At 55.1% G+C, this 57,671-nt stretch carries 46 protein-coding genes (1 of these 46 running past the window's edge); 28 read left to right on the forward strand and 18 right to left on the reverse strand.

Annotation, left to right across the window (positions count from 1 at the left end; translation table 11 throughout):
- The 5 genes from SCM96_13540 to SCM96_13560 all read right to left on the reverse strand — a co-directional run.
- Nucleotides 1-251: hypothetical protein (locus SCM96_13540; protein MDW7761642.1), on the reverse strand; the 251-nt coding region annotated here is incomplete at its 3' end.
- A 322-nt stretch (nucleotides 252-573) separates the two neighbouring features.
- The gene (locus SCM96_13545; protein ID MDW7761643.1) at nucleotides 574-1,857 is read right to left on the reverse strand and encodes an SH3 domain-containing protein; all 1,284 of its coding nucleotides are present in this window, start codon (nucleotides 1,855-1,857) and stop codon (nucleotides 574-576) included.
- A gap of 207 nt (nucleotides 1,858-2,064) precedes the next feature.
- A complete protein-coding gene (locus SCM96_13550; GenBank protein ID MDW7761644.1) occupies nucleotides 2,065-3,021 on the reverse strand; it encodes an SH3 domain-containing protein in 957 nt (318 codons plus the stop codon).
- A gap of 13 nt (nucleotides 3,022-3,034) precedes the next feature.
- Nucleotides 3,035-5,014: a lectin like domain-containing protein gene (locus SCM96_13555; GenBank protein MDW7761645.1), complete on the reverse strand. Its 1,980-nt coding sequence runs from the start codon at nucleotides 5,012-5,014 to the stop codon at nucleotides 3,035-3,037.
- Between the two features lie 626 nt (nucleotides 5,015-5,640).
- The gene (locus SCM96_13560; protein ID MDW7761646.1) at nucleotides 5,641-6,045 is read right to left on the reverse strand and encodes a hypothetical protein; all 405 of its coding nucleotides are present in this window, start codon (nucleotides 6,043-6,045) and stop codon (nucleotides 5,641-5,643) included.
- Nucleotides 6,046-6,413: 368 nt separating this feature from the next.
- Here SCM96_13560 and SCM96_13565 point away from each other — a divergent pair, with 368 nt between their 5' ends.
- The 5 genes from SCM96_13565 to SCM96_13585 are packed head-to-tail and all read left to right on the forward strand — an operon-like array spanning nucleotide 6,414 to nucleotide 15,741.
- Nucleotides 6,414-7,913 (forward strand): class I SAM-dependent DNA methyltransferase, encoded by a 1,500-nt coding sequence (locus SCM96_13565; GenBank protein ID MDW7761647.1) that lies wholly within the window; start codon nucleotides 6,414-6,416, stop codon nucleotides 7,911-7,913.
- Nucleotides 7,910-10,171, forward strand: a complete 2,262-nt coding sequence (locus tag SCM96_13570; protein ID MDW7761648.1) for a DUF262 domain-containing protein — start codon at nucleotides 7,910-7,912, stop codon at nucleotides 10,169-10,171. The genes SCM96_13565 and SCM96_13570 overlap by 4 nt, the downstream gene beginning before the upstream one ends.
- Entirely contained in the window at nucleotides 10,168-11,682 is a 1,515-nt protein-coding gene (locus SCM96_13575) for a class I SAM-dependent DNA methyltransferase (protein ID MDW7761649.1), read from the forward strand. The genes SCM96_13570 and SCM96_13575 overlap by 4 nt, the downstream gene beginning before the upstream one ends.
- Entirely contained in the window at nucleotides 11,675-12,784 is a 1,110-nt protein-coding gene (locus SCM96_13580) for a restriction endonuclease subunit S (GenBank protein ID MDW7761650.1), read from the forward strand. Before SCM96_13575 ends, SCM96_13580 begins: the two co-directional genes overlap by 8 nt.
- Nucleotides 12,781-15,741, forward strand: coding sequence for a type I restriction endonuclease subunit R (locus SCM96_13585; protein MDW7761651.1), 2,961 nt, complete (start codon nucleotides 12,781-12,783; stop codon nucleotides 15,739-15,741). Before SCM96_13580 ends, SCM96_13585 begins: the two co-directional genes overlap by 4 nt.
- 623 nt (nucleotides 15,742-16,364) lie before the next feature.
- On the opposite strand, the gene SCM96_13590 is transcribed toward SCM96_13585, so the two are convergent.
- A complete protein-coding gene (locus SCM96_13590; GenBank protein ID MDW7761652.1) occupies nucleotides 16,365-16,613 on the reverse strand; it encodes a hypothetical protein in 249 nt (82 codons plus the stop codon).
- A gap of 99 nt (nucleotides 16,614-16,712) precedes the next feature.
- Nucleotides 16,713-16,886, reverse strand: coding sequence for a helix-turn-helix domain-containing protein (locus SCM96_13595; GenBank protein ID MDW7761653.1), 174 nt, complete (start codon nucleotides 16,884-16,886; stop codon nucleotides 16,713-16,715).
- A 117-nt stretch (nucleotides 16,887-17,003) separates the two neighbouring features.
- Here SCM96_13595 and SCM96_13600 point away from each other — a divergent pair, with 117 nt between their 5' ends.
- The 7 genes from SCM96_13600 (at nucleotide 17,004) to SCM96_13630 (ending at nucleotide 24,529) form a co-directional block, all read left to right on the forward strand.
- The gene (locus tag SCM96_13600; protein MDW7761654.1) at nucleotides 17,004-17,171 is read left to right on the forward strand and encodes a helix-turn-helix domain-containing protein; all 168 of its coding nucleotides are present in this window, start codon (nucleotides 17,004-17,006) and stop codon (nucleotides 17,169-17,171) included.
- A 33-nt stretch (nucleotides 17,172-17,204) separates the two neighbouring features.
- A complete protein-coding gene (locus tag SCM96_13605) occupies nucleotides 17,205-18,323 on the forward strand; it encodes a tyrosine-type recombinase/integrase (GenBank protein MDW7761655.1) in 1,119 nt (372 codons plus the stop codon).
- A 172-nt stretch (nucleotides 18,324-18,495) separates the two neighbouring features.
- Complete coding sequence (locus tag SCM96_13610) at nucleotides 18,496-19,932, forward strand: hypothetical protein (protein MDW7761656.1); 1,437 nt, start codon at nucleotides 18,496-18,498, stop codon at nucleotides 19,930-19,932.
- Between the two features lie 105 nt (nucleotides 19,933-20,037).
- Nucleotides 20,038-20,790: a hypothetical protein gene (locus tag SCM96_13615; GenBank protein ID MDW7761657.1), complete on the forward strand. Its 753-nt coding sequence runs from the start codon at nucleotides 20,038-20,040 to the stop codon at nucleotides 20,788-20,790.
- Nucleotides 20,791-20,808: 18 nt separating this feature from the next.
- Complete coding sequence (locus SCM96_13620; GenBank protein MDW7761658.1) at nucleotides 20,809-22,557, forward strand: histone deacetylase family protein; 1,749 nt, start codon at nucleotides 20,809-20,811, stop codon at nucleotides 22,555-22,557.
- On the forward strand, nucleotides 22,557-22,796 hold the full coding sequence (locus tag SCM96_13625; GenBank protein ID MDW7761659.1) for a hypothetical protein: 240 nt from the start codon (nucleotides 22,557-22,559) through the stop codon (nucleotides 22,794-22,796). The genes SCM96_13620 and SCM96_13625 overlap by 1 nt, the downstream gene beginning before the upstream one ends.
- 56 nt (nucleotides 22,797-22,852) lie before the next feature.
- A complete protein-coding gene (locus SCM96_13630) occupies nucleotides 22,853-24,529 on the forward strand; it encodes a C69 family dipeptidase (protein ID MDW7761660.1) in 1,677 nt (558 codons plus the stop codon).
- 239 nt (nucleotides 24,530-24,768) lie between these two features.
- Here SCM96_13630 and SCM96_13635 read toward each other — a convergent pair whose 3' ends face one another.
- From SCM96_13635 to SCM96_13650, 4 genes are all read right to left on the reverse strand, one after another.
- Complete coding sequence (locus tag SCM96_13635; GenBank protein MDW7761661.1) at nucleotides 24,769-25,857, reverse strand: aminotransferase class IV; 1,089 nt, start codon at nucleotides 25,855-25,857, stop codon at nucleotides 24,769-24,771.
- A gap of 18 nt (nucleotides 25,858-25,875) precedes the next feature.
- The gene (locus tag SCM96_13640) at nucleotides 25,876-28,089 is read right to left on the reverse strand and encodes a S9 family peptidase (GenBank protein ID MDW7761662.1); all 2,214 of its coding nucleotides are present in this window, start codon (nucleotides 28,087-28,089) and stop codon (nucleotides 25,876-25,878) included.
- Nucleotides 28,090-28,125: 36 nt separating this feature from the next.
- Nucleotides 28,126-28,695 carry a peptidylprolyl isomerase gene (locus SCM96_13645; protein ID MDW7761663.1) on the reverse strand — a complete coding sequence of 190 codons (570 nt, stop codon included), beginning with the start codon at nucleotides 28,693-28,695 and terminating at the stop codon, nucleotides 28,126-28,128.
- A gap of 70 nt (nucleotides 28,696-28,765) precedes the next feature.
- Nucleotides 28,766-30,061, reverse strand: a complete 1,296-nt coding sequence (locus SCM96_13650; protein MDW7761664.1) for an aminotransferase class V-fold PLP-dependent enzyme — start codon at nucleotides 30,059-30,061, stop codon at nucleotides 28,766-28,768.
- Nucleotides 30,062-30,215: 154 nt separating this feature from the next.
- On the opposite strand from SCM96_13650, the gene SCM96_13655 reads away from it, so the two are divergent.
- The 5 genes from SCM96_13655 (at nucleotide 30,216) to SCM96_13675 (ending at nucleotide 35,122) form a co-directional block, all read left to right on the forward strand.
- Entirely contained in the window at nucleotides 30,216-31,550 is a 1,335-nt protein-coding gene (locus SCM96_13655; protein MDW7761665.1) for a hypothetical protein, read from the forward strand.
- A gap of 192 nt (nucleotides 31,551-31,742) precedes the next feature.
- Nucleotides 31,743-32,285 (forward strand): prolyl-tRNA synthetase associated domain-containing protein, encoded by a 543-nt coding sequence (locus tag SCM96_13660; protein ID MDW7761666.1) that lies wholly within the window; start codon nucleotides 31,743-31,745, stop codon nucleotides 32,283-32,285.
- A complete protein-coding gene (locus SCM96_13665) occupies nucleotides 32,282-32,770 on the forward strand; it encodes a peptidylprolyl isomerase (GenBank protein ID MDW7761667.1) in 489 nt (162 codons plus the stop codon). The genes SCM96_13660 and SCM96_13665 overlap by 4 nt, the downstream gene beginning before the upstream one ends.
- A gap of 4 nt (nucleotides 32,771-32,774) precedes the next feature.
- The gene (locus SCM96_13670) at nucleotides 32,775-33,920 is read left to right on the forward strand and encodes a carbohydrate-binding family 9-like protein (GenBank protein MDW7761668.1); all 1,146 of its coding nucleotides are present in this window, start codon (nucleotides 32,775-32,777) and stop codon (nucleotides 33,918-33,920) included.
- A complete protein-coding gene (locus tag SCM96_13675) occupies nucleotides 33,917-35,122 on the forward strand; it encodes a serine hydrolase (GenBank protein ID MDW7761669.1) in 1,206 nt (401 codons plus the stop codon). The genes SCM96_13670 and SCM96_13675 overlap by 4 nt, the downstream gene beginning before the upstream one ends.
- 7 nt (nucleotides 35,123-35,129) lie before the next feature.
- Here the strand turns inward: SCM96_13675 and SCM96_13680 are convergent, their stop codons facing one another.
- Nucleotides 35,130-37,454 carry a hypothetical protein gene (locus SCM96_13680; protein ID MDW7761670.1) on the reverse strand — a complete coding sequence of 775 codons (2,325 nt, stop codon included), beginning with the start codon at nucleotides 37,452-37,454 and terminating at the stop codon, nucleotides 35,130-35,132.
- A gap of 133 nt (nucleotides 37,455-37,587) precedes the next feature.
- Here SCM96_13680 and SCM96_13685 point away from each other — a divergent pair, with 133 nt between their 5' ends.
- The 4 genes from SCM96_13685 (at nucleotide 37,588) to SCM96_13700 (ending at nucleotide 43,435) form a co-directional block, all read left to right on the forward strand.
- Nucleotides 37,588-38,532 (forward strand): DUF362 domain-containing protein, encoded by a 945-nt coding sequence (locus SCM96_13685; protein ID MDW7761671.1) that lies wholly within the window; start codon nucleotides 37,588-37,590, stop codon nucleotides 38,530-38,532.
- 23 nt (nucleotides 38,533-38,555) lie between these two features.
- Nucleotides 38,556-39,500, forward strand: a complete 945-nt coding sequence (locus tag SCM96_13690; GenBank protein MDW7761672.1) for a DUF6599 family protein — start codon at nucleotides 38,556-38,558, stop codon at nucleotides 39,498-39,500.
- A 98-nt stretch (nucleotides 39,501-39,598) separates the two neighbouring features.
- Nucleotides 39,599-42,664, forward strand: a complete 3,066-nt coding sequence (locus SCM96_13695; GenBank protein MDW7761673.1) for a peptidase S9 — start codon at nucleotides 39,599-39,601, stop codon at nucleotides 42,662-42,664.
- Between the two features lie 21 nt (nucleotides 42,665-42,685).
- A complete protein-coding gene (locus SCM96_13700) occupies nucleotides 42,686-43,435 on the forward strand; it encodes a hypothetical protein (GenBank protein MDW7761674.1) in 750 nt (249 codons plus the stop codon).
- Between the two features lie 118 nt (nucleotides 43,436-43,553).
- On the opposite strand, the gene SCM96_13705 is transcribed toward SCM96_13700, so the two are convergent.
- The 5 genes from SCM96_13705 to SCM96_13725 are packed head-to-tail and all read right to left on the reverse strand — an operon-like array spanning nucleotide 43,554 to nucleotide 50,136.
- Entirely contained in the window at nucleotides 43,554-44,327 is a 774-nt protein-coding gene (locus tag SCM96_13705; protein ID MDW7761675.1) for a DUF1295 domain-containing protein, read from the reverse strand.
- Nucleotides 44,328-44,341: 14 nt separating this feature from the next.
- Nucleotides 44,342-46,126, reverse strand: coding sequence for a DegV family protein (locus tag SCM96_13710; GenBank protein MDW7761676.1), 1,785 nt, complete (start codon nucleotides 46,124-46,126; stop codon nucleotides 44,342-44,344).
- Between the two features lie 37 nt (nucleotides 46,127-46,163).
- Nucleotides 46,164-47,648, reverse strand: a complete 1,485-nt coding sequence (locus tag SCM96_13715; GenBank protein ID MDW7761677.1) for a family 16 glycoside hydrolase — start codon at nucleotides 47,646-47,648, stop codon at nucleotides 46,164-46,166.
- 12 nt (nucleotides 47,649-47,660) lie between these two features.
- On the reverse strand, nucleotides 47,661-48,911 hold the full coding sequence (locus SCM96_13720) for a Gfo/Idh/MocA family oxidoreductase (protein ID MDW7761678.1): 1,251 nt from the start codon (nucleotides 48,909-48,911) through the stop codon (nucleotides 47,661-47,663).
- 22 nt (nucleotides 48,912-48,933) lie between these two features.
- On the reverse strand, nucleotides 48,934-50,136 hold the full coding sequence (locus SCM96_13725) for an MFS transporter (GenBank protein MDW7761679.1): 1,203 nt from the start codon (nucleotides 50,134-50,136) through the stop codon (nucleotides 48,934-48,936).
- Nucleotides 50,137-50,693: 557 nt separating this feature from the next.
- Between SCM96_13725 and SCM96_13730 the strand changes: the two genes are divergently transcribed.
- From SCM96_13730 to SCM96_13740, 3 genes are all read left to right on the forward strand, one after another.
- On the forward strand, nucleotides 50,694-51,041 hold the full coding sequence (locus SCM96_13730) for a hypothetical protein (GenBank protein ID MDW7761680.1): 348 nt from the start codon (nucleotides 50,694-50,696) through the stop codon (nucleotides 51,039-51,041).
- A gap of 141 nt (nucleotides 51,042-51,182) precedes the next feature.
- On the forward strand, nucleotides 51,183-51,716 hold the full coding sequence (locus SCM96_13735) for a hypothetical protein (GenBank protein ID MDW7761681.1): 534 nt from the start codon (nucleotides 51,183-51,185) through the stop codon (nucleotides 51,714-51,716).
- Nucleotides 51,700-52,629, forward strand: a complete 930-nt coding sequence (locus tag SCM96_13740; protein MDW7761682.1) for a site-specific DNA-methyltransferase — start codon at nucleotides 51,700-51,702, stop codon at nucleotides 52,627-52,629. The genes SCM96_13735 and SCM96_13740 overlap by 17 nt, the downstream gene beginning before the upstream one ends.
- Nucleotides 52,630-52,785: 156 nt before the next feature.
- On the opposite strand, the gene thiL is transcribed toward SCM96_13740, so the two are convergent.
- Nucleotides 52,786-53,799, reverse strand: a complete 1,014-nt coding sequence (thiL, locus tag SCM96_13745) for a thiamine-phosphate kinase (protein ID MDW7761683.1) — start codon at nucleotides 53,797-53,799, stop codon at nucleotides 52,786-52,788.
- Between the two features lie 132 nt (nucleotides 53,800-53,931).
- Here thiL and SCM96_13750 point away from each other — a divergent pair, with 132 nt between their 5' ends.
- From SCM96_13750 to SCM96_13765, 4 genes are all read left to right on the forward strand, one after another.
- Nucleotides 53,932-55,329 carry an alpha-L-fucosidase gene (locus SCM96_13750; GenBank protein MDW7761684.1) on the forward strand — a complete coding sequence of 466 codons (1,398 nt, stop codon included), beginning with the start codon at nucleotides 53,932-53,934 and terminating at the stop codon, nucleotides 55,327-55,329.
- Nucleotides 55,330-55,333: 4 nt separating this feature from the next.
- A complete protein-coding gene (locus tag SCM96_13755) occupies nucleotides 55,334-55,909 on the forward strand; it encodes a hypothetical protein (protein MDW7761685.1) in 576 nt (191 codons plus the stop codon).
- A gap of 17 nt (nucleotides 55,910-55,926) precedes the next feature.
- On the forward strand, nucleotides 55,927-56,205 hold the full coding sequence (locus tag SCM96_13760) for a DUF4342 domain-containing protein (protein MDW7761686.1): 279 nt from the start codon (nucleotides 55,927-55,929) through the stop codon (nucleotides 56,203-56,205).
- A 156-nt stretch (nucleotides 56,206-56,361) separates the two neighbouring features.
- Nucleotides 56,362-57,671, forward strand: the 5' portion of a protein-coding gene (locus SCM96_13765; GenBank protein MDW7761687.1) for a family 20 glycosylhydrolase. 751 nt of this gene lie beyond the right edge of the window; only the first 1,310 of its 2,061 coding nucleotides appear in the window; the start codon lies at nucleotides 56,362-56,364; its stop codon lies off the right edge, out of view.

The following is a 57,671-nucleotide window of genomic DNA, read 5'->3' on the forward strand; positions in this document are numbered from 1 at the left end:
CTGCCTCCTGGAGAGCACCGAACGCGAGCTCCTAACGGCCCTGAAGCTTGATCCTGAGGCCATTTAGGTACTACACCAAGATAAGAGCTATCATCATGATATACAATAAGTTCCGAGTTGCCGATAAAGCTATTGGCGAAAGTCGGGTCAAAGATCCGCCTGAGTGCAGCCAAGAGATCCGGCCCGGCCCGCTCAAGCCAAATCCTTTCCAGGTCTTCACCCGGTTCAAACAACCTCGGCTCCTTGTTCATGGATTTACACCTCCACATTCTATCAACATGGCGGCCGACAGTTTCAAGCTCCGGTCTGGGCACAGCGCATGCGCGTATTATGGAGGGGAGACCGGGGGAGGGGGGGCAGGGGGCGAGCCGATTTGAACCAGCGGGGGTATGGGAACAATGCCCCTGGCCCGGGTGACGGGTTTATTACCAAATGTCTCTAATAATTTCTAAAAGTTTTTCTAAAGGCGTTAAAAAGCTTTTTAAGGTTATTAATCACCTTTCTTGGGTTTGGCCGAGTTTCATTTAAGATTAAGCTAAAAAAATTACCATATAGGCGAGAAATCTATTCTGGTTATCTATTCGGCTCTACATAGAGAACATGAATATATCCAACAATAACAAATCCATCGCTGTTAGGCGGAAGCTTAATTTTTACCCATTCTCCGGAAATATCGTCAAATTCTAAAAGGGCACCAACGGGCAATTCTCTTATTATTAGGCTTTGAAAATCCGGCTGGACTCTTAAGGTTGCTCCGGATTTTATTATCCTAATCTGTTCTCCCCTTCTAACATTGTCAGCAATATCCTTTTCTCTAGCCCCAATTTCTTTAGATTGGGCTTCATTCTTTTCGCTTAATTCTTTTTCCTTAAGAGCAATCCTAGGAACCCAAAAATCATTTTTATATTTTTCGTACAAAGAAATTACCGTTGTGTCAAATAAGCTTTTATCTGGCCGATAGTCAGGATTTTGATTCAAAGTTTTTTCGAAAAGAAGGACGGCAAGATCTGGTCGATTATATGCTTTGATAAAGCATGACCCCCATAAGAAATAGATTTTTGATAGAAGAAGCCTATCAGTTCCTCTTGTTTCATATTGATCAAGATATGGTTTCAGGGATGACAGTCCCGATATAGCACTTGGGTAATCACCCTTTATATAGAATTCATTGTACAAAGTAAGAGCTTCCGTGAGGCTTTTCGGTGGCGCCATGTAGCTGCTGCTGATTGCTGAAGAATTGGCGAGAGACGGGATGAGGATCTTATCATTTAAGAGCTTGGCTACAGTAGTTGCAGCAAGAGATTTTGCTAAACTTGAAAAATCTGAAAAAACATCTCCAGCAGATAGGGATGTAGCTCGCCAAACAGCCTGACCTGTCTCTCCGTCAAAAAACCTGCTGTCAAAATTTGCATTTGGCATTGTGAAAACTAATTCAGGTAAAGACTGTTGTTGCTCTGAATAGTTTAAAATGTTTCCAATAAGGACGGCTGTTCCAGTTGTCGTCGTTATACTTGGCATAGCTACAGATGATTCCCAGTATTCTTGAAGAGCTACGATAAGTAATCCTTCGATATTTCTCTCTCTAAATCTTTTTGTTATTTCATCTTGGGAATATTCTCTAACCGGAGGTAATATTTCTGAACCAGTTGCAGCTAAAATATTATTTCTTAAGCACGCTTGTTGAAACGCGGATTCGATAACATCTTTATATCTCAGGTCTTGAAATGAAGATAGGATTAGGATCTTCGAATATTGCCGTTTCTCGGAATCAAAGCTTGAAACAGATTTAATATCAGTTAAGGCACAGCCCATCAAGAAAAGAGCGATTCCAGATAATAGAAATATGTGTTTTTTCATGGATTTCACCCTTTATGTGACATGAAAAGAAGGTCGTGTCAAGATTCGTTCGCAATTTTGGGCTCATCCTAACCCTCTTCAGTTAGCCGCTTGAGCAATCAAGTCTCCAAAAGTAAATGCAATATATGTTATCTGACATATGCGGTGCACAATAAAAATCTTTCTCAGTAGAAAAAATGATTAAGAAAATGTATGGTGCGATGACGCCTAGAAGCTAAACCCAATTCCCAGATCCAGGCTCAGACCGCCAATCTCAATATCAAAATCAGCCGGTCTCATTTTGCAGGTGTAGTATTTTAACCGGAGATCCAAGACCAAGTCTTTCGTTGGGATTATGGATATCCCTGCAATTCCACAAAAACCGATTTTATTCTCCTTGGCCTCGCCAAGAGGCGCATTCTTCTCATTGAACATGTAATATCCAACTCCGGTTCCTACATTGGGCTGGAATGTCCCGGTGGATAGACGATAAAGCACACCCAATTCAACGCCTATGACATTGACTTTTGTCTTTTCTCCAGTGAAGGAGAACTTGCCTTTGTGCTCTCGGTAACCGCCTTCAAGCCATCCTGCAACCTTTCTTCCACCTAAACGCAATTCGCCTCCAAATACAGGCCCGTTTTCGTAGATTTCATTAAATGCGGAATCAGAGGCAACAAAATATCCGAATCGTGCCATAAGCATTGCAATTTTATCTGCACTTGGTGCTGGGCGGATAATTGTTATCTCAGGCGGTGCTTTCGGTTTTTCAGCAACCATCTTCTCTGGGACTTCAACTACCGGCTCAGCCTTTTCCTCAACAATAAGGGCCGGTTTTTCAACAACCGGGATAGCTTTTTCGGCGACAGTCTTCTCCGGTGTTTCAACTTTCGGCACATCAACTTCAACAAGTTCCTCGGCGACAGATTTATGTACATAGCCTTCTTGAGAGTTTGGGAGTTTGATAAGATACCAGTTTTCTAGCTTTTCCACGACTTCAAAAACTTGGCCTTTTTGTGCAATAAGAATAAAGCGTGCTGTTGTATCAGGGGCTTGTCTAACGGGTGCACCCATGCCTAAAATACGGATTTTCAGGCCTTCTCCGGCAGAAGCGGTCTGAGAAAGCAACAGCCATACGATTGCCGCTGCGAGAGATTTAAGCAAGCTGTTTTTTGTTGTCAGCATGATAAATTCCCCTTTATTGAACCATAACATGTGCCGGAGCGCCCTCGCGGCCGGAGCTGTGAATGGCGACAATCCGGTAATCCAGCCGTTCCTTTCCGGCATTGCGGTGGTAATACTCTTTCACATCGGCGGCGACTTCCGTGAGAAGAGAAGGGGCTCCATTAACAAAGGAATATATTTTGTATTTAATGATATTCAAGCCGGCATTGGCTGAATTCGCTTGCCAGGAAAGAATATTAATGTATTCAGCTTGTGAAAAAGTTCGATTCAGAACTTTCCTGCCCGAGGCATGCGGTGGATGGATAAAGCGGAAATGAGCGGTTATTGATTTGTCGGAGTCCATTGTGATCGTGAGCGGTCCCGAGCTTCCTGATGCGCTGCCGCTCCAGTTAGTAAAGATGTGATAGATGTCAGGGATTGGGGTAATCGTTACATCTTCACCCGGCACATAAGAGTGTACACCTGGCGGAGGGTCTGACGTGCCACCTGACTCGGCCTGAATCGTCAAGTGAAACATGTCGATTTTTTTAGCAAATGCTTTTAAACAGACACTATAATTCTCCGACCAACTCCAGGATGTATGTAGATCGCTCCATTCAGTACCATTTCTACTAACAAAACCTTCTCTCGGGTTGGCCCGAGCCTTACTACTATAATTTTGGAGAGGAGTTTCAATGGGAATTGGATAATTATAGTTGTCTGTCTTAAGTTTAATTACTACAGAGAATTTTTGATTAATTGTTAATGCAACAGCTCTGTCAAGCGGAATTGTGAAATACCCCGGAGAAAAGAGCTTTCCTGATTTTGTTGCAGATAAGGTTCCGCTTGTAGGTTCACCATCGGACACATTCTTATAGACATAAATCTCGTAGCTGTTTTGAGTTGACCCTGTATAAAAACTAACTGCTTTGAGCGGATATGTCGTTGTAGAGGTGAATATATTAGAAAACCATGCTGTATTTGAATTATAGCCCATGCTCGATGTTTTTCCGAGAGGATCATATTGGTAGATAACGTCATAGTTAGCTGGATCTTCAGATGTAAAGACTGCATTCATTCCTCTGCTAGCAAAATACTCATCGTAGTATGACACGTAGAAGTATCCGGAATCTCCCCAGTTTCTTCCCCAACTATTTCTTACTATGAAGGCACCGTTTCCCGGTGGTATTGTATTAAATCTATTCCTATTGAAGTTGTCATCCCAGCCAACAATACAGACTGCATGTCCACCCTCTTTATAGGCCGGATTGTAATATGCCATATTTGAAGAGTTGTAGCAGCTGCTTTTCCAAAACATACTTGTATATAAAGCACCATAATTCATCAAAGCTTGTTTTATACTGTCATTGTCTAAGGAATTGTTTTTTGGAGGAATATAGATAATATTCTGGACATGCTTTTTTATCTCATGTTTTTTCTCCGCCGCGTATATATATGGGTCATCTTTCTCATCAATAGGACCACTCCAACGTGTTAGGTATGCGGCCGCCATTAAAAGATTTCCTCCATCACATGGCCCCCAGTCAAAACCATGGTTGTCAATAAGGTTTTGTTCAGAGAAATCCCAGTTTTCAACAGGAAATAAAAAAGATTCGAGAGATCCAAAAGTAGCAAAAGCCCAACATGAACCGCAGTTTCCCTGATCTTTTACGGGTGTAAGCTTGTTCCTTCCCCGAAGGTCATAATAAGAGGGAAGGCCTTCGATTTTCGTAGTCGGCATTTCCTGAAAATAGGAAACATCGTGAGGGGAAGGGATGAGCCCCAGAGGATAGCCATCATCCGTGTATCGGGAGAATAATTTCAGGCTAGGATCTTTTAGGTACTTCAGAAATTCTTTATTAAGAGGTGCTAATGAGGGCGTCGCTTCCTCTTCAGTGATAACCTCAGAGGATAAAAATGAGCTTGTACTTGTGAGAATGATAATTGTGAAAAAAATAAGAAGACCCATAGCACAACGTGCAATAAAGAAAGTAGATTTGCTCTTTTTGCCCATCTTTTCCCCTCCAAAAAAGCTTAGTTAAAAGTTTTAGAAATGTTAACCCCAAGCATAGATAACACCCAAGATATAAGACTGTCAACGAGAAAAAATTTAACTTGAAGGCAAAATTAATATATTTGGTTCAATTTTTCAGTTGTGATATAAAAACCTCATGTTGGTTGGAGGGTAATATGTATAGGAAAATATCATGGCTTATTGCCATAGCGATCTTATTAGTCGGGTGTAAAAGCATTGATTATAAAGAAACACCATAGTCAGAATTAAGCCTAGATAGCCAGTTACAGTCTTGGGTGAATAAAGTGAAGTTTGATGATGCTCTTGCTACATGGGGGGAGCCGATATCAACTTTTGAAGGAGACGAAATCTTCGTAGTTACAGGGGGCTTCGAGGTAGTTGGGTCTACTTTGAGTATAGCAAGTCCAGTTGGCGCGGGAGCAATTGTAGCAACTGGCCAGCAGCGGTCCGGCTGGAAAATCTCTGCTACTTTTCATAAAGAGACACGCATCTTAACCAGTATTCGTCATACCACTTGGTGAACAACAACAGCGCCAGTAGCAATCTATATTCTAAAATCGAGTATTCAATCAAAAAAACCTTTTATGCTTTTATATGCAATAAAATCAAAAAGGACATTCGTCATCACCACAATCAGCCTCATCCTGCCCCATCAGTTGCTGACACTGCGCAATCTTTTCAATTGTCTCCGGGGTGATATGTACAATAATCTCCCTTTTATCGACTTCGATATCCATTCTTGTGGGTGCATAGGCGCCGAATAGTCTTATGGCCATATCCGTGTAATAGCGTCGGTTAAAATTATCGGGCTGGTCAGGGTGCTGGGGATTCATAGCTTCAGTTACGCCCCTTTTAAGTTCGCCAATGATGGCCTCGACCGTCAAGCCCTGCCGATGGGCTTCTTCAATGAAATGTCTGTTGCTGGCGAGCTTATCGGTTATCTTCTTGGCTACGATATTTGCAGTTGCCGGAGCATAGCCAGCCTGGATTGCCGCTTGACGCTTGTTCATCCCAGCCATCCTGTTTCTGAGGAAGGCCTTCTGCCTGTCTGTCGTTAACACATCTGAGAGTCGATCCTCGAACTTCGCAGGGAGATTATCGGTGGGCTTTGCGACTTTCTTATATTGATTGGTCATTTATCATCTGCCTTTATTATTAAAATACATCTTAAAACCAATAATATCAAGATCATAACCAAATTATTGGTGATATTTGATTCCTAGTTTTCGGGGATTTCCATCTTCAAAGATATAGCCTGGCAGAGTTTTACTTTGACATACTCTCGAATGCTGTGATAATTTCCAGCTATGTTGAGTGGGGATATTTCGGGGTTTCTGGGTTCGCAATTCCTCAGCTACATAACAGAGAATAAAACGAAATGTCGCTAACTCTGCAAAACCTTAAATCCCATCTCTGGAACTGTGCGGAAATCCTTCGAGGAAGCGCCGTCGACCGCACCGATTGGAAGGCTTATATCCTACCGCTGCTCTTTTTTAAGCGCATCTGCGATGTTTGGGATGAAGAACAGGCCGAGGCCGCCAAGCTTTTTGGAGATGCTGATCCCGTCAACTTTCCCGAGGTCCATCGTTTCAATGTCCCTGAAGGTTGTCACTGGCGTGATGTCCGCGAAACTCCGGCCAATGTCGGGGCCGCTCTTTCGCGCGCAATGAGAGAGATCGAAAGGGCCAATCCCGACACCCTTTATCGTGTGTTCGGCGCCGCTGATTGGGGAAACCGTGAAATGTTGACCGATGAGATTCTCAAGGATCTCATTGAAGGTCTCTCTGAGGTTTCACTCGGCAATTCAGAGGCAAGTTCCGACATACTCGGCAATGCCTACGAATACCTGATTGGCAAATTTGCCGACATCACAAAGCGTAAAAAGGCCGGTGAATTCTACACACCGCGCAGTGTCGTTCGCATGATGATCGATATCCTTGACCCAAAGGAGAGCGAGAGCATCTATGACCCCGCTTGTGGAACCGGAGGCATGTTGTTAGCAGCGATTGAGCACGTCAAGCGTGCGGGTGGCGATCCTCGAACGTTCTTTGGCAAGCTCTATGGCCAGGAGAAAAATCTCACAACTGCATCGATTGCCCGAATGAATCTTGTGCTTCACGGCATCGAAGACTTCCGGATTGTTCGAGAGGATACCCTTCGTAACCCCGCATTTACGGATTCAAGTACAGGGGGCTTGGCCACTTTCGACTGTGTGATTGCCAATCCGCCGTTTTCTCTAAAGGAATGGGGAAGGGAGATCTGGGAGTCCGATCCTTGGGGACGTGCCGCATTTGGTCTTCCGCCCGAGAGTTACGGCGACTATGCCTGGGTTCAACATATGGTGGCATCCATGGCTGAACGAACGGGTCGCATGGCTGTTGTCCTTCCGCAGGGTGCGCTTTTCCGGAAAGGCGCCGAAGGACAAATTCGGCGCAAACTCCTGGAGAGGGATCTTTTCGAGGTCGTTATCGGACTTGCGCCGAACATTTTCTATGGAACCGGGCTGGCTCCGGCCGTGGTAATTCTGCGCGGAGCGAAGCCTCCATCTCGCGAAGGCAAGGTCTTTATTGTCGATGCCTCAGGGCTGATGAGAAAGGGCCGTGCCCAGAATTACTTAGATCCAGAACATGCAAAACAGATTGTCCAATGGATAAAAGAGTTCAGGGATGTCGAGAATCGGGCCAGGGTCGTCGGCCTGGAAGAGATCAAAGCCGAAGACTGGACTCTGAATATCTCACGTTACGTAATGCCTTCCGTCGGCGAGGATATCCCACCGCTGCCGGAAGCGGTGACTGCTTTCAAGAAAGCTCTTGCCGAAGCCCGTGCTGCAGAGGATCGTCTCAGGGATGTACTGACCTCGGGAGGGTGGCTTAAATGAAAGATGCACAGAAACCGGACCACATCAGCTTGAACGCGCTTGTCGAACGACTTAAGGAAGGCCGCTTTGTTATTCCCGACTTCCAACGCGATTTTGAGTGGAGGCCTTGGGATATCAAGGAACTTATGCGATCGATCTTCCTTGACTATTATATCGGCAGCCTCCTGCTCTGGAAGGGAAAAAAAGAAAACTTCGATGCTCTCTCTTGCGAGATTATTTATGGGTTTAAAGATAAAACCGGTCAGCAGGCCTGGAACTGTGGTTTCGGCGAACCTGAACATATTGTTCTGGACGGGCAACAGCGTCTGACTGCGCTTTATTATGCTTTTGTTGCGCCGAACGTGCCACTGCCAAAACGCGCCAATCGTGCCGTTTTCTTCGTAAATGTCGAGAAATTTATAAACGAAGAATACGATGTGGCCTTTCATTACGAGTGGCTTTCTCGCAGGCTTGCCAAAATCCTTGGTAGCCCTGAAGCCCAGTATGCCGAACATCTGTTCCCTCTTTCCATTGTCGGGACGGGCGGTTGGGCTCTCGCAAACTGGGCACAGGGTTATGAGAATTATTGGAAAGAAGCGCGTATGCAAGCCGAGAGAAATGGAGATGTTTCGGCATTGGAAAAGGCGAAACTCAACGAACAAAACGCTAAATCTTTTAGTATTCATCTGAAAGGGATCACGGAACAATACCAGATTTCCTATATCGAGCTGGATAAGGATCTGGCCGTAGATAAGGTTTGCGACATCTTTACCCAGATTAACAGCAAAGGTATCCGCCTGGACGTGTTTGACCTTATGAACGCTCTCCTGAAGCCAAAAGGACTTCAACTGAAGCTTATGTGGAGGAAAGCCGCGCCGCGCCTGGAATTTGTGGACTCAGGAAAGATGAATGTCTATGTCCTTCAGATCATGTCCATCTTATGCCAATCTTACTGTTCACCCAAGTACTTGTATTACCTTCTTCCCGGACAGGAAAAACAAATTCGCGATGATGACGGCAAGATCAGAAAAGAGATCTTGATCTCTGATATTAAGGAGTTCCAGAAGAAGTGGAGTCATGCCGTTAACTCTCTTGAAGACAGTATCAATATGTTAAAACATCCGCATGAATTCGGCGTGAGTTCGTCGCAGTACTTGCCCTACGTGTCCATACTCCCGGTTTTTGCCGCTCTGCAGGCAGCCTGTAAGGATCTTCCTGCAAACCAACAACTGAATGCACAGCGGAAAATTCGGCACTGGTACTGGGCCTCTGTTTTTATCAATCGATATTCCGGGTCCGTCGAATCGACAAGCGCGCGCGACTTCATCGATATTCGGGCATGGATGGACGATGAGGATGCCACACCGGCGTTGCTTCATGAGTTTCATGACCGCTTCCGCAGCTTGGAATTGAAGAAAGAGACAAAAAAGGGAACATCCGTATATAACGGAATATTTAATCTTTTGGTTATTCAAGGAGCTCGGGATTGGATGACTGGTAATGTCCCTCAGTACGGCGACCTGGATGACCACCATATTGTGCCTATTTCTCGGGCGACGGACTTGCTTAAGGGAATTGCTGTTCATACCATACTCAACCGTACGCCTTTAACGGCTGAAACAAACCGAAAAATCATACGCAATCGACTTCCGAATGAATACCTTCCAGATCTAATTGCCGACAACAGTGAGACACAAGTCCGGGCCATTCTTGAGTCGCATTTTATTTCTTCTTTTGCAATGGATATTCTCTTACGTGATCCTTTCGGTCCCGATGACTATGATGCGTTCATCACAGAACGCCAACGAACCATTCTTGAAGCCGTAGAGAATCTATTGATCAAGGAACGTCTCGATCTCTCGCCATCCCTTAGAGAACTCGACCAGAATGTCGAAAAAACCGAGTTAGACTTGCGCAAGTGTATTATCGATACTTTAGGCAATGAGCCAGGGCGTTTGCCACAGCACATCGCCCAAAAAATATATGAAAAAATCCAAAAAGCAGCCAAGAAGAATGCCGCGATTGATTTGGAAAACTACCATGCCCTTAAGGCAAAGCTGGAATTTGCGGATCTTCGGGATCTTCAGGAGATTATCACGTCCCAGGTCACCTGGCATGAGTTCCAATCTCGATTCGCAAACAAGGAAACCCTTAATATCAAGTTCGATCAATTGGCAGAGTTGAGAAACAGTATCCGCCACAGTCGCGCTGTAGATGATGTCAAGCGCAAAGAAGGAGAAGCGGCTATCCTCTGGTTCCGACAGGTATTGAATAAATGACGGGGCAAATCTCACAAAGGGAGCTCGAATCCTATCTTTGGGGCGCTGCAAACTTGTTGCGGGGCCTGATCGATGCCGGCGACTATAAACAATATATCTTTCCACTCCTCTTCTTCAAACGGCTCTCCGATGTTTGGGATGAGGAATATGAGATCGCATTGAAGGAGACAAAGGACGAAAATTATGCTCGGGCCACGGCCAATGATCGCTTTACTATCCCTGACGGCGCGCACTGGTCTGATGTCCGTTCCGCTTCGCGTGATGTGGGTCGTGCGTTGCTCAATGCTTTCCGTGCCATTGAGGCGGCGAACTTACCGAGGCTGACTGGGGTTTTCGGCAATGCCTCATGGACGGACAAGGCACAGATGCCCGACGAGACACTGAAAAATCTGATCGAGCACTTCTCACAGCAGGCATTGAGTTTATCGGCCGTTCCTGAGGACGAGCTTGGCAACGCCTATGAATACCTGATCAAACAATTTGCCGACGACAGCGGTCATACGGCCCAGGAATTTTACACCAATCGAACATTGGTGCACTTGATGACTCAAATGCTCGAACCCAAGATAGGCGAGCGAATTTACGATCCAACAGTCGGTACAGGCGGCATGCTCATCTCCGCGCTGGCAGAGGTGAAGCGCCGGGGCGGCGATGTGCGCACACTCGGTCTTTACGGACAAGAGCTTATCCAAATCACAGCGGCTATCGCCCGCATGAACCTGGTCCTGCATGGTGTGGAAGACTTTGAGATTGCAGCCGGCAACACCCTCAGTAACCCATCCTTCACTGAAAAAGACCGTCTACGCACGTTTGATGTCATTCTCGCCAATCCGCCATACTCGATTAAGAAATGGAACCGCGAGGCGTGGCAGAATGATCCATGGGGGCGTAACTTTCTCGGAACACCTCCTCAGGGACGCGCCGACTACGCCTTCTTCCAGCACATTCTCAAGAGCCTGGATCCGAAGACAGGGCGTTGTGCTATTCTCTTCCCCCACGGAGTGCTCTTCCGTAACGAAGAGGCCGACATGCGGAGTAAGCTGGTGGAGGCTGACCTGCTGGAGTGTGTGCTGGGGCTGGGGCCGAACCTTTTCTACAATTCGCCGATGGAAGCATGCGTGGTTATATGTCGAACTCAAAAGTCGCCGGCCCGCCATGGCAAAGTTCTTTTCATTGACGCGGTGCGGGAAGTGGCCCGCGAGCGGGCGCAAAGTTTTTTAAAGGCAGAGCATCAGGCGCGCATTCTGGCGGCGTACAAGGCATTCGCGGATGAGCCGGGCTTCGCCAAGGTTGCGAGCACGGAGGAGATTCTGGAGAAGGACGGAAACCTCTCCATTCCGCGTTATGTACGGCCAGCCGAGAACATCAATGAGAAAGACGACAGAGACGGACAAGACTTGAAACAGATATGGGAAACCTTCGAAACCAACGGGCGCGAGTTCTGGCTTCAAATGGACGATTTGGTAGAGATGCTGGACGGCGTCGTTGTCGGGGAGACAGACGATGCTTGAGAAGCTCAAGAGAGGGTGGACACGGGTGGCGTTCGGGGATGTTGTGCGGCTTTGCCGTGAACGATCCAGCAGGCCTGTGGAAAACGGATTTGACCGCTATGTGGGGCTTGAGCATCTTTCTCCCGGCGACCTGAAGATTCGACAGTGGGGAAATGCCGCTGACGGGACCACGTTCACGAACGTATTCCGCGCTGGGCACGTCCTATTCGGAAAACGGCGGGCGTATCAGCGGAAATTGGCTGTTGCCGATTTCGACGGCGTCTGTTCCGGTGACATCTATGTTCTGGAATCTGCCGATTCGAAAAGCCTCCTGCCCGAATTGCTGCCGTTCATCTGCCTAACCGACCGCTTTTTTGAGTATGCGATTGGGACGTCGGCTGGGTCTCTTTCGCCGAGGACCAACTGGTCAAGTCTGGCTAAGTTTGAGTTCGCCCTGCCGCCGCTATACGAGCAGCGGCGGATTGCGGAGGTGTTGGGAGCATGCTGCAGTTTGACTGAGAGACTGCACCTATCACTCGAAGCCTTAGAACGACTGGGGCTATCTTTTGGGGCTGATGTCCTATCGCGGAGCAACTGCCCAACATGCCGGATTTCAGACATCGCCCGTTTTCGAAGTGGAGACGGCATTCTTGTTTCACAGTTACCCAAGGCGCGGAGTGGTGAGAATCCTGTGCCCGTCCTCGGCGGTAACGGCATTGCTGGCTATACGACGACCCCGATGGATGCGGTGCCCCATCAAACAATAGTGATTGGTCGAGTTGGTGAGTACTGTGGTGCTGTCCACTTGGTCAATGAGCCCGCGTGGGTAAGTGACAACGCCCTGTTCATGAGCGAACTGAAGAAACCTGCTGACGTTGGCTACGTGGCGCTCTGCCTGACCGGCTTGCGTCTGAACCGTTTTCGGTCGGGTGGTGCACAACCTCTGGTCAATCAGCAGATCGTCGGCAATCTGGTCATCCCGTTTCCGCCTGTAGTGACCCAACGCGAAGTCGTGGTTCAACAGGAAACGATTGTCGCATGCCGCAAGGCGGTGAAACGAAAGATGTGTGCTGCTCGACAGCTTGCATCGGAGTTGATGGGCATGATGGAGTGCGTGCGATGACATTCACCGAATCCAACACCATCGAAGCCTACATCCGCGACCGGCTGGCTCGCGGGACGCGGATACCGAGGCACGGCATGATGGCCGAAGCAGACGCGGACTATGGCGGTCTCGGGTGGATGTTTGCGCCGCCCGCCGACGTGCCACGGCAGCCGCAAGATGTCCTGGTTGAGCCCTGGGTGCGTGAGGCCTTAATCCGGCTGAATCCGGAAATCGCAGCCCGGCCTGATCGAGCAGACGATGTCCTTTACAAGCTACGCGCCATAATCCTGGGCGTGCGAAGTGACGGACTGGTCAAGGCTAATGAGGAGTTTGCCGCGTGGTTGACAGGTGAGCGGTCTATGCCCTTTGGAAAGAACGACGAGCATGTCACAATCCGGCTGCTCGACTTTGTCGACATGGCGCAGAACGAATTTGTCGTCACAACGCAATTCACTTTCCGGGCGGGTGCGTCGGAAAAGCGGGCGGATTTGGTCTTGTTGATCAATGGTATTCCATTAGTGGTGATTGAAGCGAAAACTCCGGTCCGGGCCAGTCAGAGCTGGTTGGACGGGGCTATTCAGATTCATGATGACTATGAGCGTAATGTGCCGGAACTATTTGTGCCGAATTTGTTGTCGGTCGCTACAGAAGGCAAGGAATTCCGCTATGGATCCATTGGGCTGCCTGTGGAGCTGTGGGGTCCATGGCGTATTGAATCTGAGGTTAAAACGCCGGTTCTTGAACAGGTAGCAAGGGGAGTGGATTCTCTTCTGCGACCTCATGTATTGCTCGATCTTCTGGCTAACTTCACCTGTTATGCAACGGACAAGAAGAAGCGGCGGATTAAAATTGTTTCTCGCTATCAGCAATACGACGGTGCAAACAAAATCGTCGAGCGTGTGGTGGCCGGGTATCCTAAGAAGGGCTTAATCTGGCATTTCCAGGGTTCGGGCAAGTCGCTTCTGATGCTCTTTGCGGCGCGTAAGCTGCGCCTGCATCCGGCCTTGAAAAACCCAACAGTCATGATCGTGGTGGATCGAATTGATCTCGACACCCAGATCTCAAGCACGTTCTATGCCGCCGATACACCAAACCTGATTAAGGCAGACAGTCGGGCGGAACTACACCGTTTATTGGAACAGGATGTGCGTAAGATAATCATCACGACGATATTTAAATTTGGCGAGGCTGAGGGCATCCTCAACCCTCGAAGCAACATTATCGCCATGGTGGACGAAGCGCACCGGACCCAGGAAGGGGATTTAGGGCGGAAGATGCGCGAGGCACTGCCGAACGCATTCCTGTTCGGTCTGACCGGGACGCCGATCAATCGTGCCGATCGAAACACATTCTATGCCTTCGGGGCTGAAGAGGATGATGCGGGATATATGAGCCGTTATGGCTTTGAGGAGTCCATCCGGGACGGCGCCACCAAACCGCTGCATTTCGAGCCGCGTATGCTTGAGATGCATATTGATAAAGAAGCGATTGACCAAGCATTCAAAGAACTTACCGGACATCTCACCGATCTCGACAGGGATCAACTCGCCAAGACTGCAGCGAAAATGGCTGTTTTAGTCAAGTCGCCGGAGCGCGTCCAGAAGATATGTGCGGACATCTCCTGGCATTTCCAGGAAAAGGTGGCCCCGGCCGGATTCGGTGCTCAGGTGGTGACTTTCGATCGGGAAAGCTGCGTTCTGTACAAGAAAGCTCTGGATGAGTATCTGCCGACAGAGGTCTCCGACATCGTTATGACGGTTAACAGCGGAGAAAGCAAGTATGCCGCTTATGACCGGGACCGGGATGCGGAGGAAATCCTGCTCGACCGATTCCGTGATCCGGCAGATCCTCTGAAAATGCTTATTGTGACATCTAAATTGCTCACCGGTTTCGATGCGCCTATTCTGCAAACAATGTATCTCGACAAACCTCTTCGGGATCACACGCTTCTCCAAGCCATTTGCCGGACCAACCGGCCCTACGGAGAAACAAAGACCCATGGACTGATCGTCGATTATCTCGGCGTATTTGACGATGTCGCCCAGGCGATTCAATTTGACGAAGAAGGTATCACTCGCGTCGTCGCGAATATCAGTGAACTCAAGGCGAAACTTCCCGAAGCTGTTCAGAAGTGCCTTGCATATTTCGCCGGGGTGGACCGCACTATGACGGGATACGAAGGTTTGATTGCCGCCCAGGACTGTGTGCCCAATAACGATATGCGCGATCGTTATGCAGCGGACTTCAGTTACTTGAGCCGTCTCTGGGAGGCGATTTCACCTGATCCGGTTCTCAGCCGATATGAGACCGATTATCGCTGGCTGTCTCAAGTCTATGAGTCATTGAAGCCGTCATCCGGCAGCGGGCGACTTCTCTGGCACGCCCTGGGTGCCAAGACAATTGAGCTGATACACGAGCACGTCCATGTCGATGCCATTCGCGATGATCTCGAAACGCTCGTTTTTGATGCAGAGCTTCTTGAAGCTGTTTTACAGGGCTCAGACCCCAATAGAAAAGCCAAAGAGATCGAAATTAAAGTCTCTCGCTGGCTCAGGAAGCGTCTGCATGATCCCCGATTCAAGCCATTGGGTGAACGGTTGGAAAACTTGAAAGAGAAGCATGAACGGGGGCTAATGACGAGTGTGGAGTTTTTAAAAGAACTGCTGAATCTTGCCCGTGACGTTGTTGTGATAGAACGAACGCAGCCTCCGGTAGAACGTGAAGCCAAAGGAAAAGCCGCACTGACTGAGCTGTTTGAAGAAGCGAAGAACTCCGAAACACCGATTATTGTCGAGAGGGTCGTGAATGACATTGATGAGATCGTGCGTTATGTCCGCTTTGACGGTTGGCAGAACACACACGCCGGTGAGCGGGAAGTGAAGCTGGCGCTGCGCAAGACGCTCTTCAAGTACAGGTTGCATCAGGACCAGGAGCTTTTTGATAAGGCATATGGATACATCAGGGAGTATTACTGAGCAGGGTTGCCTTGCTTTTGATGATTAAATAGGGGAAACAAAGTTTATGGGGAATTGAACGCTTTTCAATTGAAGCAGCTCTGGAGTCGTTTCTTGAGTCTATTTCTTATAAACATCTCCCCTAGGTCCTATTCTAACTATTTCGACAGCGCCCTCATGCTGATTAATCAAATATTCGATCCTAAACTTGCCCGATTGAACGGCATATATATTCTGAAGTTCTCCAGTAAGTGGATATCCAACCCTCGGATCCTTGCTAAGACCCGAGATTTTTCTATCGAATTGTCTTTGTATTCTTTTCCCTGCGTGCTGGTAGTAAGTATTGGCCTGTTTAGAAAGCCTAACTTCATAACTAGCGACGCGTTTTTTCCCAAACAACATACTCTCCCCGCCTAATCTGCATCAACCCTTCATAGATTTCCCGCTTTTCTACGGAATTAGCAAGAATCTCATTTGTAATTCTTTCGCCGATTTTTCTCTTCCTTTTTGATATCTTTTGGGGAGAGCGAGAAAAATCAACGACTGTAATATTAGAAGAATTGTGAGTCTCTGTCATAGTGTTCCTTCCCTCATCAGGCCATGTTGAGCCAAGTATGTCAAGGGTAAGAGTATTAGACAGCATTTTAGCTTCTTTTCAATTTATCAGGAACAATGGCCTCAACTACATTCGTAGAAGATACAGAGTAGATTGGCTCATTTCGAACAGGGTGGCGTTTTTCCGTTCGGATTACTTTTGTGACTATGGCCTTAAACCTTATGATTGATCCATCCTCAAGTTCATAGGTATTCCAATCCTCTTGTTTTGGGCGAAACTCAATTTCTTCACCTTCAACCCATTCATCTCCGATAAGTACCTTGGTTTTAATCCCCATCTGACTTTTTCCTTTCTGATTATAAACTAATAGTAATAATAGCCAAGCGTCTGGGTGTATGTCAAATTGTGTGAATCCCTCTGCAAGTGCTTAAGAGAATTACTTAACGACAATCTTCGATTCCAGCCACTTGTCCACATCGGCCTTTCGGAAAAGGACGCGACGCTCAAGCTTGATGTGCGGGAGGCCCTGTTTCATCAGCCTATTGATGGTTGCCGGACTAATCTTCAGATAATCGCCAAGATCCTTTTTTGTGAGATATTCCGAGCTCATATCAGAAAAATCTTACCATGAATACTTGTCAAAATGAACCAATAGCTTGACTTATCGACAATAAAAGATTATTATGTATCATAGCAGATCACAATGAATCATTATCAAGGAGGAGAAATGATCAGATTCCTCACTGTCAAGGAAATATGCTTGATATTGGCGGTATCCAGGGGGACTGTTATTCGATGGATTCGTTCCGGCCGGCTGCCAGCTATCAAGTTGGGAGATGGCCGATGCTGGCGGGTCCGGGAGCAGGATCTAAAAGAATTCACTGAGAGGATATAAGAATGCACATCCAAGAAACCAAGGAGAAAAACAATGGCAAGAACAAGTAAAGTTCGAGTCATCAAGCTCCCTGATGGCCGATATGGTTATGACCTTTGGTTCAAGCAGAAGCGTTACAGGAAAATCACAGGTCTGAATAGAAGCGAAACGATTAAGGCCGGATACAAGAAGCTCCGAGATCTCGAACAAATGAGCCTGGGAATCATCGATGTCGACGCCGACCAGGCGCCCGTTCTGTTCGAGGTTTTTGCTGAAGATTTCATCAAGAAACACTCAAGGCTTAACAAGCGGCCGGCATCTGTTGGGAGTGACTTAAACTCCCTTAAGCATCTTAAGCGGTATTTTAAGAACAAGTATCTTCATGCCATCGACCCCGAGCTTGTAGAGGATTACAAAGCGCAACGGCGGTCCTGTGTGTCGGCTGCAAGCGTCAACCGTGAAATCGCGCTCCTGAAGACGATCATGGCCAAGGCGGTCGAATGGAAACGGATCGCCGTCAATCCGATTGCAGGGAAGGCCGTCAGGAAGTTTATGGAGCCCGAACAGGAAATGCGTATCCTGACGCCCGATGAAGCCCGCCGACTTATCGAAGCAGCCACAGGACACCTGAAGCCGTTTCTCATCATTGCACTTAATACCGGTATGCGACGGAACGAGATCCTGACCCTCCGCTGGGACAATCTGGATTTCACCAAAGGAGAGATCATCGTCCGGCCGGAGATTTCGAAGAGCAAACGGCGGCGTCTTGTCCCGATGAATAACGAGGTTGCTGAGGCGCTCCGGACCATAGAAAAAAACAGCCCGTTTTTGTTCTATAACCCGGAAACAAAAAGCAATATCAAGGACATCAAACAGCCGTTTTCTACAGCGAAACGTTTGGCTAAGATTAGAGGGCATCTCAGGGTTCATGATCTCCGACACACTGCGGCAAGCTGGATGGTCGAGGCCGGCGCGGACATTATGACGGTAAAGGAAGTCCTGGGCCATGCTTCCGTCGTAACCACGATGCGCTATTGTCATCCCACCAGGGAATCGAAGCGCAGAGCGGTGGATATACTATCCAATCGCCTCAAGACGGACATTTTAGTGGACAGTCGACAGACAAGCGAGGCCGTTAGACAGCCCGTATCTGAAAGCTATCATTACAATTAGAAGATAATTAGTTTGTTGACTACGAATCAGAAGGTCGCACGTTCAAGTCGTGCCGGGCGCGCCACTTCGCTCCCTCTTGATTTTGACTGCAATCCCCATTGACTTCCGGGATTTCGTGATTTAGGCTTGTCGCATCGCTTTGAAGCCGCAGGTGCGGTGGGAAAGGATTGCGATGAGACAATTCCGGACAGCCGTCATCATAACGGCCGTTATTGCCGCCGGGGTCTCCGCGGCGGGCGGTCAGCTTTTCACCCCGGAACTTCCTAGCGGAGTTCGGATTCGGCCTGAAAACCGGTATTTCGATGTTTTGCCGCGCATCGTGCCGGCCGATATGACGTCCACAGTTGTCATCGTCCCGCTCTTCGACCACGTGCGGTTCGATCCGGAATGCCAATATGAGCTCACCTATGCTCCGATGGAATTTCCGCCGCTTCGGGGCGGACAGGCCCCGAGAACAAAGACCCCGCTCGTTCCCGAAGACGGGGTTTTTCGGATCACGATGATGTTCGAGGAGGAGCAGGAGCACACGCTGATCATCGACGCCGTCTGCGGCGAAAAAAAACATCGGGTCGGGGATTTCCGGGTGTATTCGGCGGCTGAAGACCTGTTCGGCCTTCGTCCGTTCAAGGGGGATTTCCATTTTCACAGCCACAAAAGCGACGGCATCGAATCGCCCGGATATGTTGTCGCCGCAGGCCGCAGGGCCGGTCTTGATTTCGCCGCCCTCACGGATCACCACCGGTATGCGCCCTCCCTTGAGGCGGCGGAAGCGTTTTCCGGGGTTCCGATCGACTTCCGGATTTACCCCGGCGAGGAAGTCCATACGCCGGATAACCCCGTGCATATTCTGAGTTTCGGCGCCCGTTCGGGTATCACGGACATCTATCGGGACGACGACACATCCTACCGCCGTGAGGTGGAGGCGTTGATGACGTCTCTTCCGCCCACCCCTCCGGGTGTCAATCGCTTTCACTACGCGGCCTCAGTCTGGGCCTCGGAACGGATCCGCGAACGCGGCGGCCTGAGCATGCTCTGCCATCCCTATTGGATAACCGGGCTTCGTCACAATGTTGAGGAGCCGCTGCTGGACGTCTTTTTCGAACAGGGCATGTTCGATGCCCTGGAGCTCATCAGCGGGTTCGGCTGGGAAGAACTTCACAATATGGACGTCAATGCTCTCCAGGTCGCCCGCTACCTTGAAGAACGGGCCAAGGGCAGGCGGATCGCCGTTTGCGGCATCAGCGATGCCCACGGCGTCGAGAAAAGCGATGCGTTCGGCCGCTTCTACACCGTGTGTTTTTCTCCATCTCCCGAACTGCCGGATCTCATCGATGCGATCAAGGACTTGCGATCCGTAGCCGTCGAAGCGCCGGCCGGGCATCTGCCTCGAGCTTACGGTCCCTTCCGGTTCGTGAAATTCACCCAGTTCCTTCTGCGGGAAATCTTTCCCCGGCATGACGAACTCTGCTTCGAGGAGGGGCGTCTCATGCTTCAATATTTATCGGGAGACGCTTCGGCCGCCGACCGCCTGAAACGCCTTCAGGGCCAGACCGATAAGTTGTATGAAAAGTATTGGGCTCCGGCAACCACCGCATCTCGGACCCCATAATTGATATCGAAGACTTCCCGGGCGAGTCGGCAAACTCGGGGAGACCTCCGAGCTCCCTCGATGGGAGAGACTTCTTGGATATTGAAGATGTGATAAAATCAGATCATGAAAATCGTAAAAGCCGTCTTCCTGGTCTTCATCATGATTGCGGCGCCGGCCGCCCCGGAAGCCGGCTTATCCGGGAACTCGCCCGGATATCTCGAACGCCACATCCGAAGCATTTATCTTGAGCCCGACGATGTTTTCGTCGCCCGGGCCGTCAACCGGTTTCATAGCCTGGGCCGGGCCCATATCCAGCATTGGATTCCGCGCTGTCCGGACGACAGTGCCTGTGTCGCCCTGAGACTTCGCGATGGCCTATTCATCGTGAGGAGACATTTCGAAACAGGCGCCGTGACCGCGTATCCCCTTGATCAGGAGAGCAATCCGGATGCCCGGCACTATCGGAATCTTCTGGGCCTCCACCTGGCCTCGGATCCCTCCGTTTGGGTCTCCGATCTCATTCTCGACTCGCTCGTTCGAACACCGCATAGGGATTTTCTCTTTTTCCGCTATGAACGGCTGGAAAAGGATTCGGCCTCGCTGGTTGCAGCCGATCTCAAACTGCCCCGGACTTTTTTCCAGGGATTTGTTCATATCGATGACAGGAGACTGACGGGTCCGAAGATCGAAACGATCGTCGCCCGGCCGCCGATGGATGAGTACGAACGGGAACTCTGGGATGTTTTCCTGTTTGAAGGACGAGAAAACATCCTCATCCGAAAACTCGTTTATGATGCCGAGCTCTTTGAGGTTTTCGTCGAGGAGAACGGCAGGCGGATGACCCGGGTCCTGGAATTCATCTTCAGCGGGGATTGAATCTGAAAGAGAGCCGCCGTGTTCAGAATCCGCAGGATCTTCGATAACGTCCGGACCATCGACCGGGAAGAAATCCGACAGGTTCAGGCCATCCTGAAGGAACAGTTCCACCTGATCCCGCAGAAGGATATCGACAAACTTCCCGACATGTTGCTCAACCCTTTGAAACATCGCTTTCGGGCCATCCTTTTCGTCGCCGACAATCTCAAGGGCGACGTGCTGGGTTTTGCCCTTCTACTTCACGACCAGGCCCTCAAGTTCTGCTATCTGGATTTTCTTTCCGCCGCCAAAGGACTGACGGGGCGGGGGATCGGAGGCTGTCTCTACGGAAGAGTCCGTGACGAAGCTCTGGCCCTGAAATCCGTCGGCATTTTTTTCGAATGCCTTCCCGACGATCCCGAACTCAGCCGGGACCCCGAGATTCGCAAGGAGAATGCTGCACGGTTGAGTTTCTATGAAAGGTTCGGCGCCCGACCGATCGCCGGCACCGATTATGAAACGCCTGTGAAACCGGGCGGCGACAATCCCCCCTATCTTGTATTTGACGGATTGGGCCGGGACAAGCCCCTGCGACGTTCCGCCGCGAAGCGGATCGTGCGGGCGATTTTGTACAGAAAATACCGCAAGTATTGCCCCAAGGATTACATCGACCGGGTCGTGGCCTCTTTTCGGGAGGATCCCGTCCGCTTGAGAAAACTCCAATATGTCCGGATTCCCGTTTCCGATCGGAAACCGGAGGCCGTTGTCGCCGAGGACACCAAAATCCTGCTCGTTGCGGGGAACAAACACGCCATTCACCACGTTCGGGAAAGAGGCTATGTCGAATCGCCCGTCAGGGTTCGGACCATTCTCAAGGAGATCGAGCCGCTGAACCTTTTCCGAAGGATTCCGGCCCGGCGTTTTTCCGAAAGCCATATCCTCAAGGTTCACGATCGCAAATATGTCTCCTATTTCAAGAAAGCCTGCCGGCTTCTCGAACCCGGGGAATCCATCTATCCCTATGTTTTTCCCATCCGGAATGCCGCCAGGCCGCCGCGGGAGACGGCCGTCAGGGCCGGCTACTATTGCATCGACACCTTCACACCTTTGAACGGCAACGCCTATCTGGCCGCTCGCGAGGCCGTCGATTGTGCCCTCACCGGGGCCCGAAGACTTTGGGAGGGCGATCTTCTGGTTTATGCGCTCGTCCGTCCTCCCGGACATCACGCCGAACGCGGCGCCTTTGGAGGGTTCTGTTATTTCAATTCGGCCGCCGTCGCCGCGGAATTCCTGAGACCGTCGGGTTCCGTCGCCATCCTCGATCTCGACTATCATCATGGAAACGGCCAGCAGGAGATCTTCTACCGTCGCAAGAGCGTGTTGACGGTTTCCATCCACGGAAACCCTCGCTTTGCCTATCCCTATTTCAACGGGTTCGAAAACGAACGCGGGCAGGGAGGAGGCCGGGGATACAACTTGAATTTGCCTCTGCCCGAGGAAGTCGGGGGACGGCGATACCGAAAAGCCCTGGACATCGCCTTGAGAAAAATCCGGAGATTCAAGCCGTCCTACCTCATCGTCGCTCTGGGCCTCGACACCGCCAAGGGAGACCCGACGGGAACCTGGATGCTCGGATCGAAAGATTTTGAGGAAAACGGTCGCCGGATCGGCATGCTCAAGCTGCCCACGCTGGTCGTTCAGGAAGGGGGCTATAACCACCGGAACCTCGGCGTCAACGCCCGCCATTTTTTCATCGGCCTCCACACCGGAATGCATGGACCGAGCTGATGGAAAAGCTTTTCCCGGCCGTCCTGATTCTCGGCCCGACGGGATCCGGCAAAACCCCTTTGGGACGGGAACTCGAGACCCGGGGACATGCCGGGAGGCGCTGCCGTCATTTCGATTTCGGCGCCGAGATGCGGGCCCTGGCCGGCGGACCGCAGGACTCCGGAGAAATCATCTTTAACAATCTTCAAAAGCATGACAACATGGTCCGCGACGCCATGTCATCGGGAAATATCCGTTGACAGGCATGACCGGCTTCGAAATAATAAATGCTGAAAAACAAAGGAGGACGATTCCCATGACCAGAAACATTCTCAAGTCACCGGCGGCCCGCTGGATAGGTGCGGCCGGGCTTTTCATCGCAGTCCTGTTTCTTGCATCCGGGCCGACAACGGCTGTGCCGCCGGCCGATCCGGATTGTATCGAGGAGTGCGGCTGGGGATGCACAAGCATCCAGGTCGGCCGCCTGGCCACGACGGATGGTTCGGTCATCACGTGCCACACCTGCGACGGAAACTACAGGATGTGGCTGAACATCGTCCCCAGGGCGAAGTGGCCGGAAAACGCCGTGAACAAGGTATACAGAGGCAAAATGCACACGGAAACCGCCGCCGATCTTCGGGGCATCGTCGAGCTGGGATCCATTCCCCAGGTGCCCGAGACCTTTGCCTATCTCAATGTCGCCTATCCCGGCATGAACGAACACGGCCTGATGATCGGAGAAACCACGATCGGAGGGCGGCGCGAACTTTACAATTCCGAAGGCCTGTTCATGATCGAGGAAATCCAAAGGATCGTCCTCGAGAGATGCAAGACAGCCCGCGAGGCCATCGAACTGGCCGGCAAGCTTGTCAAGGAATACGGCTACGGCGACAACGGAGAATGTCTGACCTTTGCCGATTCGCGTGAAGTCTGGCATTTCGAAATCTTCGGGGCGGGCCCCTTCGAAAAGGGAGCCGTATGGGCCGCCGTCCGCATTCCGGACGACCACGTGGGCGTTTCGGCCAACATACCCCGGATCAGCGAAATCGATCTTAAAAATCCCGACCGCTATATGGCCTCGGACAATGTCTTTTCCGTGGCCGAGGAAATGGGCTGGTGGGATCCGCAGAGCGGCGAGCCGTTCAAGTTCTGGAAGGCCTACAGCGGCCGCAAACCCTTCGCCATCCGGGATTTCTTCATTCTGAGCACGCTGGCGCCGTCCCTGAATCTCAGCATGGATGCCGAGGAGCTGCCGTTTTCGGTCAAGCCGGAAAAGAAGCTGTCCGTCCGCGACGTTCTGGCTCTTTATCGGGAAACGTACGAGGGTACGGCCTATGACATGACCCAAAACCTCAAGGTTCCGCCCCGCCCCGTCCGGCCGGGCAGCCAACCCGCCGATGACGCTCCCGCTCCGGAAATGGTCAAGAGTCCCTTGGCCAACCCCTGGATGTCCCGCGACCTCATGGCACTGTTCAACGCCCTCAAACCCGGCGCCGTCGAGCCTCAACGAACGATCGCCATCTCCGCCTGTGCCTATGCCACCGTCCTTCAGGGCCGGAGCTGGCTGCCTCCGTCCGTGGGCACGATCTGCTGGTTTGCTTTCGACAACCCGGCCCAGAGCGCCCGGATTCCGATTTTCGCCGGGGTGACGGAACTTCCGCCGAGCTTCGAAGTCTGCGCCCAGCACCGTTTCCGGACGGATTCGGCGGCCTGGGCCTTCCGGCGGGCGGCGCGTCTCTCGACCGTCCGGTGGGGAGACACGCGCAAGGTCATCGAGGACACCATCAAGGAGTTCGAGGACAAGGCCTTCGCCGATCTTCCGCTCATCGAAAAGAAAGTTCTGGACATCATGAACAGCAAGACGCCCGACCAGGAACCGTTCACCGTCGAGGAATATCTGACCAAGTACACGAACGACTTCGCCCGGGCGGCGATTCAGAAATACTGGGAGTTGGGGGATAGGTTCTGGGCACAATTCGCCCGCGGCTTCTAGCTCAGATCTTCATCAAAATGCCGAGTTTTTGAACTCTTTTCTTATTCGGCATTTTGACCCTGCGGGCGAGCCGATCCGGCCACATCCGCTGCGTTGCGAAGGGTTCGCAGTACCGGGAGTACAGCTTCACCCTCCGCGCCTTGCATCTGCAGCCGCCTCGACTCGTGAAGAGCCGAGCTAATCACCGGAACTGTGCATTAATTTGGCGTTAGGACGCACAGCCCCGGCTCAACTCTTCATCAAAGGGTGTAGCGGCAGAGTTTCATGCCCGGCGGAAGCGGCGCCTTGTCCTTGTAGATGTCCAGGTAGGCCGCCTTGGCCTCGGCCAGCTTCGTCCACAGCGGATGTCCGGTGTCGGGTTCATGGACGGCAACAATGTTTTTGTCGCGGTCGGTGAGAGTCAGCTTATGGCAGCGATTCATGACGCCCGCCGTGCCGATGCTGGCGGTGACCACCAACTCTTTCGAGTGCGTCTTTTCCACGAGTTCTCCATAGAGAATATGCCGCTCGACGACGGGAACATCATGGCTCTTCAGGATCGCCGTCATGCCCTGAATGGTCACGGAGGGCAGGATCAGGTTGTGCTCGGGGATTTTGACGATCGTGCCGTCCCGGAATCCGAACAGGCAGCAGGAGGAATCCCATTCCGTGATATGGCGCCTTTCGATGGGGTCATCGGGCCTGTCGTCGAGGAACAGAGCCGACGCGGCCTCGGGATCGATATCTTGGGCGGCGTCGACGGCCTTGACGCTCATGAGGTAATTGATACCGAGTTTCAGGCATCCCGTGCCGTTGATGCCGAGCGCCCGAACCATGTCGGGGATGACGGCTCCGGAGAACGGCTCTCCCAGATAGTTTTCATAGCGGCAGGCCGCGGCGCGGATGGCCGGCCGATTGGGGAAGGTGACGCCCATCGATTGCTCTTCGTCGATGGTGAAGGGACGGAGATAGCCCTGGGCTTCGAAACCGGCCATTTCTTCCAGAAATTCCCTCATGGAGGGATCCCCCAGATACTGGCGGACAATGAGGCTTTCCAGGTCATCCAGGGTCGGCACGAGGTCCTGCTGGTCGCGGCTGAGATTATAGGAAATGCCCCGGCGGAACCGCTCCAGGTTCTTGTCCCAGTTGAGGAAAACGATTTCCAGTGTGCCGGAGGAGGTTTTCCGGCTGAAGAAACGGATGCCTTCGAAGCAGAGAAATGCGCCGTAGTGGACGGACTTCGAGACGGCGAAAACACGGGCATCGGGTTCCAGGATGTCGAATTCCCGGCCTGTCAGGAGATAGCGCATCTGGTGGGGCGCCCATTTGACGCCTTCGAATTTAGCCATGGAAATGCTCCTTGAGATTCAGCGGATTTCCGGTTTGAGATGTTCGATGAAGTACTCGACCCGGGAGTCGGCATACTGGGAATACCGGATGCCGTGCTGCTGTTCCGGATAAAGCATGAAGTCGACGCGCTTTCCAGCATCGAGAAGAGCGTGAAGAAGCTGGACGCTGTTTCCGGGGTGGACGTTGTCGTCGACGGCCCCGTGGTGGAGAAAGAGCCGGCCCTTCAGGTTCTTGGCATAAGTCATGGCCGATCCCTTTTCGTAGCCATCAGGATTGTCCTGGGGGCGGCGCATGTAGCGTTCGGTATAGATCGTGTCGTAATTTCTCCAGCAGGTGACCGGAGCGCCCGCGACACCGACGTGGAAAACGTCGGGTTCCTTGAGAAGCGCCATGCAGGTCAGGTAGCCGCCGTAGGAGTGGCCGAAGATGCCGACGCGCCCGGCATCGACATAGGGGAGCGTACCGAGATGTTTGACGGCCGCTGCGTGGTCGGCGACTTCGATTTCTCCCAGGTTGAGGTACATCAGGTTCTGGAATGTTTTTCCGCGCCCGGAGACGCCCCGGTGGTCGACGGAGGCCACGATGAAGCCGAGCTGGGCCAAGGCCTGATTGCCGTCAGCGAGGTTGTATCGGTTATAAATCCGCTTGGCGCCCGGACCGCCGTAGACGGATAGGATCAGGGGGTAAGAGGCCGCGGGGTCGAAGTGGGCCGGCTTGTAAAGGATGCCGTCGAGGTCGTGCTTGCCGTCGGCGGATTTGAAAGTGAACGGTTCGGGTTTCACGAGTTTCAAGGCCTCGAGTTCGGCCGTGGCCGTGGATCGGCCGATTTCACGGATTTGCTTTCCGTCGGCCGAAAAGAGCAACGTCCGGCCCGGCTCGTCGAAGGAGCTGAAGGTGTTGACGTAATAGCGGAAATCCGGAGAAAAGCTCAGGCCGTGCATGCCTGCGTCCCGGGTGATCCGTTCGAAGCCTTTGCCGTCCAGCCGGACCTTGAAGCCGTGAGATTCGAGTCCCCGGTTCTGCGAACCGGAGAAGTAGATCCATCCGCTCGCCTCGTCGACGCCCAGAATGGATCCCACGGGCAGGCGGGCGTTCGTCAACTGGCGGATGAGTTTGCCGGACCGGTCGTAGAGGAACAATTCCTTGAACCCCGTCCGTTCCGACGCCCAAATCGCGTGTTTGTTGTCTTCGAGCAGAATGAGGGGCAGGTTTTCGTCGATGTAACAGGAGTCTTCGTCCTTGAATATCAGGCGCGATTTTCCCGTCTCGGGATCGGCGGCGAAAATCTCGACCTCATTCTGCATACGGTTGAGGCGGCGATAGACGAACTCCCGTCCGTCGGGCCACCATTGGCCGCGATAGAGATAGACGTTGGTTTCCAGCCCTGTGTCCACCTGAACGGTCTTGCCTGTTGCGACATCGACGATGAAAAAGCGGATGATGGGATTGTTGGTCCCGGCCTTGGGATAGGCGAGAAGCTCCAGGCGGGGCATGGGCGTGACGTCATAAACCAAAGGATATCTTCCGACGGGACTCTGATCGAACTGCATATAGGCGATTTTCTTCGAATCGGGCGACCACCAGAATGCGTCGTACTGGCTGAGTTCTTCGGGATAGACCCAATCGGGGAAGCCGTTGCGCAGGTTGTCGTTTCCGTCGTGAGTGAGACGGATCTCTTTGCCGTCACGGTTCTTGACATAGAGGTCAAAGTCGCGAGTGTAGGCGCGGTATTGAAGATCGGGCGAAAACTCCTCGGTATATCGGCGGCCGCGGACTCCGGTGATGGGGCGTTCGGGTTCATAGGACCACATGAGGCCGGTTTCGATTTCATAGACAAACGCTTTGTTCAGAGCGTCAAACTGGATGGTCCGGCCTCCCGGAAGATAGACGAATCGCTGGAAGGGGAGGGCCTGGGTTTCCCGGCCGGTCAGCTTGGTAAACGTTTCGGCGATTTTTTGTTCATCGAACAGGGGCGTTTTTTCCCCGGTTTCGGCGTCGACCCGGACGAAGGATTTGTTTTCGGCCAGGAAATACGCCGGGCTTCCCGGAACCCAGTTGACCCGGGATACGCCTTCGGATTTGACAAGATCCCGGGCCTCCGCGCGCAATTTGTCATAGAGGGCCTTGCCTCGGACCGGTGTTTCGTCGCCGATGGCCGCAGCGGCCGTCAGGAAGGACAGGACCAAAAAGGCCGCAAGAGCAACGGCTGTTCTCCTCGGGCGATGGGACATGATAACCTCCGTTTATGATTTTGTAAGTTGTTATTCTCAAATCCTGGCGATGGACAAAATCCTCACAGGAGGGAGGAGCCGCTGCCCATCCGCCGGAGCGGCATGAATGGTCCGAACGATCTCCATCCCTTCGATGACGCGGCCGAAGGCGGCAAAGCCCTGTCCGTCGCCGTTGCGCCGTCCTCCGAAATCGAGCTCCGGCTGTTCGCCGACGCAGATAAAGAAACTCGAAGCCGCCGTCCCCGGAGTCAACCGGGCCATGGAGACGGCTCCGTCGCAATGGCGGAGTCCGGTCTGTTCCGTGGTTTCATGTTCGATCGGGGGAAAGGACGACTCCCGGGAGACCATGCCGCCCTGGAGGACCTCGATTCGCACCGCGTCGTTCGGTTGATTGGCTGCCGTCACGGTGCGGTGAAACACCGTGCCGTCATAAAGCCCGGCATCGACATAGCGGAGAAAATTGGCGGCCGTGACCGGGGCCGCTTCGGCGTCAATTTCGATGACGATGTCCCCGGCTTCGGTGTGCATGAGAACGCGGGGATTGTCCGGCGGAACGGAAGCCGGGATCGGGAGACACACCGCAAGGACGAGCATCAGGAGTTTCATGAGAATCCTTTCCCGAGCATGGAGTGCTCATTGTCTTGGCTTTTGGTGGAAATGTCAATCTCCGTCGCTTTCATGCTTCGTTAAGGATTTCTTCAAGAGCTTCCAAAAAGACCCGGGCCGTCCGGATCGAGTCGTAATGCGCGAAACTCGCCCGGCAGACGCCTTCACGGGCGAGATGGCGGAAAACGGCGGCCGAGTAATGGTTGCCGTCGCCGATCTGCATGGATCGGTTCCTCCAAAACCGTTTTTTGGTCTCCGACGACTCCTGGGCGGCTACGGCGAAGGCGAACGTGGGATCGCGTTCGGGGACTTTTTCCGGATCCAGGATCCCCCAAGCTTTGAAGAAGGACGGATCGTGCCGGCTGAAGCCGTCCAAAACGGCCCGGCTGATGTCCTGCTCATATTCGGCAATGGCCTCCATGGCCGTGCGGAACCGGAGACTGCGGTTTGCGGCGGTTTCCGGCCCGGCTCCCATCTCATCGGCAATCCAGAGAAAATAGGAGAGGGCGGCTTCGAGAGCAGCCAGTTGGGCGTTGGGAAGCATGCCCTGTTCCAGATTGCGGGGAAGCCCGGCTTTATTTGTTTCGACACGGTAGAAGTCGCAGGTTTCGAGAACCTCAGGTTTTCCCCAAAGAACCCCCAGCATGGGGCCGAAAACCTTGTATCCCGAAAAGGCCAGGAAATCACAGCCGATGTCCGAGACGTCGATGGGACCGTGAAGAGCGTGGTGCACGGCGTCGATGCAGAGCAGGCATTCGGGATTTTTGGCCTTGATGTCCTGGCAAAGTTCACGCAGGGGGACCACGGTGCCGAATCCGTTTGAAGCCATGGTTGAGGCCGCGAGGACGGTGTGGTCATCGATAAGCGAGAGGAGATGATCGATATCGAGCCGGCCGTCCTCCGTGACGCGGGCCCGGCGGATTTCGCATCCGCAGAGCTTCCCCCCGACAGCCTCCCAGGGAGAGATGTTGGACATGTGGTCGAGATCGGTGACGACGATGTTCCCGCCGGTATGGAAACGGCCGCGGAGGCCGTAAGCCAGGTTGAAAAAGGCGTTCGTGGCCGAAAAATGGAAGCTGATTCCCGTCGGATCGGAAGCGCCGAGAAAATCGGCGACCAGAGCCCGGACGTTCTCCTGAAATTGGGCCGTGGCCGATTCGCCCGGACTGTTGGCGCCGGGCATGGGACTCAAGGTCCGGGAAACGGATCGCATGGCTTCGGCGGCCGTGTCGACCATGTGGCTTCCGGCGCCGGTGTTGAGATAGATTCGGCGGCGGCCCAGAGAATCGGCTTCCAGGGCGGGAAAACGGGCTCGGATTTTCGGGTGGATTTCGATGAGTTTCCTGACTTGGGGCTTTTCGTCCATGGCGGCGCTCCTTTCGAGACTCCTAATTTAAGTCATCGAGAGCGGCGAGACAACCCCCTCAAAAAAAACACTTGAAACATATGCGAATATGTGCATAATTGGCCCCATAATCAGCGGAAAAGACATCTTGAGAAATCAACAAGGAGAGTCAAACATGAAACGATGGATGGTTTGGTCGGTTCTTTTCGTCTGCGGAGTCTCGGCCCTGTCGGCCGGGGTGGTCACCAATTCGAATCAGAGTGCCATCTACATCCGCATGCTGTCCCGCAACCCGTCGATGGACATCGACGCCGTCTATTACAATCCGGCGGGACTGGTCAAGCTGAGCGACGGCTTCCATCTGGCGATTCACAACCAGACGATCTTCCAGGATAAAAAGATCAACAGCCAATTCCCGTTCCTCAACGATGCCATGTATGTCGGGAAGGTCAATATCCCGATCTTTCCGAACGCGTATGCGGTTTATAAGAAAGACCGCATGGCGCTGTCGTTCGGATTCGGGCCCAACGGCGGCGGCGGAACCGCCGACTTCACCCGCGGGTTGCCGTCCTTCGAAATCCCGATTTCCCTCCTCCCCGTCATGCTGACCGGAATGGGGCTTCGGACGACCCAATATTCCGCGGACATCGCACTCGAAGGCCAATCGATATTTCTGGGATTCCAAGGGAATCTCTCTTATGCCGTGAACGACACGGTGGCTGTTGCGGTCGGGGCCCGCTTGATCCAGGCCAAAAATACCTATCTCGGCCATATCAACAACGTCATGATCAACCCTCTCTTCGCAGGCAATCCCACGGCCCAGATGATCTCCGCTCCGGGGTTCTTCACCGCGATCGGACGTCCCGATCTCGCGGCCGCCGTCAGCGACATGTCGGTGGATGCGGAGCAGACAGGTTCAGCCATCACTCCCATTGTGAGCGTGAACCTCACTCCGGCCGAAGGCTTGAACATCAGTCTCAAGTACGAATTTAAAACGGCGCTCGAACTTCAGAACAAGACCGCGAAGGACGATACCGGAATGTTCCCGGACGGCCTGATCTTCCGCAACGACATCCCGGCCATCCTGTCGGCGGGGGCTCAATACGCCGTAACCCCTCAATGGCGTGCCCTGCTGTCCCTCAATTACTTCTTCGACAAAGATGCCGATTGGGGAGGAGCGGAAGCCCTGGTCGATACCAACACCTATGAGCTGTCCCTGGGGACGGAATATGACATCAGCCCGATGTTGACCCTGAGCGTGGGATACCTGAGGACTCAATTAGGACTTAACGAGCTCTATCAGTCCGACATGAGCCACGAACTGTCCAGCGATACGTTCGGCTTCGGCGGGCGCATCCGGGCCACCGACCGGCTGGATATCGATCTCGGCGTGATCTTCGTCTCTTACCAGAATGTCACCCGAAACTGGATCACCCAGGGCATCCCTTACCCTGAAACCTATTCGAGAACGACCACGGCCTTTTCCGTGGGCCTCGGCTACCGGTTCTAATCCGGACATCGCAATCAAGACCGGTCCCTTCGCGCGCCTTGCGGTGAGCGAAGGGACCGGATTTTTTTTGTGCCGGAATGCGGGATGGAAACGCCGGCTCCGCCTTGACAGGGTCCGGTATTGATCATAGGATGTTTTTGTGGATCGCAACGCCGTTCCGGCCGAGATCGTTTTCGAAGGGAAGAGACGTCCATGACCGAAAACGATCTGCCGGACGCGATTTTGAATCCCGAAACCCGGAAGCGCAAGGCTCTTGAAGTCCTGGACGGTCTGGGCATCCGCACCGTTGTTCACGAGCATCCTCCCGTATTCACCGTCGAACAGGCCCGGGAACACTGGCGGGATATCCCTGCCGGTCACTGCAAGAACCTGTTTCTGAGAAACAACAAAGGCGACAGGCATTATCTGGTGATCGCCCTTATCGACACGCGCGTCGAACTCAAAATGCTGACCTGCCGTCTCGATGAGGACCGCCTGGGTTTCGCGTCAGCCGAGCGCCTGCGCCGCTTCCTCGGAGTCGAAGCGGGATCGGTCTCTCCTTTCGGACTTCTTCATCCCGGAGCCCGGGAGGTCCGCGTCGTCCTGGACGCCCGCCTCAAGGATCATCCGGTTCTTGCGTTCCATCCCAATGTCAACACGGCGACCGTCGAAGTCGCCTTTGACGACGTCATGAAATTTCTAAAATGGTGCGGAAACGACATCCGCATGATCCATCTTCAAGGAGGGGAATCATGAAACATGCCGTTCTGGCCGCCGCAGTCTGTGTCCTGGTTTTGACGGCCGCACAATGTCGTCCCCCGGAACGGGGCCCGGAACCCGCCGTAAGTGCGGAAGATAAACCCGAAATCCTGGTCCAGCCGGACCGCGTGCTCGTCCAGCATCTTCTGATCGCTTTCGAAGGCACCATTCCCGACAAAACGATCGTTCGAACCCGAGAGGAAGCGGAACAACTCGCTTTGGAGCTTTTTGAACGCGCCCGGGCTGGGGAGGATTTCGATGCGCTCGTCCGCGAATACACCGACGATCAACATCCCGGAATCTACGCCATGACCAATTTCGACATCGAACCCGATCCTTCGGTCGAGGAATACTCCCGCTCGCGCATGGTCAAGTCTTTCGGGGACGTAAGTTTCGGGCTTCCGGTCGGCGGTTTCGGACTGGCCGTCTACGACCCTGATGCAAGCAAGTACGGCTGGCATATCATCAAGCGTCTCGAGTAGTCCGGTGAAAACCGCACTCCGGGCCGTCCTGCTTCTGGGTCTCATCTCCGGCTTTGCCTCATTCCCTGTGAGAGGAACGCAGAGCCTGGATGAGGTGGTGGAACCCCGAATTCCGCCCGACCGGAAATTCTATGTCTGCCTCCGCGCCGACCCCCCTCCGAAGATCGACGGCCGCCTTGACGATCCGGCCTGGCGTTCCGCGCCCTGGACGGAGGAATTCGTCGACATCGAGGGTTCCCTCCGTCCGGCGCCGCGGTTTCGGACGCGGGCCAAGATGCTTTGGGACGACAACTATTTTTATGTCGGGGCCGAGCTGGAGGAGCCTCATCTTTGGGCCACGTTGACCGAACGGGATTCCATCATTTTTCACGACAACGATTTTGAGGTCTTCATCGATCCCGAAGACGACACCTTCAATTATTTCGAGCTGGAAATCAATGCCCTGAACACGGTCTGGGATCTCTTTCTTGTCAAGCCTTACAGGGACGGCGGCCCCGCCATCCATGCCTGGGACATTGCCGGGTTGAAAACCGCCGTAGCCCTGGACGGAACGCTTAACAACCCCCGTGACGAAGACGCGGGCTGGACCGTGGAAATCGCCATCCCCATGGATGTCCTTCGCGCGGCGATCAAAGACAAGCGGCTTCCGGCGCCGGGCGACCGCTGGCGCGTCAATTTTTCCCGCGTCCAGTGGCGGCACGAAATCCGCGACGGCGGCTACGAGAAAGTGAAGGATCCGAAAACCGGCCATCCGGCGCCCGAGGACAATTGGGTCTGGTCGCCGACCGGACTCGTCAACATCCATTATCCGGAACGGTGGGGATTCGTCGAGCTTTCGGGTGCGGCGGCCGGATCGGAGGCGCCGGCCTTTGACATGACCGATTTTGACGACGATGTCAAACTGGCCCTGAGAGAGATCTACTACAAGCAGCGATTCCGCTATGCGCAAACCGGGACGTTCAGCAGAGATCCTGCGGTTCTCGGGCTGAATCTCCCTCCGCTCAAAGGATGGGATGATCCGCCCGTCATCCAGGTGACGGAGAGTCTTTTCGAGGCCGTCTATCGAAAAAGCGACGGTTCTCGAACATGGCATATCCGGCAGGACGGATATGTCTGGAAGACGAATACGAAGAAAGAGAAGACGCCATGAGCCGAATCCTCGTCCGGACGGTTGTTCTGATTTTAAGTGCGGCCGCGCTCTTCGCCTCCGACGGGAACAGACTTCCCGAGACGAAACCCGAAAACGTCGGCATGTCCGCGGAGCGTCTGGCTCTTCTGGACATCCGCATCGGCGAGGCCCTGTCGCGTGGCGATTTCCCAGGCGCCGTCCTCCTTGTTACGCGCAAAGGCCACGTCGTCTGGCGGAAGTCTTACGGGTTGAGCTCGATGACGCCCGAAAAGACCCCGATGCCCGTCGACATGATTTTCGACCTGGCTTCTCTCACCAAGCCCGTGGTGACGGCGACGGCGGTGATGAGGCTTGTCGAAGACGGCCGGATCCGCCTCTGGGACAAGGTCCGGGATTATCTCCCGGAATTCGAACCTTTCATGAAAGAGGGGGGGAGTCCCGGCCAGGACGCCCGGTTATGGCACCTCCTGACCCACACATCCGGGCTTCCTGCCTATACGGATCCCGCAGACGCGGCGGCGGCCTGCGGCGATCCGGCTCCGACAGCCTCGTTGGCCCGCCATATCGGAGGCCTGAGGAAGGAGGCTCCTATCGGAGAATCCTTCGTCTATAGTTGCCTGAATTATATCGTTCTGGCCCACATCGTCGAGTCGGTTTCCGGACAACCCCTCGATGTTTTCGCGGAGGAGCGCATTTTCAAACCGCTCAAGATGACAACGGCCGGATTCAAACCGCGGGCGGAACTCATGAAGAGGATCGTCCCGACCCAGGTTGTTGCGGGTGCTCCTCTCCGGGGAATCGTCCATGACCCCCTGGCCCGGCTTCAGGGAGGAGTTTCGGGAAACGCCGGTCTTTTCGCAACGGCGGACGACCTCGCCGTATTTGCTCAAATGATGTTAAACGGCGGGGAATTCGACGGAGTCCGCATCCTCAGCCCGCTTTCGGTCGAGCGCATGACTGAGATCCATCCCCGGGTTCCGGGCTTCGGCCGGGGATTCGGCTGGGATCTGGACTCCGGTTATGCCACGGTGAAAGGCGATCTTTTCGGCGCCCGCTCCTACGGCCATTCGGGCTATACGGGAACGTCGCTCTGGATCGATCCGGAGACCGAAACCGCCGTCGTTTTTCTGACCAATCGCGTCCATCCCGACGACAAGGGCGAGATCATCGCTCTTCGCAGCAAAGTGGCCAACATCGTCGCCGCCGCGGTTTTGGAAAAATAGCGGAAGGTCAATCGATCGGGACGGTCTCCCGCCAATACCGGAGTTTGCCCCGGCCGGGTTGATCGGGCGAGGCATCGAAGGCCAATCCGAAAAAGGCCTCAGCCGCCTGAACGAGCGCTTGTCCCCGATAAAACGCCTTGGTCAAATTGACGATGGTGTAGCTCAACTTGCCGCCGGATTCCGAAGCGAAAACGAAATCGCCGTTGGTTTCGACATCTCCGATCCGGATCTTTCCGGCCTCATAGGTGTAGCGCGGCCGCCGCCAGTCGCGGGCGATATCCATGCGGAGGTCGTTTTTGATTCCGATGGTGAAGGCCTTTCCGCCCGCGGTGATACGGACGCCCGCTGCGTGTCTTTCGGGATCGGCTTCGGTGAGAGATACGGATTGCACCAGCTTTCCGGGATCCGCGGCCCTGTCTTTCGGAAAGAGCACCGTGATCAGAACCGCGGTTTCTCCCATTTCAAAATGCTGGGCCGCAGCTTGGTAGACGGCCTGTTCGTCCTGGCCGTGCCGCCGGATGGGTTCGACGCCTTCCATGCGGAAATGGCGGCGGGGAAAAACGACGAGCAGGCTTTTCTTCGGCGGGAGTTCCTCTTTTCCGATCCGATCATAAGCGGTGTCGAACCAGCCGGGTCCGGAGGAGAGAATTTGCCGGGTATGCCAGAGGTTGGCCAGGGTGAAGTATTCCTCGCGGCGTGATTTGAAAACGTCGAAGACGACGAAAAACTCCGGATCTTTGACATAGACGACGATTCGGTCGGACTCGTAACCCCAGGCGTCGTCGATGAGGCGGGTCCGGCTGTAATCGAAGTCCTCGAAGGTCAGGATATCGATTTTCTGCGTCCGGACCCTTCGATAGGAACCGGCGTTTTGGAAAAACTCCAAGATGCCCTGGCCGGGGACGGCATCCCGAACGCTGTAGCGGTATTCCCCCTCGCGCTGCCCCATGAAGATCTTTTCGGGACGGACGCACAGGCGGTTGTGGAAATAATCCTGCCGGTAGGCGCCGAGCGGGCCCGAGGGCATGTAATCGCGGTATCCGCCGTCGCGAAGAAGGACCGAGCCGTCCGACATCAGGAGGATGATGCTGTTTTCATCGGCGTGGCCGTGCGTCATCTTTTCCTCTTCGACGGGGATGCTGTCGCGAAGATAATCCCGGAAGTTCAATCCGCCGTCGCCCTCATCCCGATAATTGAGAAGCATGTAGGTGGAATCCGGTTTCCAACCATCGCGAAAGACGATTTTTTTCCCCACGATGTCCTCCAGGACTTCCCCTGATAGAGAGGTCGGGGGAGCCGGTGTGATCTTGTCCGATCCCCACCGGTAGGCGTCGAGAAGCATGTAGCCCAGCCCCGCGCTCCCGGGGCTGTCGAAGTCGATAAACTTCCGGGCGATCACGGAGGCGGCCCACTTGAGTTCCGGGCAGCGATGATGGGCGGCGAAGGCTTCGAACGAGACGAGAAAATGCGGCCAGTTGGACATCCAGTGGGAATCTCCGAAATCGGGAATCATTCCGGCCGGACACATGAGTTCCAGAAAGTACCGGGCGTAATAGACCATTTCCGGAGTCTTCAGGAGTTCTTCCGACCGGCCCAGAGCGTCCGCGTAACCAAGAAGGGCATAGAGCCAAACGGCGTTGTAAAGCGAAGCGTCCTCGATCTGCCAGTTGCCCCAGTTGTCGTCGCCCAGGGCGCGGCGCTGCATGTCCCAGACGGGGCGTTCCGGGTGGTCCGGCAGAGCCCGGACGGCCCAGGCCAGGGATTCGGCCCGGAGCGCGGCGCGGTTCATCGGTCCCCATTCCTGGGTCCGGAGAAGATAGCGCATGCTGTGGGCGATGAGGTCCGCGGCGCGGGCGTTTTCTTCAGAATTCAGATAGTCCAGGCGGCGCAGCGTATCGTAAGCCCGGATATAGCGCATGACGGTGAAAAAATCCGGCAGGGCGGGAACGCCCTCTTCGTAATCCGACCTCATGCGGATCGAAGACTCCGGGTAGACGGACCGATAATCGCCGTACGTCAGAAGTATTTTTTTCGCCCGCTCCGCATACTCCGGCCGTTTTTCCATCTCGTAGAGAGTCGCGTAAATGACGGCCGTCTCCAGCAGACCGCCCGGCGGCCGGTAGCCGAAGACGTTGAGGGGATCGAAGCTCTTTTTCCAGGCGGTGATCACCGAGGAGAAATTGTTATGGACGCCGTCGGCCGTCGCGCGGGCGTATTCCAGATATTTTTCCATGGGAACGGCGTCATCGGCTGAGGACGGGCCGGCACAAAAGAGAAAAACGGCCCCGAAGATGAGGATCGAAAAAGCCCGGGCTGTTGTGAGATGGAACATCGGGAAACCCTCCTTGCGTTTGGGATCGGATGTTTTTGTATCACAATGCCCGGGGGAAGCCAAGTCAAGCTCATGCTTGATCCCGACAGCCTGCTGTGGGACAATCATGAAAACCACGGCAAGGAGGACGGACATGGCGAATAAGATCGGTCGAAGGGACTTTGTCAAGAAAACGGCCGGGATGGGGCTGGGTTTTGCGGCCGGCGGTCGGCTGCTATTCGGCCGCGGCGGCACAATGTTATCGCATCCCGGCGAAACGGTCGAGGTTGCGGTCGCCGAGGGAGACGACATCTGCAAGACCGTGCATGCGGCCGTCGAAGCTCTTGGCGGAATTCGTTCTTTTATCCCGAAGGGAGCCAAGGTCGCGCTTTTGCCGAATGTCCAGAGCCGCCATCCCGGAACGTACACCAAACCGGAAATCCTCAGAGGGGTCGCCGAGCTTTGCCGGGAGGCGGAAGCCGCCGCCGTCGACTGCCTGTCCTGGCAGACCATGAAACAATGGGAGGACACGGGACTGGCCACCGTGGCCGCCGAGGAAAACGTCGGAATCCGGACCTTCGAACGCGACGAATCGCTGTTCCGGGCCGTTGCCGTTCCCGGCGCGAAATCGCTTCCTGAAGCCCGGATTCTGGAGGCGTTTTACGAATATGATCTGTGGATCAATATGCCGATCACCAAGGATCACGCCGGAAACAAGTTCACCGGAACGCTGAAGAATCTCATGGGGCTGAATTCGCCCGTCAACAACCGGACGTTTCACCGTCCAAACTGGAAGACCGATCCGGAAGATCTGGCCCACCTCGACCAATGCATCGTCGACCTGAACAGGATTCTCAAACCGGCCCTGAACGTTGTGGATGCCGTTGAATTCGTCATCACCAACGGTCCCTTCGGACCGGGGGAACTCATCCGGCCCCGGAAAGTTCTGGCGGGTGTGGACCGGGTGGCCGTGGACGCGGTCTGCTGTGGACTCTGGGATCTCGATCCCGCCGATATCATCATGATCCGGCGGGGGGCGGAGCAGGGTTTAGGCGTCATGGACCCCTCCCGGATTCGTCTTCGGGAGGTTAAAGTCTGAGCTGTTTCGCCATGATGTTGAAAATGCTCGCTGCCGCAGTCATTCTCATTGCTGCGCAGAACACGGCAGTTCCCGCAATCGATGACCCGCCTGTATCCGAAAAAGCCAGGCTGCTGTCCGTGCTTCCCAAGGATGGAGAAGCAGGGGAGTGGCGGAGACACGGCGAACCCCAGTTCTATGATGGCGAGGATCTCTTCATCTACATCAACGGGGGCGCCGAGATCTACATGGAGTACGGATTTCGGGCGGCCGTCGTCCAGGATTTCCGATCTCCCGGCGGACGCGATATCTCCCTGGAGTTGTTCGCCATGGACTCGCCCGAAGCGGCGTTCGGAATGTATTCCTTCAAGATCTCGGGAAAGGGAGACCCCGTCGGCTTCGGCGAGGGCGGCGAACTTTCCTCATACTACTTGAATTTTTGGAAAGGCCCGATCGTCGCCACGTTGACCGGTTTCGACGAGGATCCGGAAACCGTGGAGGGAATCCGGATTCTGGCCGAAGTGCTGGACGGCGATCTTCCTGCGGGCGGCGTCAGGCCCGGTCTGCTCCAGGTTCTGCCCGGGGATGAGGAGCCCATCCGAAATCGGAGCTATGTCAGAGGTCCTTTGGGCTTTGCCAATCTGCTTCCCTTAATTTCGCAGCATCTATCGCCTCACCACCCCCGGGAAGGCGTCGGAGCTCATTATGAGGACGGCTCAATGTTGGCCGTTCTCAGGTTTGCCTCTCACGAAGATGCGGCTTCGGCTTTCGAAGCGCTGGCGTCGGCCGTCGTTCCGGGGGGCCGGCTTCACAATTTTCGCAACAAGGGTGATTCTTTTATCCAAATGTCCACAGACAGGGGTCGTGAAATTGCATCGGCCGTCAAGCATGACAAGATGATTTTGGCGGAAACCGCCGATTCGGATTCCGGTTCGGCGATTGTCAATAAAACACTCGAACGGCTCGTCCTGCTCGACGCCGCACGCTGAATCGTGGGATTTCCCGGCCCGGATCCGGGTTGCCTCCGGCATTTGGCGAAAGCCTTGAATTCGGCTATGATGGAGTCGGAAGCGCAAGGAGGAACATCATGTCTAAATTCTTCCATCCCAATAAAATAACAGCCCATTTGATTTTGGTCGGGATAATCGTCGTGATTTTTACGGTCTCATCCCTGGAGGCCCAGTATTTCGGCCGCAACAAGGTCCAGTACCAGGACTTCGATTTCCGCGTGATGAAGACCCTTCATTTCGACATCTACTTCTACCTGGAACAGGAAGATGTCGTCAAGGAAGCCGGTTTGATGGCTGAAAGATGGTACGCTCGGCTGTCCCGCCTTTTCAATCATGAGCTCAAAGGCCGCCAGGCTCTGATTCTCTACGGAAGCGGACCCGAGTTCCAGCAGACAACCGTGATTTCCGGCTCACTCGGCGAGGGAACAGGCGGCGTCACCGAATCCTTCAAAAGGCGGATCGTACTTCCCTATGGCGCGTCCCTGGCCGAAACGGACCATGTCATCGGTCACGAGCTGATTCACGCCTTCCAGTTCGACATCATGGCCCAGGGCCATTCCGACGACGCCCGGCAGAGCCCGCAGGGTCTGATGCGTATTCCCCTGTGGTTCGTCGAGGGAATGGCCGAGTACCTTTCCATCGGGCCCGAAGATCCCCTGACGGCCATGTGGATGCGCGATGCCGTCCGCAGCAAGGATCTTCCGCTGATCAACAAGATGGACTCCTTCAAGTACTTTCCCTACCGCTACGGCCATGCTTTCTGGGCTTACGTGACGGGGCGTTGGGGCGACGACGTCGTGGGAAAGATCATGAAGGCGGTCGGGCGGGCGGGCAACTACGAGCCCGCTCTCGAAGCCCTGCTGAGAGTCGATCTTAAACAGCTTTCGACCGACTGGCATACCGCCATGCAGGAAGCCTATGCCCCGGTTCAGGAGAAAACCAAAACACCGGCCGAAACCGGCCGGTCCCTGTTCCCGGGCACGGAGATGAACCCCTATAATGTCGCGCCGTCCCTGAGCCCGGACGGCACCGAGATCATCTTTCTTTCCACGCGGAATCTTTTCTCGGTCGATCTCTTTCTGGCCGACGCCCAAACCGGCAAAATTAAAAGAAAACTGACCTCGACAGCCGTGGATCCCCACTTCGAAAGCATTCAGTTCATCAAATCCTCGGGGTCCTGGAATGCCGAAGGCGATAAATTCGTTTTCGGAGCCGTGAGCCGCGGCCGGCCCCACCTGGTCATCGTTGATGTCCAAAGCGGCCGGACGGACAGGGAGATTCCCTTCACTGAGCTGGGGGAAATCGTCAATCCCACCTGGTCGCCCGACGGCCGATTCATCGCCTTTTCGGCCCTGGCGAGCGGCACATCCGACCTGTTCATCTACGAACTCGAAACGAATATCCTCAAGCAGATGACCCGGGATTCTTTCGCCGATCTGCAGCCGGCCTGGTCGCCCGATGGAAAAACCATCGCCTTTGTCACCGACCGTTTCACGACGAATCTCGAATGGATGGATATCGGCCACTACGAAATCGCCCTGCTCGATCCGTCGACTGGGGCCATCGAACGGCTTCTCGCTTTTCCGGACGGAAAAAACATCAATCCCCAATGGTCGTCCGACAGCGGATCGCTGTATTTCATTTCCGACCAGGGCGGCAAATCCGATGTCTATCGTTTGGACCTTGCCGACCGCCGGATTCACCAGGTGACGAACCTCTATACCGGAGTTGCCGGAATCACGGAACTGAGCCCGGCCATCTCGACGGCGATCCGGGGACAGGCCCTGGCCTACAGCGCCTACGAAGACGGGAAATACTCGATCTTTGCCGTGGATACGGACGAAGCCCTGGCCGGAACCCCTTTCATTGCTCAGTTCGAGGGGATGCGTCTGGCCGTTCTGCCTCCCCGGACCCAACCTGAGGGAACTCTTCTCGGCCTTCTGAAGAACCCGCTCTTCGGCCTTCCCAAGGAGACCGATTTTCCCGTATCGGACTACAAACCCCGCCTCACTCTCGATTACCTGAGCCAACCCCAGGTCGCCGTCGGCGTCGACCGCTATGGGAGCTTTGGAGCCGGAGGCATCGCCGCATTCTGGAGCGACATGCTGGGATATCACACCGTCGTCACCGTCGCCCAGGTCAACAACCGGCTGATCGACAGCGCCTTCCAGGCCGCCTATCTCAACAACCGAAAGAGGTGGAACTGGGGCGTCGTCGGCCAGCGCATGCCTTATGTCTACGGGAGCTACGGCGTGTCCATCGGCCAGGTCTTCGGAGAGCCGGCCTATATCGAGCAGGAAATCCTGTTCCGGCAGATCAACTACGAAATTTCGGGCTTCGCCTTTTATCCCTTCAACACCGCCCGACGGCTTGAATTGAACGCCGGAGTGCGCCTTCTCGATTTCAACACGATGCTCTATACCCGCGCCTATTCGCTTTTCGACGACTTCATGATCCTCAATGAAAAGGAAAGGCTGCCGTCGAGCCCGAGCCTGTATTTCGGAACCGTCTCGGCCTCCATGGTCTATGACACGGGGATTTTCGGCGCCACGAGCCCCATCCTGGGGCAGAGCTATCTCCTCCAGGTCACACCGACGCTGGGGTCGCTGGCTTTCACGACGGTTCTGGCCGATTATCGACGGTACATCATGCCTGTCCGCCCGATTACGCTGGCCTTCCGGGCAATCCATTACGGCCGTTACGGAAAAGATGCCGAAGACGGCCGGTTGTGGCCTCTCTTCATCGGCTATGAAAACCTCGTCCGAGGCTACAACGATTCGTCGTTTTCCTATTTCGAATTTTCCGACGCGGGAGGGTTCACTTTCGACAGGCTGATCGGCAGCAAAATGGCCCTCGCCAATTTCGAAGTCCGCTTTCCTCTCTTTGGGCTTCTCGGGCTGGGGAAGGGTTTCTACGGCGTCTGGCCGCTCGAAGCCTTCGCGTTTTACGATATCGGCGTGGCCTGGCGCGAGGGCACAAGCCCCTCGTTTTTGGGAGGCAAGCAGGTTCCGGTGTCCAGCGTGGGCACCGGATTGCGGACCAATCTCTTCGGCTATCTGGTTCTCGGGCTCAACTATGTCAAACCCCTGGACAGGCCGGAGAGGGGCTGGTATTTCCAGTTCACGATTTCACCCGGATTTTAACGGACGAGAGGATTGCGAACCATGCGGCGGACCGTTCTTTTCAGCACCTTGATCCTTCTGACGGCCCTGACCCCGGCTGCGGCCGACAAGCCGTCTCCCTGGACGATCGAAGCGGAGACGGGGCTGGCCTTCAGCGGCTATAACGACATCCAGATCCCGCGCAGCACCGGAACCCGGTTCTCCTTGTCGCGGGATCTCGATCCGGAATCCAAATGGTTCCAGAGACTCCGGATCGGAGTTCAAATTCATCCCCGGCATCACATCTCCGCCCTCTACGCGCCGCTCAGTCTTTTTGCCGTGGGCGATGCCCCGCTCCCGATCTTATTTAACGGCGTTCTATTTCCGGCCGGCACATCGCTTCGGGGAAAATACCGCTTCAACTCCTACCGGCTGTCCTGGATGTATATCTTTGCGGATTCCGATACCTGGCGTCTGGGCGCGGGATTGACGGCCAAAATCCGGGACGCCTCCATCAGTCTTCTCGGCGGCGGACAGTTTTCGGAAAAAACGAATGTCGGCTTCGTTCCCCTGATCCGCTTCTGGGCCGAGCGCCGTTTCGGTGACAAGTACTCCGTGTTGATCGAAGGCGACGCCCTGGCCGCACCGCAGGGACGGGCGGAGGACGTATTTCTCGGGATAACCGCTCAGATCGCCCCGGAGATCCGTCTCAAGGCCGGATACCGGTTCGTCGAGGGCGGCGCGGACGTCGAGGAAGTCTACAACTTCGCCTGGATTCATTTTCTCACCGTCGGCGCCCAAATCCGCTTTTAGCCTGATCGACTCACAAAAATGCTGAAGAGTACAGCTTCACCCTCCGCGCCTTGCATCTGCAGCCGCCTCGACTCGTGAATCGATCAGGCCCACAAGGCGGAATCCTACGGGATGGCCTTTATGGTTTCCGGCGGAAGCCGGGGAAGAAGGCGTTGACGGATTTGACGTAAACTTCGTATTCGGGATTGCCGGTGTATTTCTTTTCAAGCATGACGACGCCGGAGACGCGCATAAGAAGAAAAGTGATGAGCGCCGGGCCGATGACGGAGATCCAGCCGTTGGGCGCCTGAACGGCGAAGAGAAAGATCGCCCACCACATGACGGCCTCGCCGAAGTAGTTCGGATGACGCGTGATGCTCCATAATCCCTGAGTCATGATCCGGCCCTTGTTTTCCGGATTCCTCTTGAAGCGCAGAAGCTGAAAATCCCCAACGGCCTCAAAAAAGAAACCGATCAGCCAGAGCGCCGCCGCGAAAATGTCAAGCCCCGTCAGAGGCCCGGCGCCCCGATGGTTGACGACGAGAACCGGAAAACTGATGATCAGCAGAAAGACGCCCTGAAGAAGAAAAACCTGAAGATAGGTGCGCGGGATGAACAGCCGTCCCCAGTCGCGACGCCATTTCGCATAGCGGAAATCCTCGCCCCGCTTTCGGTTCCGGACGGCGATATGCAGGGCCAGGCGCATTCCCCAGACGAGAACGAGCAGGTTGACCAGGATTTGGCGGGGCGATCCGGCCTCGGCGGCGACCGCCGTCAAGACGGCGACAAGCCCGAATCCCGGACCCCAGAAGATGTCGGCGATGGAATTGTCCTTGCGGAGAAGCGCAATCGCAAAGGCCGCGGTCATATACAGAAAAACGCCTGCGGCCGCGAGCCCGAGAAGTGACGTCATGTTGGGCCTCCGAACTATTTCATCATCATGGCGATGCCCACGGCGCCGATGCCGTTATGGACGCCGATGACGGGGGAGATGTCGACGATGTAAGCCGGTTCGCGACCGAGACGCCCTCTCAGTCGCGAAGCATATTCCTCCGCTCGATCCCGGCTGCGGGCATGAACCAGGCCGTATTTCCAGACTTTGCCGCGATCGGCTTCGCGACCGATGAGCGAGACGATCTTTTTCATGTTGCCGCTTCGGCTGAAGGATTTGCCGGCGGCCGCGGCTTTCCCCTCGGCGTCCAGGGTGACGATGGGCTTGATGTTGAGAACCTTGGCCAAAAGCCCCTTGAGCGGGCTGACGCGCCCTCCGCGAACCATGTATTCCAGGGTCCGGACATCGACCCAGATGCGCGTCTTTTTGACCCAGTCCGGGGCTGCGGCTTCAATCTCAGCGGTGCTTGCCCCTCCGCGCAGGGCTTCGGCGGTCCTGAGGACAATGAGACCCAGGGAGGCCGAAAGCTGCCGTGAATTGAAAACGGAAACCTTTCCGGGGGGATATTCCCCGGCCGCCGTCTGAAACATCGCGTTCAGTCCGGACAGTTTTTCGGAGATAGTCCAGACGACGACGGAGGCGTAGTGCGTCGTCAGGAAGGAGAGCATATCCTGGACCGCCTTGGGCGTCGGCTGTGAGCTTTTCGGCATGACCGGCGAGGTCTCCAGCATCTCGTAGAACTTTTCCGGCGTCAGGGTGACCTTATCCAGAAACAGGCTCTCGCCGAAGACGACGTGATAGGGGATGACGTGAACCTGATGGGCGTCCAGAACGTCCTGGGGAAGATCACACGAAGAATCCGTCACCAGGGCGATGTCGCCGAGCCTCTGGTGGGCGGCCTCGTACTGGCGAAGCATGTCGTCGGCCTTGATGTCGATCACGGATCCGAAATCCTTGATTTTGTAGAACATCTCGGCCGGACGGTCGGTGTGGCAGTGAATCCGGACGCGCGTTCCGGAACCGGCGACGATGACCGATTCTCCGAAAGACGCCGCTACATTCCGGATGACGTCGGGGTCGAGGTTTTCCCCGGCGATCAGGGCTTCGGCGCACCAGCGCTGCTCCAGCCCCTCGGCTGAGGTGTGAGCCGGCACCGCTGCATCGACATCAGGAATCGCTTTCCGAAAGCGCGCCAGGGCCCGCAGGTTGCCGCGGCCGATGAAATCCGCGACTCCCTGGATAAAATCGAAGAACCCCCGGGCTCCGGCATCGACGACACCGGCCCGGGCCAGAACGGCCAGCTTTTCAGGCGTCCGCCTCAACGATTCCTCGGCAGCTTTCAGGGAGCGGGGCAGCAATTCGGAGAAGTCGGAAATGTGCATGCAGTGATCGTAAACGTCATCGGCCCATTCCTTGATGACGGTCAGCATGGTGCCTTCGACGGGTTTCAGCATCGCTTTGTAGGCGTGCCGTGCCGCCTTCCTGACGGATTCACCGAAGGCCCGGGTGGTCAGCTGGATATCGTCACGCATCTCCCGGCTGAGGCCGTAGAGGAACTGGGCGAAAATCAGGCCGGAGTTTCCCCGGGCGCCGGCGATCGCGGCGTCGGCGATGGATTCCATGGTCGGCTGAACGGAAGGGAAGGCTTTGGCTTTTTCGGCGATGGCCCGCATGGTCGAGGCCAGATTAGTTCCCGTATCCGCATCCGGAACGGGAAAGACGTTGATTTTGTTCAGATAGTCCCGGTCCTCGATAACGGCGTTTCCCCCTGCCAGAACGGCATGAAACAGCCGATTGCCGTTGATATAACGGATTTTCATGGGTCCCTCACTCGCCCTCCATCATACCATATCGTTATCAATCCGGCCGCAACTCCTTGATGAAGATATTCCGGAAAAAGACGGGAGAGATGCTGTCATGATTCTGAAGCCCGATATAGCCTTCATCGGCGAAATCGCGGACCTTGCCCCGGGGTTCGGCCTCCCAGTCCAGGACGGCGACTCCGTTGAGCTCGACCTGGATCCGGTTTCCGACAAGCATAATCCTCATGTGGTTCCATTCGCCGGTCGGTTTTTCCGCATCCGCCGTCGGGGCCTCGGCGTCATAGACCGCCCCCGTGCGGTGGATGCCCTTCCCGGCGTCGTTTATCTGGATTTCGAAGGAGTGGTAGATGTAGTCGTCGCTTGTTGGGACTTCCGGCACCCGCACAAAAACCCCGGAATTTGTATCCTTACGGGCGCACTTGTATTCGAAATCCAGAACGAAATCCCGGAACATGCGCCGGCTGTACCAGAAGAGCCCCATGCCGTCGACGGATTCGAGGACGCCGGTCTTTGGGTCGAGCGTGAAATATCCCGGTCCGTAATGATTCCAGCCGTGCTTGTTATAGCGGCCTCCGCTTCGTCCGAGAATCTGTTCGTAGCCGTGGTAATACGTAACGCCGCGGAGGAATTCCAGGCCCTTGCGGATCGCGGGTTCGGGATTTTCGACTTCGGCCTCGTTTTCGTATTCGATGGTCAGGTGGCCCGCATAATCCTGAAGCGTCAGTTCGGCCAGAATTCTCCTGATATCGGCGCGGCCGTCGCCGAACGGCACGTCGACCGCTCCCTGGATTCCGAAATCGCTCCGGTCCTTGAGATGGACGTCGATGATCCGTCCTTCGAGAAGCCGGAGGCAGGCGACGGGATCGAGTCCCGTGCGCATCCAGTGGCCGGTGTCGGCCGAAGCGCCGATCCGGGCGTCCCGTTCCGCGACCCGCTCCAGCACGGTCCCGGGTTGCGCATAGGGCGTTGGCGGAGGATGGTTGTGGATCGCAATCCGGACGCCGGTGGCCTTGACCATCTTTTCGATGAGCGCAAAGTCGGCCTCCCGCGGCTCGCAGACGACAATCCCGATGCCCATGTCCCGGGCAAAATCGAAGACTTTCCGCATGTTGTCTTCGGTCGTCCCGATGTCCACGACGCCGTAGGCGACGAGCGTCATGCCGCGTTCGGCGAGAGCGTCCTTGACGCGCTTCCGCGTCGCTTCGTCCATGTCATGGCTGAACACGGTTTTGGAATCCCCGGCCTCCAGCTTTTGCCCCGGATAGGCCTGAATCCGGGTGATGCCGAGGGCTTTCGTCCTGTCCAGCGTTTCAAAAAACGTGAACTTTCGAAACGTCCAGGCCTGCATGGCGATGGGGAAGGACTTGATGCGCACGGAATCGTAATCCGTCTCCCGGACGGCATCGGAAACATCCTGGGGGATTCCGGCCGCCGTCTGGGGTTTCGCACCGGCCGGAGGGGCCTGCATGACGGCCAGGCAGATTGCGGCGCAGGCAAAAATCATCAGACAAATACGCATGACGACCCTCCCTCAGCGCTTCCGGGGATTCCAGGCCCCGCGAGCCACGGCCGGGATGAAGGTGTCCAGTCCCGGCGGCGGATAGACCAGGGTTTTTTCCTGCTCGGCGCTCATGTAGGCGGCCATCAGAAGCTCGGCCACGTTCAGGCCGTCGCTGAAATTCTCCTCGGGCCGCTTCCCGTCGAGGAAGCTCTGAACCATGTGGCGGTTCTCGGCGATATAGCCGTACTCGGTCTCCTCGGAACCGACGACGGGCATGAGGCCCATCTCGGCGTTCTGTTTTTCGACGAGGTCCTCGCCGCTATCGCCCTGGACGCCCCGGCTGAAGAACACCTTGAGCCCGGAGTCGAGGGTGTTGATGGACAGCGAGTATTCGGGCCCCAAAAGCTCCATGGACAGCCTCAGCCCGGCCCCGACATAACACCAGGATGTCGTGGTCTCGACGACCAGGATCCGGCCGTCCGCGTCCTTGTACTCGACGAGGGCCCGGGCGAAATCCTCTGAGGGCCGCGTCAGGTAATCCGTTTTTCCGCCGGAATTGTCGAACAGGATCTTGGCGTATTTCGGGTCCTGCCATTTCAGACAGGTGGCGTAGGCGGTGATTTTAACCGGCGTCAGGGACTCGCGGGGTGCGCCCGGCGCCGTGAGCATGAACCGGGCTTCCTCGACGGAGTGGCACATCATGTCGTTGAGAACGCCGCCGCCCTGGAGTTCGCCTTCCCAGAACCAGGGCATGTGGGGACCGCTGTGCTCCTCGGCGGCCCGGGCGAGATAAGGCCGGCCGCAGAAATTGGCCCCCCGCGCCCAGACAATCTCCTTGCCCCGGACGACGGCCGGCGCGAAGACCTGGTTTTCGAGATAGCCGTCGAGAAGCCCGGCTTTTTGGACGAGTTCGAGCATTTTCCGGGCTTCCGCGACATTGCGGCCCAGGGGCTTTTCGCAACAGATGCCGACAAGCTCGCCCTTGCCTTTTTCCAGGGCATGGACGATCTCCTCCATGACTTCGAGCCGGGTGAAGTTGGGAGAGCCGATCCAGATGGCGTCGATGGCCGGGTCGGCCACCATGTCGGTCAGGCTGCGGTGGACGCGGGGCTCGCCGACCCTCAGGCTTTTGGCCAGCGCGGCCGCTTCTTCGGCCCGCTTCATGTCCGGATCGACGATGCCGAGGACGTCGGCGTCGCGGACGCCGACCCAGGACCGGATATGGAAGCGGGTGATGAAGCCGCCTCCGACAAAACCGATGCCCAGTGTTTTCTTTTTCATTTTCATTCTCCTGATATAGAACTCATGCCGAGGCGGATTTCTTTTCCCGGAAAAAGGCGACGAACGCAATGAGGCAGAGGATCGTCAGGACCGTCGGAACGATGAAGACCGATCGCCAGTTGGTCACCGCCTCAATCGTGAAGATCGTCTGGATCCAGCCGGCGAACAGGCTGCCGACAAAATTCCCGAACCCGAGCAGAGCGATGGCGATCAGGCTTTGGGCCGAGGCCCGGATGTCTTTGGGCGCGATCCGGTCGACATAGATGAAGGCCGTGGTGAAGAAGAAAACGTAGCAGAAGCCGTGGAGAGACAGCGAGGAAATGACGAGCCAGGACGGGGCGCCGATGACGAAGATGATATACCGGATGGGCCAGGCCAGGATCCCGATGGCCAAAGTGGTCCGCATGCCGAAGCGGGGCAGGAAGTAGGGGAGGAGCAGGGCCATGACGAAGATCTCGGCGATCTGGGCGATGGTCATGACCGCAGGCACGGCCGAACCGGTTACACCGATGCTGTCCGTCAAGAAGGGCGCCGTCAGGATGTAATAGAACTGAAGCTCCGTGGCCACGACGAAGGAGATGATGACGAAGATCAGGAAGTTTTTATCCCGCAGCATTTTCAAGGCTTCGAGGAAGGCCCAGGGCTTAGCGCCCTCCTTGCGGGGCGGTGTATGCGGAAGCCCGAAGGACATGAAGCCCATGACGAGCGAAAAGATCCCGGCCAGAAAGAGCGTGTCGCCCTTGAGCAGGGGGATTTCGATTCCCGCGGAGATGGTGCGCCATCCCGTCAGGATCCAGCCGGCGGCGATCCAGCCGATCGTCCCCCAGACCCGGATGCGGCCGAAGTCCTTCTCGGAGTTTTCGAGATTGATGAAGGCGATGGAGTTGGTCAGGGCCAGGGTGGGGGCGTAGACGACGCAGTAAAAGAACATCAGCCACATCATCGGCGCGAAGGCCGTCACGGTGGAGATGATGATGAGGAAAAACCCCCCGGCAAGCTGCATGCCGGCGATCACCTTCTGGGTCGGGAAATAGCGGTCGGCGATCTGGCCGCCGATGAACGGCGCGATGATCGTGGCCAGAGGCAGCAGGCTGTAGATCAGCCCGACCTGGGTTCCGGTGTATCCGAGGGTGTTGATGAGGTATTCGGATAAAACCGGGGCCCAGGCTCCCCAGATCGCGTACTGGAGAAACATCATCAGGCCGAGACGAAACTTGACGCTCATGGATGGCTCCTTTCAGGCGAGTTCGGCTCGCGGGGAGGCGGCCGGAATCGAATGCAAAGTATCCCAAAGGCGCGGGATTTGTCAACCTGACAACCTCGATATGCGCACAACCACCGTGCTGTGGTTGCGCGCAAAAAGAGCTGATTAGCGGCGGGGGGAGGGGAAAGATCAAGTCTAACAGTCTAAACTTAGTCCACCTTTAAAATTTAAGACAGCCCGCTTTTAAGTTTACTTGACACCCGTCGGTGGAAGGCATAACTAATTGAATGTGTAGCTATGGGGATTTCTGGGTGGATGTATTATTATAGAAAGTCTTCTTGACAAATCGCGGTGTTTTGTAATAACATAAATTTGTGAAAAGTGGGGTAAATATAAATTTGTCGGCGTATTACATAGAATCCATTTCTCACCCCGCTCCGAGCGGAAAACATGAACTAAAAGACTGCAGTAAAAGGACTTATGCGGGTTAACGAGTTTGGGTTTTTTATTGTGATTTTGCGCTCTAAAGGTGTTAAGAAGAAACTATATATGCATTGTTGGGCAGCACAATGCTAGGGATGGCAGGCGGTCTGCTCGAGGCGCTCTTTGTGTCTCGAGCGAACAAGTTGGCCGACAAGAGCGCCCTGTTTCGCTCGCCAGCTGCTCCAATCGACGGCAGGACGCAGAAAGCTCTTAATCTCCGCCAATGGACTCTAGCGCCATACATCGATGTTGGCCACGATCTTGGTTGGATCTCGCGTTCTGCCAAAGACGTAGCGGCGATCCTTCGTGATTACCGGAACTATGTTCATCCAGAGAAGGAACGTGCCTATGGAATTAACCTCTCCGTCGATGATGCTGCGATGCTCTGGGAGATCACGAAGACCTTGAGCAAGGAGCTTCTCTCATTGAAGGGGGCGACATGAGTGCTGCCCAACAAGCCGTTGCAGCGGGCGGCGCTGCGCGCCTCCGCTGAACGCCAGGATGTTAGGCTGACAAACAACCATGTGGAAACGAGCTAAAACAGACGACATCACAGAGAAATTCTGTTTAACAAGGATGATACTATGCCGCATGCACTCGAATTAAAATACGGTCTAACGGCCCAGGAACTGCTCGATGCAATAGACAGGCGATTTCGCCTAAAGGTGGCTTTGGAAGGTGCTGTCGCAGAAGTACATTTCGAGAGGAAACTACGTATCGCAAGTAGAGAAGGCTGGTTGACTAGCTACGAAGACCACGATGCGGATGGCTTGCATGATTTTACCGTAGTAGCGATATCTGGAAGGTCCATAAGAGTTGAAGTAAAGACTATTCGTAACGGCCCGAAACCTCAGGTCGAACTACAAAAGACGCGTGCTGCCAAAGGCGACCCTAGCAGTCGCTATTACGACCATAATCATTTCGATGTTGTCGCCGTCTGTGTCGGCCGCTACACCGGTGATTGGAGTCAATTCCGATACGCATTGGTAAGAGAGCTTCCGCGCCACCGAAATCATCCGAATAAAATTCAAGTCATGCATTCCATTCCAGATGAGGAAGAGATAATCCCACGATGGTTTTCACGCTTTCAGGATGTCATTGATGCATATTCAATCTGAACCGATCTACAAAACTAAGTTTGGGGCGATGTATTGCACTAATAGCCTAGGATTCATGCAACAGATGCCTGATGATTCGATTGATCTAGTTATTACAAGTCCGCCGTACGCTCTCCATTTCAAGAAAGAATATGGAAATGCCAACCAGGAGGATTACATTACTTGGTTTCTTCCTTTTACCCGGGAAATCAAACGAATTATAAAGCCATCAGGCTCCTTTGTCCTAAATCTTGGAGGTGCATGGAAACCCGGGTTACCGATTCGCAGTCTATACCATTATCGAGTAATTCTTGCTCTTGCAGACGATGTCGGATTTGATTTGGCGCAAGAATATTTTTGGTTCAATCCGGCAAAAATGCCGGCACCAGCTGAGTGGGTAAATGTTCGGCGAATTCGGGTAAAAGATAGTGTGGAATATATTTTTTGGCTTATAAAAGATTCGATGGCTAAAGCTGATAATCGAAAGGTTCTGCAACCGTACAGCAAGGATATGAAACGCCTAATCAAACGAGGAGTGAAGCAAACCATTCGGCCAAGCGGCCATGTTATTAATAGTACATTTGCAAGCGATCATGGCGGTTCAATTCCATCAAATCTTATCCAGTGTGGTAACAATGAATCGAATAGCGCTTATATAAAAAAATGCAAATCTGCTGGCACTAAAATACATCCAGCTCGTTTTCCTACAGAGCTACCAAGATTCTTTATTGAATTTCTCACGAATCCAGGGGATATTGTGCTTGATCCATTTGCGGGTAGCAATACCACAGGGTATGTAGCTGAGGGTCTAAAGCGCAAATGGGTTTCTGTGGAAATTCGAAACGATTATGCACAGGAGAGTCGATTGCGCTTTGAGGGAACGCAAGAAGAAGTCGATATTGCTCAGGGTCAACAGATTCTGCTTTTTGAATAAGGTCATTATTTGGCGCGATGGCAGAGATCATTCGTGTGGATTCGCCCAGCTTAACATCCGGTTGCAGCGAACAGACCTCTATACGACCCTTTGCCAGTTAATCGTACCCGAATAGGATCGTGAATTGATGCCATGGAGGCATTTGAAAAGCGTTGGTCAGCCGCGAGGGGCAGGGAAGTGTTCGAAGCCCACTTCAGAAAGGCGCGCCGGCTTGCCGTTCAGGAAATAACGAAGGCCGGATGAGGCGGGGGTGATCTTTCCGATGGGCGAAACATCGCGGCCGAAATGCTTTTTGAACGCGGCGGCAAGGGAGGGCCAGGATGCGGCATCGGCCGTGAAGAGAAGGCAATAGTCTTCGCCTCCGCAGGCCGCAGTCGAGAAAAGGTCCCAACCTCGGGCGGCTGCCGTCCGTTTGAGAGCCGGCGATACCGGAAGACGCTCGAGATCGATATCGGCCCCGCAGAGGGAGGCGTCCATGATGCGCCGGATATCCGAATCGAGCCCGTCGGAAACGTCCATCATGGCCCGGACGCCCGGCCGCCGCGACAGCCATCGGCCTTCCTCGATGTGAGGCCGGGGCCGGACATGGTGCCGGATGAGAAACCGGGTGTCGCGTCCGGCGGAGGAATTCTCCTGAAGAAGTCGGAGGCCGCCCAGAGAATCGCCGAGACAGCCTGTGACGGCGATAACGTCGCTAGCCTTCGCCGTCGATCTGAATTTCACATGCCGCCGTGCAACACGGCCGATGACCGCAATATCGATCACCAGGCCCTTGCTCGATCGAGTCGTGTCTCCGCCGAGAAGCCGGGTCTCATGTTCCGAGGCGCAGGCCTGCAATCCCTTGAAAAAAGCGTCCAGCCATCGGACATCCGTGTCCTCAGGAAGCCCCAGAGACAGAAAAGCCCAAAGCGGCCGCCCGCCCATGGCGGCGATATCGCTGAGGTTTGCGGCCAGCGCCTTGGCCCCGAGATCCTTCGGACGAATCCGGGAGGAGATGAAATGCGTGTCTTCGATGAGAAGGTCGGTCGTGACAAGGAGGCAGTCGCTCTTTGTCCAGGGGATGACGGCGCAGTCGTCTCCGATGCCGGTCAGGCCTTCGGGCAAATCGCGGTTGAACAACGGAGCGATGCGCCGGATCAGACCGAACTCGCCGAGATCGGAAATTTTCACGCCCTTCCCTTCATACCGACATCCTCGGAGATATCGCCGTTTCTGTCAAGCACAGCGGTTTGACGCATCGAGACGCCTTCTGATATCGTGAACCCGGCGCGAATCGATTCCACGGCAAGAAAGGAGTCCTCCATGCGTTTGATTCCCCTGTTTCCCTGGATTTCCGGAGCGGCGATCATTCTGATCGGCATTCCGCTCATCCTGGCCGCCGCAATCTCGCTTCCCAAGGAATCCGACGCCCAGCGCGCGGAGAGAATGCGCTGGTGGACGGAAGCCCGGTTCGGCATGTTCATCCACTGGGGGCTCTACGCCCTCCCGGCCCGCCACGAATGGGTCCAGAGTCGCGAGAAAATCAGCGCCGCCGCCTACGAAATCTATTTCCGGCACTTCGATCCCGACCTCTACGATCCCGCGGCCTGGGCGCGGGCGGCCCGCCGGGCCGGCATGAAGTATGTCGTCGTGACGACCAAGCACCACGACGGATTCTGCCTGTGGGACAGCCGGCTCACCGACTTCAAGGTCACGAACACGCCTTACGGCAAGGACCTGATCCGCCCCCTCGTCGAGGCCCTGCGGGCCGAAGGCCTCAAAGTCGGGTTTTATTATTCGCTTCTCGACTGGCATCATTCGGAATACCCGCCGGACAGGTTTCATCCGATGAGGGACGACGAGTCCTTCAAGGCCGCGGCTGCGGGCCGCGATATCCGGGTTTACGCCGACTATCTGCACGGTCAGGTGCGCGAGCTTCTGACGGACTTCGGCCGGATCGACAGCCTCTTTCTCGACTACTCGTTTCCCGACGGCCTTGACGGCAAGGGCCGGAAGGAATGGCAGTCCGAAAAACTGATCCGGGTGATCCGTGAGCTTCAGCCCGGGATCGTGGTCAACGACCGGCTCGACCTCCTCGACGTTCCCGGCGGCTTCGACTATCGGACGCCCGAGCAGTTCATGCCGAGAGAATGGGTTATGATGGACGGCCGCCGCGTTCCCTGGGAGACATGCCAGACCTTCAGCGGCTCCTGGGGCTATCACCGCGACGAATCCACATGGAAAAGCCTGCGCCAACTCGTCGTCATGCTGGCCGAGGTCGTGAGCAAGGGCGGGAATCTCCTGCTCAACGTCGGTCCCACGGGCCGGGGAACGTTCGATGCCCGGGCCATGGAAAGACTCGAAGGACTGGGGGAGTGGATGGCGCTTCACGACCAGGCGATCACCGGCTGCACTCAGGCGCCCGAGGAGTTCCCGACGCCGCCGAACGGTCTTTTGACCTACAATCCGGCTACGCGCCGTCTCTATCTCCATGTCCTCGAATGGCCCATGGGCGCGTTTCATCTCGACGGGTTCGCCGGAAAAGTCGCCTATGCCCAGCTTCTCAACGACGCCTCGGAAATCCGCTTTACCGAGACCGGCGAGGCGGCGGGATTTATGCCGGGGAAAAGGGAAGAGGCCGGACGGTCGACCTTGACTCTGCGCCTTCCCGTCCAGGCTCCGGACGTCGTTTTGCCGGTCATCGAGCTCTTTCTCAAGTGATGCCATGACGAGCCGTCGAAGGCGTTTCCGGGACAAGGTGATTGCGGGGATCGCCGCGGTTGCCGCCGGATTCGGAATTCTTGTCGTGTCCGCCGCCGTTCCCGGTTGCGGCGTGACGATGGATGACGAAGCCCGGATTCTCGAACTGGTCGAGCGCCTGCGCGCCTTGGCCGAAAACCGAGATACCGCGGCGATCATGGAACTCATTCACGAGGACTATGAGGATTTCCAGGGAAGAAACAGGGACAAAGCGCGGTCGTTTATCGAAGACCATTTCCGGAGATATCGCGGCATCGTCATCCATCTCCTCAAGGCCGAAGTGGGGGAGGAGGTCGAGGCGGAGATTCGGGAGGTCCGGATCGACGTCCTCCTGTCTTCGGGTATTGCCGAGACGCTGCGACGCGCGGTCCGCTTTGCCGGTGAAACCTATCGGATCGAGTTGACGGTTGTCCGCGATGTGCGGGATGAATGGCGGATCCTGGGCGCTTCCTGGCGGCCGGTCGCGTCGGATGACATGCTGCCGGGTTCCCTGGAGACGTTGAATGAACTTTTCCCCGACGTCATCCGTAATATCTTTTAAAGACGAAGGAGAAAGCCATGACCGAAGAATCCAAAGAAGAACCCAAAAAGGAAAAAACGCGCACCGAAGAGTTTAAGATCAAGGGCACCGAAATCCTCGAAAAAATCAAGGAGATCATCCGCCAGGGCAACGTGCGCCGGATCATCCTGAAAACGGAGGAGGGGAAAACTTTCCTCGAAATTCCGCTCACCGTCGGAATCGTCGGCGTGCTCATCGCCCCGGTCTGGGCGGCCATAGGCGCCGTCGCGGCCCTGGTCTCCAGCCTGACCATCGTCGTCGAAAAAGTCGAGGAGTAGCGCCCCCGGCGGCCGACGGCACCGCCGCCTGCCCACGGCGATTCCCCGGAATCGGATTCGCCGTAAGTCCTTTTGTTTTGGGTTGCACTTCCGCCTGTGATAAAGTGTTTCATCCGGAGTTGCCGGTGAACCTTATTCACAAAACGGAGGCGCGCCATGTCTCGAACCTGGGCGGTATTCTTTTGTATCGCGGCCTTGCTCGGAGCATTCCCGGCATGGAGCGAAACCGGCGGGGGAGAGGCTGATCCGGTGGCGAACCTGATGCCCGTACCGGAATCGGTGACGCGTCTTGACGGCCGCTTCCGCATCGACGAGACGTTTTCGATCGCAGGCGGCGGCGATGCGGCGGACAGGGCCGTTCGCGGCGCCGGACGGTTCATGTCCCGGCTGGCCGGCCGGACCGGGATCTTCTTCAAGCAGGATTTTCTCATTCCGTGGACCGGCAAGGACGCGCCGTCTTTCCGTTACGGCTATGAACGTCCAGGCCGCCTCGAACCGGGGGAGGACGAATCCTATGTCCTGGAGATTCTCCCCGACGGCATCCGTCTTGAAGCTCCGACCGACATCGGCGTCCTGAGGGGGTTCGAAACCCTCCTCCAGCTTCTCGCGGCTGACGAGAAGGGATACTACTTTCCCGCGATCCGGGTCGAGGACCGGCCGCGCTTCACCTGGCGCGGACTTTTGCTTGATCCGGGGCGGCATTTTCTGTCCGTGGGCGCCGTCAAGCGGAATCTGGACGGCATGGCCGCCGTCAAACTGAACGTCCTCCACTGGCACCTGACCGAGGACCAGGGCTTCCGCATCGAATGCCGGACCTTCCCCGGCCTTCACGAAAAAGGCTCGGACGGCCTGTATTACACGCAGGAGCAGGTCCGCGACATCATTGCCTACGCCGCCGACCGGGGCATCCGGGTGATGCCGGAATTCGACATCCCGGGCCATGCGACAAGCTGGTTTGTCGCCCATCCGGAATTGGCCTCGGCGCCCGGACCCTACGGCGTGGAACGGCGATTCGGCGTCTGGACGCCGGCTTTCAATCCCGCCGAAGAAAACGTCTATGCTTTCCTGGACAAGTTTTTCGCGGAAATGAGCGAACTCTTTCCCGACCCCTATCTGCACATCGGGGGAGATGAGGTCGACGGAAAAGCCTGGGACGCCAATCCCGGAATCCAGGCGTTCAAGAAAAAAATGGGCTTTGCGGACAACCATGCCCTGCAGGCCTATTTCAACACGAGAATCCTGGAGATTCTTGAGCGGCACGGGAAGATCATGGTCGGCTGGGACGAGATCTTCCTGCCCGATCTTCCCCAGGGGATTGTCATTCATTCCTGGCGCGGGCCGGATGCGCTGGCCGAGGCGGCCCGGAAAGGCTATCGGGGGATTCTTTCGCACGGATATTATATCGACCTCTGCCGGCCGGCCGAATTCCACTATCTCAACGACCCTCTGCCCGAAGGAAGCACGCT

The organism is Acidobacteriota bacterium (genome assembly GCA_033549365.1).
Lineage (GTDB): Bacteria > Acidobacteriota > Aminicenantia > Aminicenantales > Saccharicenantaceae > JAWSUF01.

Excerpts from the sequence above, each read along its gene's own strand:
- SCM96_13545 (MDW7761643.1), bottom strand. The coding sequence starts at position 1,857 with ATGAAAAAACACATATTTCTATTATCTGGAATCGCTCTTTTCTTGATG.
- SCM96_13550 (MDW7761644.1), bottom strand. The coding sequence starts at position 3,021 with ATGCTGACAACAAAAAACAGCTTGCTTAAATCTCTCGCAGCGGCAATC.
- SCM96_13555 (MDW7761645.1), bottom strand. The coding sequence starts at position 5,014 with ATGGGCAAAAAGAGCAAATCTACTTTCTTTATTGCACGTTGTGCTATG.
- SCM96_13560 (MDW7761646.1), bottom strand. The coding sequence starts at position 6,045 with ATGAACAAGCGTCAAGCGGCAATCCAGGCTGGCTATGCTCCGGCAACT.
- SCM96_13565 (MDW7761647.1), top strand. The coding sequence starts at position 6,414 with ATGTCGCTAACTCTGCAAAACCTTAAATCCCATCTCTGGAACTGTGCG.
- SCM96_13570 (MDW7761648.1), top strand. The coding sequence starts at position 7,910 with ATGAAAGATGCACAGAAACCGGACCACATCAGCTTGAACGCGCTTGTC.
- SCM96_13575 (MDW7761649.1), top strand. The coding sequence starts at position 10,168 with ATGACGGGGCAAATCTCACAAAGGGAGCTCGAATCCTATCTTTGGGGC.
- SCM96_13580 (MDW7761650.1), top strand. The coding sequence starts at position 11,675 with ATGCTTGAGAAGCTCAAGAGAGGGTGGACACGGGTGGCGTTCGGGGAT.
- SCM96_13585 (MDW7761651.1), top strand. The coding sequence starts at position 12,781 with ATGACATTCACCGAATCCAACACCATCGAAGCCTACATCCGCGACCGG.
- SCM96_13590 (MDW7761652.1), bottom strand. The coding sequence starts at position 16,613 with ATGGGGATTAAAACCAAGGTACTTATCGGAGATGAATGGGTTGAAGGT.
- SCM96_13595 (MDW7761653.1), bottom strand. The coding sequence starts at position 16,886 with ATGAGCTCGGAATATCTCACAAAAAAGGATCTTGGCGATTATCTGAAG.
- SCM96_13600 (MDW7761654.1), top strand. The coding sequence starts at position 17,004 with ATGATCAGATTCCTCACTGTCAAGGAAATATGCTTGATATTGGCGGTA.
- SCM96_13605 (MDW7761655.1), top strand. The coding sequence starts at position 17,205 with ATGGCAAGAACAAGTAAAGTTCGAGTCATCAAGCTCCCTGATGGCCGA.
- SCM96_13610 (MDW7761656.1), top strand. The coding sequence starts at position 18,496 with ATGAGACAATTCCGGACAGCCGTCATCATAACGGCCGTTATTGCCGCC.
- SCM96_13615 (MDW7761657.1), top strand. The coding sequence starts at position 20,038 with ATGAAAATCGTAAAAGCCGTCTTCCTGGTCTTCATCATGATTGCGGCG.
- SCM96_13625 (MDW7761659.1), top strand. The coding sequence starts at position 22,557 with ATGGAAAAGCTTTTCCCGGCCGTCCTGATTCTCGGCCCGACGGGATCC.
- SCM96_13630 (MDW7761660.1), top strand. The coding sequence starts at position 22,853 with ATGACCAGAAACATTCTCAAGTCACCGGCGGCCCGCTGGATAGGTGCG.
- SCM96_13635 (MDW7761661.1), bottom strand. The coding sequence starts at position 25,857 with ATGGCTAAATTCGAAGGCGTCAAATGGGCGCCCCACCAGATGCGCTAT.
- SCM96_13640 (MDW7761662.1), bottom strand. The coding sequence starts at position 28,089 with ATGTCCCATCGCCCGAGGAGAACAGCCGTTGCTCTTGCGGCCTTTTTG.
- SCM96_13645 (MDW7761663.1), bottom strand. The coding sequence starts at position 28,695 with ATGAAACTCCTGATGCTCGTCCTTGCGGTGTGTCTCCCGATCCCGGCT.
- SCM96_13650 (MDW7761664.1), bottom strand. The coding sequence starts at position 30,061 with ATGGACGAAAAGCCCCAAGTCAGGAAACTCATCGAAATCCACCCGAAA.
- SCM96_13655 (MDW7761665.1), top strand. The coding sequence starts at position 30,216 with ATGAAACGATGGATGGTTTGGTCGGTTCTTTTCGTCTGCGGAGTCTCG.
- SCM96_13660 (MDW7761666.1), top strand. The coding sequence starts at position 31,743 with ATGACCGAAAACGATCTGCCGGACGCGATTTTGAATCCCGAAACCCGG.
- SCM96_13665 (MDW7761667.1), top strand. The coding sequence starts at position 32,282 with ATGAAACATGCCGTTCTGGCCGCCGCAGTCTGTGTCCTGGTTTTGACG.
- SCM96_13675 (MDW7761669.1), top strand. The coding sequence starts at position 33,917 with ATGAGCCGAATCCTCGTCCGGACGGTTGTTCTGATTTTAAGTGCGGCC.
- SCM96_13680 (MDW7761670.1), bottom strand. The coding sequence starts at position 37,454 with ATGTTCCATCTCACAACAGCCCGGGCTTTTTCGATCCTCATCTTCGGG.
- SCM96_13685 (MDW7761671.1), top strand. The coding sequence starts at position 37,588 with ATGGCGAATAAGATCGGTCGAAGGGACTTTGTCAAGAAAACGGCCGGG.
- SCM96_13690 (MDW7761672.1), top strand. The coding sequence starts at position 38,556 with ATGCTCGCTGCCGCAGTCATTCTCATTGCTGCGCAGAACACGGCAGTT.
- SCM96_13695 (MDW7761673.1), top strand. The coding sequence starts at position 39,599 with ATGTCTAAATTCTTCCATCCCAATAAAATAACAGCCCATTTGATTTTG.
- SCM96_13700 (MDW7761674.1), top strand. The coding sequence starts at position 42,686 with ATGCGGCGGACCGTTCTTTTCAGCACCTTGATCCTTCTGACGGCCCTG.
- SCM96_13705 (MDW7761675.1), bottom strand. The coding sequence starts at position 44,327 with ATGACGTCACTTCTCGGGCTCGCGGCCGCAGGCGTTTTTCTGTATATG.
- SCM96_13710 (MDW7761676.1), bottom strand. The coding sequence starts at position 46,126 with ATGAAAATCCGTTATATCAACGGCAATCGGCTGTTTCATGCCGTTCTG.
- SCM96_13715 (MDW7761677.1), bottom strand. The coding sequence starts at position 47,648 with ATGCGTATTTGTCTGATGATTTTTGCCTGCGCCGCAATCTGCCTGGCC.
- SCM96_13720 (MDW7761678.1), bottom strand. The coding sequence starts at position 48,911 with ATGAAAAAGAAAACACTGGGCATCGGTTTTGTCGGAGGCGGCTTCATC.
- SCM96_13725 (MDW7761679.1), bottom strand. The coding sequence starts at position 50,136 with ATGAGCGTCAAGTTTCGTCTCGGCCTGATGATGTTTCTCCAGTACGCG.
- SCM96_13730 (MDW7761680.1), top strand. The coding sequence starts at position 50,694 with ATGGCAGGCGGTCTGCTCGAGGCGCTCTTTGTGTCTCGAGCGAACAAG.
- SCM96_13735 (MDW7761681.1), top strand. The coding sequence starts at position 51,183 with ATGCCGCATGCACTCGAATTAAAATACGGTCTAACGGCCCAGGAACTG.
- SCM96_13740 (MDW7761682.1), top strand. The coding sequence starts at position 51,700 with ATGCATATTCAATCTGAACCGATCTACAAAACTAAGTTTGGGGCGATG.
- SCM96_13750 (MDW7761684.1), top strand. The coding sequence starts at position 53,932 with ATGCGTTTGATTCCCCTGTTTCCCTGGATTTCCGGAGCGGCGATCATT.
- SCM96_13755 (MDW7761685.1), top strand. The coding sequence starts at position 55,334 with ATGACGAGCCGTCGAAGGCGTTTCCGGGACAAGGTGATTGCGGGGATC.
- SCM96_13760 (MDW7761686.1), top strand. The coding sequence starts at position 55,927 with ATGACCGAAGAATCCAAAGAAGAACCCAAAAAGGAAAAAACGCGCACC.